Origin of the sequence: Streptomyces spinosus (genome assembly GCF_020400655.1) — a bacterium.
Classification (GTDB): domain Bacteria; phylum Actinomycetota; class Actinomycetes; order Streptomycetales; family Streptomycetaceae; genus Streptomyces; species Streptomyces argyrophylli.
This window is the reverse complement of sequence record NZ_JAINRC010000007.1, coordinates 341,364-381,970: the sequence shown is the minus strand read 5'-3', so window position 1 is coordinate 381,970 and position 40,607 is coordinate 341,364. Positions and strand designations below refer to the sequence as shown.

Below are 40,607 nucleotides of genomic sequence, written 5' to 3'. Positions count from 1 at the left end.
ATCGGTGCTGGTGAGCCACTGCACGGCTCTGGTGTCTCGGATCCTCTTCACGCCCCGCCTGTGTCCGCGCCCCGCCCGCGGGTCACACTCGGGGGACGCGAGGAGCATCACGGCAGAAGGGTGTGACGATCCGGACCGTGCCGGACACGAACCGAGCATGAGCAACGACGAGATCTTCGCCGCTGCCTATCGCGAGCACTACTGGGCGGTCAGCCGCTATGTCGCCAGGCGGCTTCAGGGGCGGACCGACGAGGTGGAGGAAGTGGTGGCGGAGGTGTTCACGGTCGCCTGGCGACGCCGGGCCGACCTGCCGGCCGCGCCGCTGCCCTGGCTGTACGGGGTGGCCCGGAACTGCCTGGCCAACGCGGTACGCGGCTACGGGCGCCGGCGCCGGCTGGTGGACCGGCTGGGCAACGACGAGGCGGCGCACGGCCGGCACGTCGCGGCGGGCCCCGACGCGGAGGCGCCGGGCGCCTGGGTGCACGAGGCGTTGGACCGGCTGTCCCCGGCCGACCAGGAGGTACTGCGCCTCGCCGCCTGGGAGGAACTCGGCGCCGAGGAGATCGCGGTCGCCCTCGGCTGCGGACGCCGCGCCGCGGCCATGCGCCTCCACCGCGCCCGTCGCCGCCTGCGCACGGAGATCGACCGCCTGAGCCCCGCGGAACCGCCGCCCGGGCCGCGCCCGAGCCCTTCGCCACCGTCGCCCGCGGCACTGGCCGAGGTGTCCTCCGCGGAACCGTCGCTCGAAGCGCCGCCCAAGGCGATACCCGGCGGACCGATGCCCGACGGTGACACCCGTCCCGGCCGGCGAACCTCCCTCCCCTTGCCCACCCCCGACGCGACGCTGCGCAAGGACCCCCGACATGCCTGACGAACTCGAACTCCTCCGGCGCGCCAACCCCGTACCGGACGACGGGCCGCACTTCGGCGACGGGCCCCTGGACCAGCGCGCCGAACGGCGGCTGGAGCGGCTGTCGGGTCAGCCCCGCGCGCCGCGCCGCGCCCCCCGTGCCCGGTTGCTGTGGGGGCTCGCGGCCACGGGCGTCGTCCTGGCGACCGCCCTCACCGCGCTGGTCGGCGGGCCGAACACCCAGCCGGCCCTCGCCGCGCCCCGGCCGCTGGCCGTCCGCGCCGACTCCCCGCCCGTCCCGCTGACGCAGGTGGCCGGACTGGCCGCGACCGCCGCCGCCGACGGTTCGCCGCGCCTGCGCAAGGGCACGCACGTGCAGTCGTGGAGCCTGAGCATGGCCGACGGCGAACCGCCCGTCACCCTGCCCGAGGAGAGGGTCGTGCGCTGGCGCGCGGACCTCAGCCACACCGAGCTGGTCGTGGCGACCGACCCGCGCCGTCCCGGCCGCCCGGTCCTCACCGACGAGGGCGGAAACCCCCGCCTGGTGGCCGACGGCCACGTCCTCAGCCGGGCCACCTACCCGCCGAGCTGGAGCGACGCCCCGCCCGAGGCACCGCCGCCGCACACCCCGGCCGCCCTGCGCGCCTACCTCGCCGAGACCGTCCGCACCGACTCCCTGGGCACCCCGCAGCTCCTCGACGCCGTCGCGGAGCTGCTGGACCACTGGACGCTGGGCGCGCGCGAGTCCGCGGCACTGGTCAGGGTCCTCGCCGGCGCCGGGGGACTGCGGGCCGTGGGGCAGGTGACCGACCGCCTCGGCCGCCCCGGGCAGGCGTACGTGTACGAGGGTGAGGGCGGCCGGCGGATGCTGATCCTCGACCCGCGCACCGGCACCGTCCTCGGCCTGGAGACCACCTTCACCCGCGACGCCCCGGAGTACGGCGTCAAGGCGGGGGACGTCATGGACTACAGCGCCTGGCTGCGCTGACCGGCCTCCGGCGCTGCCCGGTGGCGGTTGCCACTCGGGTCAGCCCGGCCGCCTGGCGCCGGCCGGCGACGCCTCTCGGTGACGCGTCCGGCCCAGCCTCGCCCAGCCCGGCCTCGCCGCCCCTACACCCCCAGCTGCCGGGCGGCGGCCGTCACCGTCTGGTCCAGGAGCGTGGCGATCGTCATCGGGCCGACGCCGCCCGGTACCGGGGTGATCAGCGAGGCCCGCTCCACGGCCGAGTCGAAGTCGACGTCGCCGACGTTCCCCGGGTTGTAACCCGCGTCGACGACGACCGCGCCCGGCTTGATGTCCTGCCCCCGGATCAGCCGCGGCCGGCCCACCGCGGCCACCACGATGTCGGCCTCGCGGACCACGGCCGAGAGCTCGCGGGTGCGCGAGTGGCAGTAGGTGACGGTCGCGTCCCGGGCGAGCAGCAGCATGCCCACCGGCTTGCCGAGGATCGCGCTGCGGCCGACCACCACGGCCCGCTTCCCGGCCGGGTCGACGCCGTACTCGTCGAGCAGCCGCAGGATGCCGCCCGGCGTGGCGGAGACGAACCCCGGCAGCCCGAAGCTCATCGCGGCGAACGACGCGAAGGTGACACCGTCGACGTCCTTCTCGGGCGCGATCGCCTCGAACGCGGCCCGCTCGTCGATGTGGTCGCCCACCGGGTGCTGGAGCAGAATGCCGTGCACCCCCGGGTCGGCCGACAACTCACGCAGGGCCGCGACGAGTTCGCCGGTGGTGGTGGTCGCGGGCAGGGCGACGTGCCGGGACTCGATGCCGGCCTTGCGGCTGCGGTTCTGCTTCATCCGGACGTACGTCACGGACGCCGGGTCCTCGCCGACCAGCACGGTCGCCAGACACGGCGCGGTACCGGTGCGCCCGGTGAGGGTGGCGGCCTTCCGCGCGGTGTCCTCGACGATGCGGCGGGCGGGCGCGGTGCCGTCCATCAGACGGGCCTGGGTCATGCTGCACACTCCTGGGGCTGGATCGACTCTCCTCGCCCAGGCGCGCGGCAACCGGCGCGGACCGCTCCCCGGTGGTGCTCCACCTCAGCGCCAGTCACGGCCCGCGTACAGCGTAACCGAGGGTGCGCCGGCCTCCCGGCCCGCCGGCCTCCTTCCGCTCCCGCCGTGCCCGGCCGGGGCTACTCGTCCCAGGCCTGGATGATCAGCTGTTCCGAGATCTTGCCGTCCCGCAGGGTGACCATCGACTCGGCGAGGACCCGGGTGCCGTCCCCGTACTCGCAGGACTCGCAGTAGGCCGCGTGGTCGCCCTGGACGACGCACCGGTCCAGCCTGTGCGTCATGTCGCGGCTGTAGACGTCGTCCAGCAGTTCGGCGATCTGGCTCCGGCCGTGCAGGACCGTGGGGTGACTGGGCTGGTTGTCGCGGTCGACGATGCGGATCCGCGCGTCGTCCGCGTAGAGGGCCAGAAGATTGTTGCCGGTGTTGCCCTCGATGGCCCGGCGCAGTGTGTCGGTGTCGAAGGCGGACCCCGCCGCGGTACCCATGGTGACCTCCTTCAGGTGCCCGTGTGGTCCAGGCGCCCGTGCGGTCCGGCCAGGAGCGGGCCGCACGGGCCCACCTCCGAGACTCCTCCGCCCCGGCGGCCCCGGCAAGCCCGGCCGCGCGCTCCACCTCCCGGGTGAGCGTGGCCCGCCGCCCGTGTCCGCCGGGGGCCCGCCGCCGTTGCTGAGGACATGATCTCAACACGACGTATCGCCGCCGCCGTCGGTCTGGCCGCCGGGATCGCCGGCCTCGCCGTACCCCAGGCGAACGCGGCCGGCGCCGGCGCACCGCTCGTCGGGAAGCTCGGCGCGCTGAGCACGCTCGACTCGCTCGCCGTCAGTGACCTCCCGGCGGAGCAGCGGTCCCGGGTGCCGCGGGTCACCGAACAGGTGCAGGAGCTGAAGCACCTGAAGGAGCTGAACCAGCTCAACCAGGTGGAGCAGGTCCTCGCGCCCGCCGCGCCGCTGCTCGGTCTGGCCGGCGCCGTCCACTGATCCCGCCCGCCGGTACGAGGGCCGTCCCCCCGGGCGGCCCTCAGCGCTGCCCGGCCCCGCCGGGCGGCGCGCCCGTGGGAGGCGGGAAAGATCCACCGACCTCCTCGTGGCCCGTCCCGCTACCGAACGGACGCGCGTAGTGTCGGCGGCGAAGGCAAACGAAGGAAGGAACCAGACCATGGCGCAGGAAGTCCGCGGCGTGATCGCACCGGGCAAGGACGAGGCCGTACGGGTCGAGACGATCGTGGTGCCGGACCCGGGGCCCGGCGAGGCCGTCGTACGCGTCCAGGCCTGCGGGGTCTGCCATACCGATCTGCACTACAAGCAGGGTGGCATCTCGGACGACTTCCCCTTCCTGCTCGGCCACGAGGCCGCCGGGGTCGTGGAGTCGGTCGGCGAGGGCGTCACCGACGTCGCCCCCGGCGACTTCGTGATCCTCAACTGGCGCGCGGTGTGCGGGCAGTGCCGGGCCTGTCTGCGCGGCCGGCCCTGGTACTGCTTCAACACCCACAACGCGCGGCAGAAGATGACCCTCGCCGCCACCGGCCAGGAGCTGTCCCCGGCTCTCGGGATCGGTGCCTTCGCCGAGAAGACGCTCGTCGCGGCCGGCCAGTGCACCAAGGTCGACCCGGCCGTCTCCCCGGCGGTCGCGGGCCTCCTCGGCTGCGGGGTGATGGCCGGTATCGGCGCGGCGATCAACACGGGGAACGTCAGCCGGGGCGACTCGGTCGCCGTCATCGGCTGCGGCGGTGTCGGCGACGCGGCGATCGCCGGGTCGTACCTGGCCGGAGCGGCGAAGATCATCGCGGTGGACATCGACGACCGCAAGCTGGAGAAGGCCCGCACGCTGGGCGCCACCCACACCGTCAACTCCAGGGAGAACGACCCGGTCGAGGCGATCCGCGAGCTGACCGGAGGCTTCGGCGCCGACGTCGTCATCGAGGCCGTCGGCCGCCCGGAGACGTACCGGCAGGCCTTCTACGCCCGTGACCTCGCCGGAACCGTCGTCCTCGTCGGCGTCCCCACCCCCGAGATGAAGCTCGAACTGCCCCTGCTGGACGTCTTCGGCCGCGGCGGCGCCCTGAAGTCCTCCTGGTACGGCGACTGCCTGCCCAGCCGGGACTTCCCGATGCTGATCGACCTCCACCTGCAGGGCCGCCTGCCGCTCGACGCGTTTGTCACCGAGACCATCCAACTGGACCAGGTGGAGCAGGCGTTCGAGCGGATGCACCACGGCGACGTGCTGCGTTCGGTGGTGGTGCTGTGATGGCCGCGCGCATCGAACGCCTCGTCACCTCCGGCCAGTTCACCCTGGACGGCGGCACCTGGGACGTGGAGAACAACGTGTGGATCGTCGGCGACGACCGCGAGGTGATCGTCATCGACGCCGCCCACGACGCCGAGGCCATCGCACGCGCCGTCGGCGACCGGCGCCTGACCGCCATCGTGTGCACGCACGCCCACAACGACCACGTCAACGCGGCACCGGAACTCGCCGACCTCACCGGCGCGACGATCTGGCTGCACCCGGACGACCTCGCGCTGTGGAAGCAGACCCACCCGCACCGCGACCCCGACCGGCACCTCGTCGACGGCCAGGTCATCGAGGCCGCCGGCGCCGACCTCACCGTCCTGCACACCCCGGGGCACGCCCCCGGCGCCGTCTGCCTGTACGACCCGGGCCTCGGCACCGTGTTCACGGGCGACACCCTCTTCAAGGGCGGCCCCGGGGCCACCGGGCGCTCCTACTCGCACTTCCCGACCATCATCGACTCCCTCCGCGACCGCCTCCTCACCCTCCCGCCGGAGACCAAGGTCCTCACCGGGCACGGGGACGGCACCACCATCGGCGACGAGGCCCCCCACCTGGAGGAGTGGATCACCCGCGGCCACTGAGCCCGGCCACCACCGCGCCGTAAAAGCCGACAGCAGATGTCCGGTTTCCCGGCGACAGTGGGCGGCGACAGCAGTCGCACCACAGTCGTACCGCACGGGAGGCCGGACATGTCAGGACCGCTGGAAGGCAAGGTGGCGCTGGTCGCCGGGGCGACCCGGGGCGCCGGGCGGGGCATCGCCGTGGAACTCGGCGCGGCGGGCGCCACCGTCTACGTCACCGGCCGCAGCACCCGCGCGCGCCGCTCGGAGTACGACCGCCCCGAGACCGTCGAGGACACCGCCGACCTCGTCACCGCGGCCGGCGGGCAGGGCATCGCCGTGCCCACCGACCACCTCGACAGGACCGCCGTGCGCGACCTGGTGGACCGCGTCGCGGCCGAGCGGGGCCGCCTCGACGTCCTCGTCAACGACATCTGGGGCGGCGAGAACCTCTTCGAGTGGGACACCCCCGTGTGGGAGCACGACCTCGACAACGGACTCCGCCTGCTCCGCCTCGCGGTCGAGACCCACGCCGTCACCAGCCACTACGCCCTGCCGCTGCTGCTGCGGCACCCCGGCGGCCTGGTCGTGGAGGTCACCGACGGCACCGCCGAGTACAACGGCGGCACCTACCGGGTGAACCTCTTCTACGACCTCGCCAAGACCTCCGTCCTGCGCATGGCCTTCGCCCTCGGCCACGAACTCGGCCCGCGCGGTGCCACCGCCGTCGCCCTCACCCCGGGCTGGATGCGCTCCGAGATCATGCTCGACGCGTACGGCGTCGGCGAGGAGAACTGGCGGGACGCGCTGGCGCGCGAACCCCACTTCGCCATCTCCGAGACGCCCCGCTTCACCGGCCGGGCCGTCGCCGCCCTGGCCGCCGATCCGGACGTGGCCCGGTTCAACGGCCGATCGCTCTCCAGCGGCGGCCTCGCCCGGGTGTACGGCTTCACCGACCTCGACGGCAGCCGGCCGGACGCCTGGCGGTACCTGGTCGAGGTCCAGGACGCGGGCAAGCCGGCGGACGTCACCGGCTACCGGTGAAACCGGGCGCCGGACCGGTGAAAGCGCGCCCGGGCAGCCGTACCGTCGGCCCATGACTGATCCGACTCGCTTCGCAGGACACGCAGTTCTCGTCACGGGCGGCGCCCGCGGCATCGGTGCGGCCGTCGCCCGGCGGCTCGCCGAGGAGGGCGGGCGGGTGCTGGTCACCGACCGGGACCTGCCCGAGGCGGAAAGGACCGCCTCCGCGCTGCGCCGGCAGGGCCTCACCGCCGAGGCGTTCGCCTGTGACGTGGCCGACCGCGCCGCCGTCGAGGCGGCCGTCGCCCACGCCGTCGCCGCGTTCGGCTCGCTCGACGTGCTGGTCAACAGCGCCGCCCACTGCACCGCGGACACCGCCCTGTTCGAGGACGACCCCGAGGAGGCCTGGGCGCGCGACCTCGACATCACCCTCACCGGCGCCTACCGCTGCTGCCGCGCCGCCCTGCCGCACCTCGCCGCCTGCGGACGCGGGGCGATCGTCAGCATAGGTTCCGTCAACGGCGCGCAGGACTTCGGCAACCACGGCTACAGCGCCGCCAAGGCCGGCCTCGGCTCGCTCACCCGCACCCTCGCCGGGCACGCGGCGCCCCGTGGCGTGCGGGTCAACCTGGTGGTGCCGGGCACGGTCCGCACCTCGGCGTGGGAAGGGCGCGACGACGAACTCGACGCGGTCCGCCCTCTGTACCCGCTGGGCCGGGTCGGCGAGCCGGAGGACGTCGCCGCCGCCGTCGCCTTCCTGGCCTCGCGCGACGCCGCCTGGATCACCGGAACCTCCCTCGTCGTCGACGGCGGTCTCACCGCCGTCAACACCGGCTTCCGCGCGGCCGTCCGGCACACCTCATGACCCTCGGCCCGAGGCCGCGGCCAGCACGGCGAGCACCCGGTCCGTGTCGGCCTCGGTGGTCCGCCAGTTGCTGAACGCGGCGCGCAGCCCGGGCACATCGCCGTACACCGTCGGCGTCACGTACGCCTCCCCGGACGCGGCGACCGGTCGTACGGCGAGCCCCGCCACCTCACGGACGGCGAGATCACGGGCGGCCTGGAGCAGTTCGGGGAGCCGGGCGAGGTCGCCGGCGAGAACGGGGTCCATGCGGCGCAGCGTAGAGGGTCACCGCGCACCGGCCGGGGTGCCGTACGACCGGAAGTTCACCGTTTCGTCACAGCCTGACCGGAACCACAACCATCCCCGGCCGGGCCGGGTCTAGTAGTCCGACATCGCGGGAATCGCGCTGGAGAGCACCGGGGAGGCCCGGGCGAACGCAACGGGCAAAGGGGAAGGGGAGAGGCCGACATGGGGGTCATACACAGACGAGGTGCGGTCGCGCTGGGCGTCACGGGACTGGTGGCGCCGCTGGCGCTCGCGTTCACCGCGACGCCGGCCCAGGCCGCGAGCTGCACCACGCGGACGGGGCCGTACCAGAAGCAGGTGGAGAAGTTCCTGGGCCGGCCGGTCGACGGCAAGCAGTCCGCCACCGACTGCAAGGCCGTCCAGGCCTTCCAGAGAAAGCACGGCATCACGCCCGACATCGGCTACGCCGGTCCCGTCACCTGGGGCGTGATGGACCTGATGAACAAGCAGAAGGCCGTCGGGAACAAGCCGAACAAGGACGGCAAGTGCCCGGTGAACAAGGGCCGCATCGCCTGCGTGAACCTCACGCTCCAGCTCAGCTGGATCCAGGACGGAAGCCGGCTCGTCTACGGCCCGGTGCCGGTGCGCACCGGGCGTGACGGCTACGAGACCCGCACCGGCCTGAAGAAGATCTACTGGCGGGACATCGACCACGTGTCCAACCTCTACAACGTGCCGATGCCGTACAGCCAGTTCTTCGACGGCGGCCAGGCCTTCCACTCGGTGGGTCTGAGCATGTGGAACCCGCCCGGTTCGCACGGCTGCGTCAACATGACCACCACGACCGCCAAGAAGTACTGGTCACTGCTGAAGAACGGTGACGACGTCTTCGTCTACGGCCGCAAGCCCGGCACCTGAGCCGGCCGGGACCGCTCACGCCTCCGGCGCGTCCCCGAAGTCGGGGATCTCCAGCCGGACACCGCCCTGCCGAGCCGATTCGTGCGCGATGACGCCCGGCAGGGTGTAGCGGGCGGCCACCCACGCGTTCACCGGCGGCAGCGTCCGCGTGGTGACCGCGGTGACGAAGTCGTCCACCAGGAAGTGGTGGCTGCCCTCGTGCCCGTTGTGCATCCGGTCGAACTCGCGGGGCAGCCGTGACCGGTCGTGCACCGGCGCCGAGCCGGAGGTGAAGGCCGCGCGGAGCTCCGGTGCGACGTGCGCCAGGGACGGGTCGTCGGGGGCCAGGGTCGGCTTCGGCTCCAGCAGCTCGCTGATGTCCTCGACCCCCTTCTTGTCCTGCCACAGTGCCACCGTCGCCAGCTGTTCCATGCTGGCCTCCGTCCCGAAGAACCGGAACCGGGACTCGCGGATGTGTGAGGGGTAGCCGACCCGCCGGAACTCGTTCGTACGGAACGATCCGCCGCCCGCCACCTCGAACAGCGCGGTCGCGTTGGACACGTCGTTGTCGAACTGGCTGACCGTACGGTCGAAGACGCCGTCGCCGCGCTCGTCGCGCACCCCGATCGCGGACACGCTCACCGCGTGCGTCTGCCAGGCCCCGAGCACCCCGCCCACCGCGTGCGTCGGGTACAGCAGCGGGGGATAGCTGGCGGTCGCCTTCCAGTTCTCGCCGCCGCTGTACTGGTAGGCCTCGTAGAACCCGAGGTCCATGTCGTGGACGTAGTCGCCCTCGGCGTAGAACAGCCGGCCGAAGGCACCCGCCGCGATCCGGTTGCGGGCGTGCACGGTCGCCGGGTGGTAGTGGCTGGTCTCGCCCATCATGTACGTCAGCCCGGTGGCCCGGACCGCGTCGACGATCGCGGCGATCTCCTCGACGGTGATCGCCATGGGCACGGCCGAGTAGACGTGCTTGCCCGCGGCCAGGCCCTGGAGGACCAGCGGTCCGTGGGTCCAGCGCTGGGTGAAGATCGCGACCGCGTCGACCGCCGGCGACTCCAGCATCGCCTCGTACGACGGGAACGTGCCCGCGAGCCCCTGGGCGGCGACGAGCCGCTCGGCCCGCTCGGGCAGCAAGTCGGTGACGTAGACGTCACCGACACCGGGATGGGCGTGGAAGAGGGTGGCGAACTGCCCGGAGAACTGTCCGGCGCCGACGATACCGAGGGAGAAGGTCATGTGGATTACTTTCGCCACGGAATAATTTGACCGTCAAGAGTCGCGTGAGATCTGGGCGGTCCCCACCCCTCGCCTGAGGTGCCCGCGTATGCTGACCCGGGTTACTTCTGTATCGGAAGAAAAAAGGGGATCTCCGCCATGACCAGCTGGCTGCCGCTGAGCCCCGCGGAGCGCTCCGTGGCCATCGAGGTGCTCGTGCACGGCCCGCTGTCCCGCACCGAGCTGGCCCGCAGGCTGCGCCTGTCCCAGGGCAGCCTCACCCGGCTCACGAAACCGCTCATCGAGTCCGGGCTGCTGGTGGAGGCCGCCGATACGGGCGGGGCGGGCGAGCACCGTCAGGGGCGGCCGTCGCGTCCCCTCGACATCGTCGCCGAGTCCCGCTCCTTCCTCGGATTCAAGATCACCGCCGACCGGGTCTACGGCGTCCTCACCGGCCTGCGCAGCGAGGTGACCGGCCGGCTGGACCGGCCGCTGGCCACGCACGACCCGGACGCCGTCGCCGCGCTGCTGGCGGAGATGGCGACCGGACTGGCCGGACGCCACCCCGCCCCGGCGGGCATCGGCATCGGCGTGGGGGGACGGGTGCGCGAGCGTGCGGTGGTCGGCGAGTCGGCCTTCCTGGGCTGGCGGGACGTGCCGCTCGGCACGCTCGTGCGGGAGCGCACCGGGCTGCCGGTCGTCGTGGAGAACGACGTCGCCGCCCTGGTGGAGGCCGAGACCTGGTTCGGCGCTGGCCGGGGACTCGACCGCTTCGCCGTGCTGACCATCGGCGCCGGCATCGGCTACGGGCTGGTGCTCGGCGGCAGCCGGGTGCCCTACGAGGAGGAGGACCGCGGCTTCGGCCGGCACTGGATCATCGACCCGTACGGCCCGCTCACCCCCGAGGGCGCCCGCGGCAGCGCCACCTCGTTGCTCAGCATCCCCAGCATCCGCCACCAGGTGCGGGCCGCCACCGGCCGGGACGTCGGCTACGAGGAGATCCTCGCCGGTGCCGCCGCCGGTGACCCCATGTCCTCCCGGGTCGTCGACGAGGCCGCCCGGGCCCTCGGCATCCTGGTCGCGCAGATCGCCAACTTCGCGATGCCGCAGAAGATCCTGCTCGCCGGGGAGGGCGTCGGCCTGATGGATGTGGCGGGCGGCACGGTCCGCGACACCATCCGCTCCCACCGGCACCCGCTGGCCGCCCCGGTCGACCTGGAGACGAAGGTGTCCGACTTCCACGACTGGGCGCGCGGCGCCGCCGTGCTGGCCATCCAGGTACTGGTGCTGGGCCGGACCGGGGACTGAACCGGAACGAGCCGGGGGTGAACCGGAGGGCGGCGCGGCGAGCGGCACGGGCGGTGAATTCCCGCTTCCGGTTGACACATTGACGTGATGAGTAACACGGTCCGGAATGTCCGTATCGCTCATACTTACTCACAGCGCCTTCACCTCGATCGGCATATGCTTCACAGCATGTCCACCACTGTTGAAGCCGTCTCCGAGCGATCGGCCGCGGAGGTCAACGAGGAGATCCGGGCCCTGTGGCGCCGGTCGGGCGGGACACTGACCACCGAGCAGCGCGCGGAGTACCAGCGGCTCGTGATGGAGTGGGCCGCCGCGGCCCCGCGACCGCACCGGGCTGCGTGACCGACCCCGCGCACACACCGCGCCGAACCGCCCCGGGCACCCGTGAACACGCGGGTGCCCTTCTCGTCGTCCCCCCTCAGCCCCACGTCGCCGAGTAGTACCGCTGATACGCCTTGCGGTCCTGCTCGGCCCGGATGTACCGGGTCGCCACCAGCGCGATCAGACTGCCCGCGATGACCAGCAGCCCCGGCCCGACGTTCCGGGTGTCCGTCAGCCGCGCCAGCAGAGTGCTGCCCTGCGACGCGCCCGTGACCGGCGCCGAGGAGCCCGGCGAGGCCGCGTTCGGCGCCATCGCGCCCTGGGCCGCCGAGGCCGCCGGCGCGGGGGAGGTGCCGCCCGGGGCGCCGCCCGCGTTCTGCGCCGACACGATCAGCCGGACCCCGAGCGCCGTCAGCGCCTTGGTCACCGGCTGGAAGAACGTCGTCCCGCCCGCCGTGCAGTCGCCGCTCCCGCCCGAGGTGACGCCGAGCGCGATGCCCTCGGAGAACAACGGGCCGCCGCTGTCGCCCGGTTCGGCGCACACGGTGGTCTCGACGAGCCCGGTGACCGTGCCCTCCGGGTAGTTGACGGTGGCGTTCAGCGCCGTGACCTGGCCGTCGTGCAGACCGCTGGTGCTGCCGCTGCGGAACACCCGCTGCCCGACCGACGGATCGGCGAGCCCGGTGATCCGCACCCCCTTGCCGCCGCCGATCGCGACGACGTCGGCGCCCGCACCGGCCTTGCCGTCCGCGTACCGCACGAGCGAGAAGTCACTGCCCGGGAAGGAACTGTTCACCGTCCGGCCGAGCTGCTGATTGCCCTGGTTGTCGGCGAACCAGGTGGACCCGGCGGCCCCGCAGTGGCCGGCGGTCAGGATGAAGTCGGACCGCCCGTCGGTGACATTGAACCCGGCCGAACAGCGGCCGCCCGTCGACAGGATCGGCTGCGCTCCGTTCAGCCGTGTGGTGAAGGTGCCCTTCGTGCGCTCCATGTGCACGAAGCCGCCGATCCCCGTGGCGACCCGGGTCAGCCGCGACCAGTCCCCGGCGGACACCGTGCGGTCCGCGCGCACCACGACCCGGTTGGTCCGGTAGTCCACCGCCCACGCCGTGCCCGGCACGCGCGGAGCCGAACGCAGCGTCGCCGTCGCCGACTTCAGCTCGTTCATACTGTGCGGGACGACCTTCGGCTCCGCCCCGGCCCGCCGCACCTCCCGCGCCGCGGCCTGGTCGGTCACCGCCACGACCGTACGCCCGTCGGCGCCGATCCAGTCGCCCGCCGTACGGGCCGTGCCGAGCCGTGCCACCAGCGCGGCGCCGGTGCCGCCCGGGGCGGCGAGCGGTCTGGCGGCGGCGGGTGGTGTCTCGCTCGCCATGGCCGCCTGGGCGACCATCGCGCCTCCCAGGAGGAGTCCGCCGACCGCCGCCAGCCGTGTCACTCGCCGGACGACCCGTCGTCGTGCGTGCCGCATGCATGGCTCCCGAAGCCGAACCCGAACGCGCGCTGCCCGTACCGGCACCGCGAGGCCCCCGGATCGTCGAGGGCCCGCCCCTCCATACGGGGGCCGGGGCCACGGCGTTCACCGGCACCGGCGAACTCCCGTGCGCGGTCAGTTCTTGCGGGCCACCCCGCCGAACATGGCGACCTCCTCCGGCTCGGCCCCGTCGCCGCCCTCCGGGCGCCACCGCGAGCAGGACACCACTCCCGGCTCCAGCAACTCCAGGCCGTCGAAGAACCGGGCCACGTCCTCGGGGGTGCGCTGCTTCAGCTTCGGGGTGCCGTGCTCGTTCCAGAATTTCACCGCCTCGTCCACGTCCGGCATGGACGGGCTGGTGACGGTGTGCGACAGCACCAGGTGGCTGCCCGCCGGGAGCCGGTCCGTCAACTGCCGTACCAGGCCGTACGGGTCCTCGTCGTCGCCGATGAAGATGACCACCCCGAGCAGCATCAGCGCCACCGGCTGAGTGAAGTCCAGGGTCTTCGCCGCGTGTTCGAGGATCGCGTCGACGTTGCGCAGGTCCTCGTCCAGGTAGTCGGTGCGGCCTTCCGGCGTGCTGGTGAGCAGGGCGCGCGCGTGCGCGAGGACGAGCGGGTCGTTGTCGACGTACACGATCCGGGACTCCGGCGCGATCCGCTGCGCCACCTCGTGCGTGTTGTCGGCCGTGGGCAGCCCGGTGCCGATGTCCAGGAACTGCCGGATGCCCACCTCACCGACGAGATGGCGCACCGCGCGGCCCAGGAACAGCCGGTCGGCGCGCGCGTACTCCCCGATGCCCGGGTGCAGCTGACGGATCTGGTCGCCGGCCGCACGGTCGACCTCGTAGTTGTCCTTGCCGCCGAGCCAGTAGTTCCAGATCCGGGCGGTGTGCGGCTGGCCGGTGTTGATGCGGGAGCGCAGCGACGCGGCCACGTCATTGGTGGCTGCCGGGTTGTCGGTCACGTGGGTCAGCTCCTGGGTGCCTGAAGAGATGCCTGCGGGGTGTCCGGCGAAGACGCCTGACGGGGACTGCACCGTGCAAGACGCAATCTAGACGCCCGAGTTGATCTCCGCCGCCCGGCCCGGGTTTTCTCCGCCCGGAGCGAACCGGGCCCGGCCGCGCGGGCCGCCGCGTTCCTCGGCCGCGTCCCACCGCCTGCGCGTCCCGACTCCTTCTCCGGCCACGGCCCGTGTCACCGGGTCTCGCGGGGCAGGGCCCGTCTTCCTACACTGGGGGCATGGACGACACGCGGCTCGACCGGCTCGGGTCCGGCAAGTACCTGCTGGTGACCAGTTACCGGAAGAACGGCACGCCCGTCGCGACCCCGGTCTGGGTGGTACGGGACGGCGGCACGCTCGGGGTGTGGACGGCGGCCGGCAGCGGGAAGGTCAAGCGGATCCGGCGCCGCCCGGACGTCCTCGTCGGCCCGTGCGACGTGCGTGGCAACCCGACCGGCGACCAGGCACCGGCCACCGCCGAGATCGCCGATCCGGCCACCACCGCCCGCTACCGGGGCCTGATCGCCCGCAAGTACGGCCTCCTCGGCCGCCTCACCCTGCTGGGCAGCCGGCTCCGGCGCGGCCTGGACGGCACCGTCGGCCTCCGGGTGACCCTCGGCGACTGAGGACGACCCGGGACCGGCGCCCTCGTCCGTGCATGCCGACGTGAAGCTCCGGGCGGCGGGCTCGGCGGGGTTCGACGACCTCGCCGACGCCTCGGCCGCCACCGCCTCCGGCAGCGGCACCCGCCCCGTCGGCGTCCGCCCCTCGGCTACCTCGCCGGCGACCGCCCCCGGACCCCCTTGACCGGCTGCCGCCCGCCCCACGCCTTCATGAAGGTGAGGGTCCGTCAGGTCCAGGCGCGGTACGGCTCGTCCACCAGCTGGAAGACCGGCTCCCCGCGCACCGGGTCCTTGGCGGTGGACAGCCGCACCCGGTCACCGCTGTGGATGCCGATCGGCGGGCCCATGACCCGGCCCCGGACGACGAACCCCTCGGCCATCTCTATCAGCGACACGTTGCGCGCCGCCGGCGTGTTGCGGTGCACCACCGTGGAATGGCGGACCGTGCCGACGCCCTCGCTGCGCTCCGTACGCAGCTCACTGCCCTGGCAGACCGGACACAGCAGCCGGTGGTACATCGCGGTGCCGCACCAGGTGCAGCGCTGGAAGAGGAGGGCGTCCTTGGCGTCCGTGGCGGCGGGATCGAGAACGCCCGCCGCGGCACCGGCCACCGGATGCGAGGTGCTTGCTGAGGGGTGGTACACGCTGGTCAACTCCCTGCGCTCGGCCGGAATCCCGTGTGCCCGGGGCGGACCGGACGCACGTGTGCGCGGTTGCCGTGCCACCGCGCACGCCGACAGGGTATGGCACTGAGTGTCACTCGTAAAGGCACTCGGTACCCCTAGTCACCCCTGTTCCGGGTCAGTCCCGGCCGAGCGCCGTCTCCAGTTCCCGCACCACCCGCCACAGCGGCGCGTCCCGGCGTGACACCAGCACGACCACGTCGTCCGGCCGCCCCGCCCGCGCGCCGGACGGCGCCGGCCCGGACCCGGCGGGGGCCGGCGCGGTCTCCGCGGGCCGGCCGAACGTCCTCTGCACGTACCCCAGCGCGTGGTCGACCTCGGCCCCCGGGTCGCCCTTCCCCTCCGAACGCAGCCAGGAGCGCAGGGCGTTGTTGTGCGCGGCGACGACCGCGGCCGCGATGACGTCGGCGCGCAGCGTGCCGTCGGGCCGTCCCGCGAAACGGGCGCGGAGGTACTCGGCGAGCGCGCGTTCGTAGCGCCACACCACCGACAGTTCGTACGCGCGCAGCCCCGGCACCTGCCGGGTGAGGCGGTAGCGCTGCACGGAGAAGGCCGGGTTCTCGGCGTACATCCGCAGCACCAGCCGGGCCGCGTCGCACACCCGGCGCACCGGCTCGTGTTCGGCGCCGCCGGCGGCGAGGAAGGCGGTCATGTCGGCCAGGCAGCGCTCGTGGTCGGGGAAGACCACGTCCTCCTTGGAAGGGAAGTAGCGGAAGAACGAACGCCGGCCGACCCCGGCCAGGGCCACGATGTCGTCCACGGTGGTCTGCTCGTACCCGCGTTCCAGGAAGAGCCGGAAGGCCGCCGCCACCAGGGCGTCCCGGATCGGCGGCTTCGCGGCCGGCACCGCGCTGCTGGAGCTCATGGACGGGAACGTAGCACCCGGACCGCATGCGTGACACTCAGTGCAGCGCGAGCGCCCCGTCGGGGGAACTGAGTGCTTCCGAGGGTCATCCCGAGGCGGCCCGCCGGACCGCGGGGCGCGGGGCGCGAGGGGGCGGTGACCGGGGGTGGCCGGAAGCCGCCGTACCCTGCGGCGTAACCTTTCTCCGCCGTCGCCGTGGCCACCGTCGAAGACGTCGCCGGCACCGGCCCGCACCACCCGCCCGCACCACGACCGCGGCCCCCGCGCCGCCCCGAGGAGCCCCCATGCCCGCCGCCCGCCCCCGCCTGCTCTACGTCACCGACCTGGCGTACCGGGCGCGCGGGCGCCGCTACTGCGACGAGGACATCCACCTCACCTCCCGGCTGCGCGCCCACTTCGACCTGGCGCTGTGCCATCCGGCGGACGCGGCGGCCCTGATGGACGGCTTCGACGCCGTCGTCGTCCGCAACAGCGGGCCCGTCCTCGGCTACCGCGAGGAGTACGACGCCTTCCGCGCGCGGGCGCTCGCCGCCGGGACCCGGGTGTACAACCCGCTCACCGGGAAGGCCGACATGGCCGGGAAGCAGTACCTGCTCGACCTGACCGCCGCCGGCTTCCCCGTGATCCCGACCGTCGACCGCGCCGAGGACCTGGACCGGCTGCCGTCCGCCGAGCGGTACGTGGTCAAACCGAGGCAGGGCGCCGACTCCCTCGGCCTGCGGATCGTCCCCGCGGGCGGGGTCGCCGCAGCCGCCACCGGGGACGTCCTGATCCAGCCGTGCGTCGACTTCGCCTACGAGGTGTCCTTCTACTTCGTCGACGACGACTTCCAGTACGCCCTCCACGCTCCCGACCCTCAGCGCCGCTGGGAGCTGCGGCCGTACCGGGCCACCGCCGCCGACCTGGAGTTCGCCCGCCGGTTCATCGACTGGAACGACCTCGGCCACGGCATCCAGCGCGTCGACGCGTGCCGCGCCGCCGACGGAAGCCTGCTGCTGGTCGAACTGGAGGACCTCAACCCCTACTTGTCCCTCGACGCGCTGTCGGAGGAGGCCAGGGACGCCTTCGTCACCGCGTTCACCGCGTCCCTGAGCCGGTTCGCGCGGGGAGTGCCCGTACCGGCCTGAAGGTGACCGGCGACCGTCCTGGCGGCTCGCCCCCGAGGTGCCCCTCAGGGCCGGGGATTGGTGCGGTGCCACCGGGGCCGCGCGTCACCGCCGCGGCGCCCGGCCACGGACGCGCAGCGTGGGCACACGCGCCGCACCCGGTCCGCCGCGCCCCCGGACTCCGGGAAGGTGTCCGCCCAGCCGACGTGCGGGAAGCGCGTCAGCCGGGAGCGGCTGAGGGAGAGTCCGCAGACGGTCTGGTTCAAATCCGGCTCCCACGCGTGGACCTCGCCGGCGGGCAGCCGGCGCCGGCCTTCCTCCTCGTCGGTCCACTGTCCGGAGGCCGCGACGGCGTACTGCTTCGGGCGTCCCATGACGTGCTCCGCAGCCGGTCAGCCGGCCGTGACGGCGACGCGCGGCCGTCCGGTGCGGCCGCCACGCGGGCCCGCGGCTATCCCGCGCGCCGGGGGGCGGGCGGGCAGGACGCGTGAGCGCTCGTACTCGGTCATCGTGGCACCGTCCTCGAATCGGCTGGACCGCACTCCGCGTGCCCCGCCGGGCGCCCGCCACACCCGCGCGGCACGGGCGGCCCCGCGAATCCGGGACGCCCACGGCGAGGGCGGGGGCCTCACCCCGTTGCCCGCGGACCGTCGTCGTAGACCAGCAGGCCGTCGTCGCGCAGGCGTACACCGGGCGTCGGGCTGTGCGCCGTGAGGCGGCCGTCGTGCATCAGGTGCAGGACGAGCGCCCCGCGGGCCAGGACGGCGAAGTCGGCGATCAGGCGCCGGTGGCATCTCCACCACACCGCCTCGCTGCACATCACCGCGGTACGCTCCCCGCCCGCCTGCCGCAGCACGCCGTCCATCGCGGTCAGGAACTCCGCGCTGCGGGTGTGAGCGGCGTAGCCCCGGAAGGACTCGTTGCGCCAGACGGTGTCCGGTGAGTCCGGCGGGGGCCTGCGCCACCCGCCCAGCCGCCGCTCCCAGCGGTAGGCGATCCGCTCCTCGGGCAGCCACTCGGCCAGCCGCTGCCGCGACAGGTCCGGGTCCCGGCGACTGCCCGGTGCGGTCCTGACGTCCACGACGGCGGCGATGCCGGCTTCCCGCAGAAGCTCCGCGAGGGCCGTCCGGCCGGCCGTGCCGTGGCCGAAGGTGAGCAGCTCCGGGCCCGGGCCGGGGATCCCGCCCACGGGGCCGGTCGGGACAGGGTTCATACACCGAGTGCACCACGTGCGGGCGTGCCGGGTGCGCCGGGTGGGGCTTACCTGCTCAGGGCCTGGGCACTCGAAGACGACACAAGCCGCCGCGGCCGCCCGGTGCCGGCCCGCGTCCGGCCGCGCTCCCCGAAGCCGTCCGGACGCCGATACGGCCCGCGCGCCGCGGCACGTCGGCGGTGGCAGCGCCGCATCGGCGAGCCGCGCGACACGTTTCTGTCGTCTACAGAAGGGGACGTCATGTATCGCAGTACCGCCCAGCTCCGCGCCGGAGGGTGTGCCGGCGCGCCGGACGGAGGCGGGGCGTCATGTGCGGTCTGAGCGGGGAGGTCCGCTTCGACGGGCGGTCGCCCGATCTCGCGGCGGTCGAGCGCATGACGGAGCGCCTCGCCGACCGCGGACCCGACGGACAGGGCACCTGGAGACGGGGCGCGGTGGCGCTGGGACACCGCCGCCTGAAGATCATCGACCTGTCGGACAGCGGGGCCCAGCCCATGACGGACGCCCGGGGCGAGGTCACCGGCGTCTTCAACGGTTGCGTGTACAACTATCCGGAGCTGCGGGAGGAGCTGCGCCGCCTCGGTCACCGCTTCGAGTCGACGTCGGACACCGAGGTGGTCCTCAACGCCTACCGGCAGTGGGGGACCGCCTGCGTGGAGCGCTTCCACGGCATGTTCGCCTTCGCGATCACCGAGCACCGGACCGGCCGCGTCGTCCTCGCCCGGGACCGGCTCGGGATCAAGCCCCTCTACCTGGCGCGGACGCCGGGCCGGCTCCGTTTCGCCTCCACGCTGCCCGCTCTCCTGGCCGCCGGAGACGTGGACACCTCACTCGATCCGGTCGCCCTGCACCAGTACCTGAGCTGGCACGCCACGGTCGCGGCCCCGCGCACCGTCCTCAACGGGGTGCGCAAGCTCCCCCCGGCCACCGTGCGGGTCGTCGAACCGGACGGCACGTACCAGGACCACTGCTACTGGCAGCCGTCCTACACGCGCCGGCCCGAACACGACGGCATGACGGCCGACGAGTGGCGGGACGCGGTGCTGGACGCGCTGCGCCTGGCCGTACGCCGGCGGACGGTGGCCGACGTGCCGGTCGGCGTCCTGCTCTCCGGCGGCCTCGACTCCAGCCTCATCGTCGCGCTGCTGGCCGACGAGGGCCAACGCGACCTGATGACGTTCAGCGTCGGGTTCGAGACGGAGGGCGGCGAGGAGGGCGACGAGTTCCGCTACTCCGATCTGGTGGCCCGGGAGTTCGGCACCGACCACCGCCGGCTGATGGTCCCCTCCGAACGGGTCTCGACGGCTCTGGACGGGGCGTTCGAGGCGATGAGCGAGCCGATGATCAGCCACGACGTGGTCGCCTTCCACCTGCTGTCCGAGCAGGTGTCCAAGGAGGTCAAGGTCGTGCAGAGCGGGCAGGGCGCCGACGAGGTGTTCGCCGGCTACCACTGGTACCCGCAGCTGGCGTCGGTCGCCCGCGAGGACGAGCCGGAGCAGTACGCCGCGACCTACTTCGACCGGTCGCACGCCGACCTCGCCCGGGTCCTGCGGCCCGGGCTGATGCCCCGCGAGGACGTCTCGGGACGCTTCGTACGGGAGCACATGGCGCGACCGGGGGCGCAGACGGCGCTGGACGCCGCCCTCCGGCTGGACACGCACGTCATGCTCGTCGACGACCCCGTCAAGCGGGTCGACAACATGACCATGGCCTGGGGCCTGGAGGCCCGGGTGCCGTTCCTGGACCACGAACTGGTCGAACTGGCGGCGGCCTGCCCGCCGGAACTCAAACTGGCCGACGGCGGCAAGGGCGTGCTGAAGGAGGCGGGCCGCAAGCTGCTGCCCCACGAGGTCGTCGACCGCCCCAAGGGCTACTTCCCGGTGCCGGCCATCCGGCACATGGCGGGCCCCGTCCTGCGGCGCGTCCGGGAGGCCCTGGAGGCACCGGAGGCCAGGCGACGCGGCGTGTACCAGGACGCGTACGTGGCGGAACTCCTCAAGGCGCCCGACGAGCACCGGACCAGGCGGGGCGCGAACGCGCTCTGGCAGATCGCTGTGCTGGAGATATGGCTGCAGACCCACGGAATCACGTGACCGACGACCGGGAGGCGCCGGTGGCGCACGGCCCGGCACCCGCCGTCGTCCGCTCCGGACCACCGGGCCCGGCGGGTGCGGGCCCCGTCCGGTCCGCGGACCGCCGTGCCGGGGACGTCCTCGACGCCGCCCGGGTCGCCGCCCCCGCACCGGTGCCGCTGCCCGAGGCGGGCGGCCCGCGCGACGCGGTGACACGGCTGCGCGCGCACGGCTGCTGGTACCCCTCCGCGAACGCGGACGGCAGCGAGACGGCCTTCATCTGTGACCGGGGAGGCGTCCCCCAGCTGTGGGCGGGGCCCGTCGACGGCGACGAGGCGCGGCTGCTGGACTCCTCACCGGACCCGGTCAAGGAGGTGTCCTGGTCACCGGACGGCCGCTGGATCGCGTACACCACGGCGCCGGGCGGCGGTGAGCACTCCCGGGTGCTCTGCGTGCGGCCCGACGGCACCGGACGCCGCGTCCTGGCGGGGGCCGACCCGGCCAGCTCCGCTTACCTGGGCTGCTGGGCGCACGACGGCTCGGCCGTCGCCGTCACCGTCGCCGCGCCGGCCGCCGCCGCCGCGTACGGAACCCTCGCGACGCGGGGCCCGGCGGACTCCGGCCCGGCCGACGGCCTGCTCGCCGGGACGCGCCCGGCGCCCGACTGGGCGGACCGGGACGGGCACGCCACGCTCCTCGGCCCGGCCGCGTACGACGCCGCCTCCGGGGTGGCACCGGACGGGACGCCGACCGGCATCACGGCCCCGGCGGCCCGGCCCGACGGCGGCCTGTCGGTCTACCTGGTCGATCCGGACGGGCTGGCCTCGCCCGTCCTGCTCACCACCGAGACCCACGCCGCCTCCCTGCGCGCGTGCGACCTCAGCCCCGACGGCGGCCTCGCGCTGCTGCGCCGGGGGCCGCGCGGACGGCGCGAGGCGGTCGTCCTGCGCACCGCCGACGCGGTGACCACCCTCGTCATGCCGGTCGCCGACGGCGATCCGTGGATCGGCCGGTTCTCCCCGGACGCGCGGACCCTGTGGCTGCGCAGCAACGACGACCGCGAGTACGCCGCGCTCCTCGCGGTCGCCCTCGACGCGGACGGCGGGCCGCACGCGGTGTCGGTCGCGGCGGAGCGCGCGGAAAGCGACCTGGAACTCCTCGCGCTGGCCCACGACGGCCGCACCGCCGCGCTCGCGTGGAACGTGCGCGGCGCGAGCGAACTGGAACTCGTCGAGACCCACCCGACGGGACGGACCCCTGACGGCACGGGCCCGGCACGGCCGTTGCCCCTGCCCCACGAGGTCGTCACCCGCGTGACCGCCGCCGGTGCCGGACGCCTGCTGCTCGCGCTGTCGGGGTCGCAGCGCCGACCGGGCCTGTGGTGGGCCCACGAGGGCGTGTCCCTGCTGCGCACCCCGTGGTCCTCGAAGGACGAGGACGCCGTCCCGCCGGGCCGCCCACCCGTACGGCCCGTTCCCGTGCGGCTGACCGCGCGGGACGGACTGCCCCTGAACGGCTGGTACTACCGGGCGCCGGGGCGCGCCCCCGACGAACCGGCACCCTGTGTGATCCACCTGCACGGCGGCCCGGAGGAACAGGAACGCCCGGTGTTCCACCCGCTCTACCACGAGCTCGTCGGACGCGGCCTGGACGTCTTCGCCCCGGACGTCCGCGGCTCCCTGGGGCACGGCCGCTCGTTCGTCGACGCCGACCTGGGCGCGGGCCGCTTCGCCGCCCTCGACGACGTCGCGGACTGCGCGGTCCACGCGGTCACCGCCGGCCCCGCCGATCCGACGCGGCTCGCGGTCATGGGCCGCTCGTACGGCGGCTACCTCACGTTCGCCTCCCTCGTGTGGCACCCGGACCTGTTCCGCACCGGTGTGGCCGTCTGCGGCATGTCCGACTTCCTCACCTTCTTCGCCGGCACGGAGCCGTGGATCGCGGAATCGGCGGCGCACAAGTACGGCCACCCGGAGCGCGACCGGGAACTGCTGCGCGCCCTGTCGCCGATGAGCCGCATCGACGCGCTGCGCGTCCCGGTGCTGGCCGTCCACGGCGAACACGACACCAACGTGCCACCGGGGGAGTCCCACCAGTTCGTCCGGGCCGCCCGGGAACGGGGCGTCCACGCGGAACTGCTGACCCTGCGCGACGAAGGACACGACTTCCTGCGCGCGGACAACCGGCGCCTGTTCCGCCGCGCGGCGGCCGACTGGATGCAACGGCACCTCCACCCGTGAACCCTCCGCGAAGGGCGCTGAACGGGGCCGCGGCGGGCGCCGTATCTGAACACGCGGGCCGCAGGAGCCCGCCCCGCCGGCGGGACGGAATGGAGAATCAGGTGCCGACACCGCCCGATCCCGAACAGCCGCCGCCCGGACCGGCACTGGAGCCCGTCCGGGTGGTGCGCCTGCGCCGCTTCGACGCCCTCGCGGAACTCATGCGGGACATCCGGCCGCCCGGTGTGGTGACCGACGAGGACGCCACCCGGGAACTCCCGCCCGTACCCGCCCCGGTCTCCCGTCCCCCGGGTGTGCCCGGCGCGGGCCCGCGCCGGGCCGCCGTGGCCGTGGCCGTCGTGGCGGCGGCCCTCGTCGGCTTCGGCTGCGCCCTGCTCCTGACCGGCCGTCAGCAGGCCGCCGCGACCGCCCGCCCGGCGCCCGCGGTCACCACCGCACCGCCGGCCACGGCACCCGGCGGCCCGCCGGCGTCGGCGCCGGCCCCGACCGCACCGGCCGGACCCCCGGCGCCCGCCACCGCGACCGACCCCGACGGACCCGGCACCCTCCGTCAGGGGGACACCGGACCCGAGGTCACCGATCTGCAGCGACGCCTGCTGCGCGTCCCGGACGTCTACCGCGACGGCTCCACCAGCGGCACCTACGACACCACGCTCGCCGAGGCCGTGGCCCGCTTCCAGCTCTGGTACGGCGTCAGCGGCGACGAGAGGGGTGTCTACGGGAACGACACGCGCCGCGCGCTGGAGTCCCGCACCGGCTCCGGTGACGATTCATGAGCGGCGCACCGGGCACACGAGGACCACCGGGCGGCCTGCGCGGGCCGGCGGCGGACGACGCGGACGGGAGCGGAGCGGGATGGCGGACGAGAGCGGCACGCGGGACCGGCAGGCACGACCGGACCCGGACGGCTTCTTCGACCGGCTGGACCCGGACATGTGCGTGGTGACCGCCGCGGCGGGCGGCAGGCGTGCCGGTTGCCTGGTCGGCTTCGCCTCGCAGTGCTCCATCCGGCCGCCCCGGTTCACCGTGTGGCTGTCCAAGGCCAACCACACCTACCGGGTCGCCCAGGCCGCGCGATTCCTCGCCGTCCACCTGCTCACCCGGGACCAGCGAGACCTGGCGGAACTCTTCGGTGGCGAGACGGGCGACGAGGTCGACAAGTTCGCGCGGCTCGCCTGGCGGGAGGGGCACGGCGGCACCGCCGTCCTGGAGGACACGGCGGCCTGGTTCGTCGGCGCCGTCCTGCGGCGCACCGACGGCGGCGACCACGTCGGCTTCCTGCTCGATCCCGTCGAGTGGGGCGAGGGCCGGGACGGACCCCTGCTGCGCCTGTCCGACGCCGTCACCATCGACGCCGGCCACCCCGCGGACTGAGCGCGGCCACCGTGACGAGCGAGGCGCCTTCAGGCCACCGGGTCCTCCGCCGCGTCCTGCACATCCTCCAGGGGCATCCGGATGTCGAGCACACAGACGTCGTCGCGCCGCTCGTCCGCCAGCATCGTCGCGAGCAGCGCGTCCAGGGAGCCGGACTCGCCGCTGCCGTGGGCCCGCACCGCCTCCGCCAGCCGGGCGAAGCCGGCGTCCAGGCCCTCGCCGGGGCGTTCGACCAGGCCGTCGGTGTAGAGCAGCAGCCGGTCGCCGGGTTCCAGTCGCAGCTCCCGCGACTCGTAGGCGGGGGAGGCCGTCGCGCCGAGCAGCATGCCGCCGGGCCGTTCGAGGAAGCGGACCTCGCCCCGGCGCACCAGCAGCGGCGGCGGGTGTCCCGCCTGCGTCCAGGCGAGGATCTGCCGGCCGGGGTCGTAGCGGGCGAGGACCATGGTGGCGGTGATCTGGCTGTCCCGGGAGTGCAGCAGCAGCTGGTTGAGCCGCGCCAGCGCCCCGGTGAGCGAGGAGCCGGTGCTGACCATGCCCTTCGCGGTGAACCTGAGCTGGGCCATGGTGGCCACGGCGTCGATGCCGTGGCCCGCCACGTCGCCGACCACGAACAGCGCGTCGTAGTCGGGCAGTTCGATGGCGCTGAACCAGTCGCCGCCGACGTGGATGCCGGCCTGCGCGGGCAGGTAGGCGACCTCGACGCGCAGCCCGGCCAGCAGCACCGGCTTGCTGGGCAGCGGCAGCAGGGCGTGCTGGAGCCGGGCCGCCAGTGCCCGTTCGGCCTGGAGGATGCCGCGCTGGAGCAGCATCGCGCGCTCGCTCTCCACCAGCGCCAGTTCCGCGCTGCGCTGCGCCGTGAGGTTCTGGACGAAGCCGTGCACCTCGACCGGGGTGCCGTCGGGCGCGGTGACGGCCTCGGCGACCATCCGCAGGTGCCGGACCCCTTCGGGTGTCTCGACGCGGAACGGCACGTCGAACGGGTGGCCGTGGGAGACGAGTTCGGCGATCGCGTGGGCCAGCGGGCCGGTGTCTTCGGGCAGGACCAGGTCGGGCAGCTCCTCCAGGCGGACCGGCCGCTTCCCGGGGCGCAGACCGAGCACGGCGTACGTCTGCGTGGCCCAGGAGATCTCCTGGGTGACCAGGTTCCAGTTCGCCCAGCCCAGGTTGCCGAGCCGCTGGACGTCGGCCAGGCGCTGCTCCTGTCTCTCCACCGGGTCGTGCCGCAGCCAGGTCACCACCAGGCGCTCGCCCAGCGGAGCGGCCCGCACGGTGTAGGTGGCGGTCACGGGCACGTCGCCGATCACGTCCTGGTAGGCGAACGGCTCGCCCTCGAAGGGCACCTTGGTCTCCAGGGCCCGCAGGTAGCCACGCCACAGCGGTTCGCCCGCGACCGACGGGTAGCTCTCCAGGACACGGCTGCCGACCATGTCCCGGCCGGTGCGGCCGAACACGTCGATCGCCTCCGGGGTGGCCGCGTCGATGAGGTAGTCCTCCACCTCGCCGGAGGGGGCGCGCAGCGGGGTCAGCAGGATCGCCGCGCCCGGCAGCGCGTCGAACACCGCCTGCACGGTCTGGGAGACGTCCGCGGACGCGCCGTGGCGCGGACTGTCGAAGGCCCGCAGCCGGCCCGCGCACAGCCGGGCCACGGCCCGCAGCAGTTCCCGCTCGCGGTCCGTGAACGGCTCGTCGTGCCGGCGTAGGACCCCGAGGGCGACGCAGGCGGCGTCCCCGGCGGGCACCGGCAGCCAGGCCCGGGTGGGCCACCGCTCCGGGGGTTCCCCGATGAGCAGGTACCGGGCGCGGTCCACGGCGATGTCCTCCAGCCAGCGCGGCTCCCCGGACTCCAGGGCGTCCAGCGCGGCCACGCTGGTCACCGGGGGGAGCTGGCGCCACTGGGCGGCGAGGGCGGGGTCGACACCGGCGTACCCGATCAGTCCGAGGCCGCCCTCGGGCAGCCGTTCGTACAGCATCACCGCGTCGGCGCCCGCCTCGGACGCGAGGTGGTCCATGAGGCATCCGGCCAGCTCGTGCGGTGAGCCGACCCGGAGCAGGTCGCGGCCGACGTGACCCAGGACGTCCGCCAGGTCGGTGGTGCCGGCGGGCACGTGCTCCCAGGAGCGCACGGCGGCGGGGGGTGCGGGGGGCGTGGCGGACTGCCGGCGGGGCGGCAGGGCCCCCAGGGTGAGCCAGCACTGTTCGAGGAGGGTGCGGTTGCCGTCCTTGGCGCGCTGGACCAGCTCCTCGTGGGCGGCGTCCGGGGTGCAGGAGGTGACGGCCATCAGCACGCCCTTGGCCCGCTCCAGGACGGCGGAGGTCGCGGCGAGGTCGCGCAGCCGTTCCATTTCGGCGCGCTGCCGGGCCACGACCTTGGCCAGCGCCGCGAGGTCGGCGCCGGTTCCGCGGTCCGCCGGGGGCAGGGGCTCGCTCGTCACGCGACGAGCATTGCACATCCGGGCTCGTTCGATCACTCGTCTGCCGGGTCGGGGTGCGCGCGACCGGTGGACGGCGGCCACGGCCCGGGAAGCGGCGGGAGGGAGTGGTGAAGGGGCGCGGGGGAGCGGCCCGGCCAGGTCAGCGGGCCGTGCCGCGGGCGGCCAGGGCCTCGCTGACCGCGCGCACGCTGCGGGCGATGTGCTGGAGCTGCAGCACTTCCGCCGCGTACAGCTTGATCGTGTGCTCGATCACCGATTCGGGCAGTCCCAGCACGGGCAGCTCGGCCCGCGCGGTCTGCAGGGCGGTGCGCGCTACCCGGATCTCCTGCTGCACCTGGATCTGCGCGTGCCGGGCCAGCAGGACCGGGTACCGGATCAGCGCCGGGTAGCTGGCGTAGCGCGCGGGGATCAGCTCGCGCAGCCACTTGGCGGCCGAGCGCTCCCAGTCGTACGAGCCCGGCGTCTTGACCTGACAGGGCCAGTCTCGGCTGATGCGCGTGCTGGTCAGGGGCATGTTCATCGCTTCCGGTGTGCCGTGTCGGAGGGTGGCCGACGGGTTCGGGGCGGCCCCGGTCTAGGGGATGACCGGGGCCGCCACGGGCGCGTCGCGCAGACGGCGCGCCCCGGCGCACCCCGGGCGCCGACGTGGGTAGGGGACGGCGGCGCGGGGTGTCCGTGCACGGGCCCCGGACGAGCGGGGGAGCCCGCCGAGCAGTATTTATATATGCCGACCCGTTTGCAAGACGTATGAAAACATTCATGCGCGTTATGCGGTGAATCATCCCCGTCCACGGCATGGACGACTGCAAGATCTTCACGGATGCCCGCAATCCGCGGAAGGATCGGCCGGACGGCCCCGGTTCAGTCCCTCAGGAAGAACTGGTGCTGCTCGGAGAGCTGTTCGTACTTCTCCAGCCGGGCCTGGGTGCGCTCCGGGTCGGCGTCGGTCATGGCCTGCAGCAGCGCCGCGGCCAGCACCCCGGGCGCGGCGTAGGAGTCGAACACCAGCCGGGAGCCGGTGCCGGTCGCGAAGGTGACGTCGGCCTCGTCGGCCAGGGGCCCCAGCGCCAGGTCCGTCACCAGGGCGACCTTCAGGCCCGCGCCGCGCGCCACCCGGACGGCGTGCAGCGTCTCCTGGGAGTGCCGGGGCATGGCGAAGGCCAGCACCCAGTCGCCGCCGGCCTCGCGGGCCTGCAGCAGCGCGTCGTAGGCCACGCTGCCGCCGCGGGTCACCAGCCGCACGTCCGGGTGGATACGGCGGGCCGCGTAGCCGAAGTACTCGGCGAGCGACACCGAGATCCGCAGGCCCAGCACGGTCAGCGGGGTGGAGCGGGACAGCTCGCGGCCGACGTGGATGACCCGGTCGGGGTCGGCGAGGTCCCGCCGCAGGTTCTCCAGGTTCTCGATCTCGGCGTCGACGGCCGCCTGCAGCTCGTTGGCCCGGTTCTCCTCGCCGGGCCCCCCGGCGAGGCTGCTCAGCGCGATCGACTGGAGCTTCTCGCGCAGCGCCGGATAGCCGCTGAAACCGACGGCGGCGGCGAACCGGGTGACGGAGGGCTGGCTGACCCCGACCCGGTCGGCGAGCTCGGTGATCGACAGGAACGCGGCCTCGGTGATGTGCTCGATCAGGTACTGGGCGATGCGCCGCTGCCCCGGTGACAGACGCGGGCCGTCGAACAGCTCCCTGAGCCGGGAGGTCGGAGCGGCCTCGGCCGCGGGCGCCGTCCTGCCCGACGTGATCGCTGATGCCTGTGCGCGTGCCTGCTGCGGCGAGGGCACCGGTCGGCCTCCTTTGTCTGCCACGAGGACTCAACATAGCTCACCGGCCGTCGTGACCAGGGGGTTGAGACACCGGGCTCACCGCCGGTACAGGCCGATGGAATGGCCCACTTCACCGACCGGCCGGCTGCTCGCCAGCAGCCGCGCGAGCCGGCCGCGCGCCTTGGCGGCGGCGGAGTCCGACACCACCAGCAGCCCGTGCACCCGCCGAGGCGGCACGGTGCGCGGATCGGCGGCTTCGATGCCGTAGTACGACGGCACGCCGCTGCCCTTGTACACCAGCCACACCCGCTCGCCCGGATACCGCTCCCGGAGCCGGTCGGCGAGCCGTCCCAGGTCCTGGCCCCAGTCCACGTTCGAGTCGTGCAGCAGCCGGTGGGTGCGCCGCGGACCGCCGAACGCCTCGTTGGCGTACGGCAGGTAGTACGGGAACGTCCGCAGCGAACTCACCGCCACCCACACCACCAGGGCGCCGGTCAGGAACCCGCGCCACCGCCCGCGGAGGGCCGGCAGGCAGCCCGCCGTCACCGCGAGGAACACCGGCACGAACAGCGCGTACCGGGTGCCGAAGTCCCGCGACCCCGTCATCGCCGCCGCGAGCAGCACCACGGGCGGCACCAGCAGGTACGGCGCGGCCGGACGCAGCCGCCGTACCGCCACGACCGCGACCGCGCCGGCCGCGCCCAGCGCCAGCAGCCCGAGCGGGGTCTTCACCAGCAGCGCGGCCGGCAGGTAGTACCAGAGCGAGCCGGTGTACAGGTGCCCGAACAGGTACCCCTGCCAGGGCTGCTCCTCCAGCCCGAACTGCGCCCGCAACCCCGCCCGGTACGCCGGCGGCACCGGCAACAGCTCCACCAGCCGCGCCCGCGCCCCGTGCACACCCGGTACCGGCCCGGCCGGTGCGAACCGCAACCGGGGGTCGACGACGAGGTACGCGGCCCACACGACGGCGAGGGCCACGACCGCGACGACGACGGCGGCCACCAGCGCCGACACCGCCGGACGCCGCGCCCCGAGCCAGGACAGGGGCCACCGCCGCGGGGCCGGGGCGCTGCGGTGGGCGGCGAGGGCGGACACCGCAGCCAGCGCCATCAGCACCGGTACCGCGGGCAGGGTGCTCATCTTGGTCGCCGTGGCCGCGCCCAGCGCCGCCCCCGCGAGCGGCAGGTACAGGACGGGGCGGCGCCGGGCCCGCCATGCCAGCCAGGCCGCGGTCAGGACGGCTCCGGCCGCCGGCAGGTCCAGCGTGGCCAGGGAACCGTGCGCGATCACGTCGGGCGAGAACGCGTACAGGGCGAGCGCGACCAGGCCGCCCGCCGTACCGGTCAGGTCCCGGGCGAAGGCGGCCACCACCAGCCCGCACAGCAGCGTCAGCGCGATCACCGGCAGCCGCGCCCACAGCATCAGCCGCCAGGGATCGTTGCCCGAGGCGTACAGCAGATGCCGGCCCACCTGTCCCTGGTCGCCGGGGTACGACGGGTCGTAGCGCGGGTCCGCCACCGCCACCCCGGCCGCGATCAGCAGCTTCCCGAGCGGCGGGTGTTCGGGGTTGTAGCGCAGCCGGTGTTCGCGCAGATAGTCGGTGGCCGTGGCGACGTACACCGGTTCGTCGATGGTGGGGGTCTGCTGCACCGCCGTGGTGACCATCGCCGCGGCCATCTGCCCGAGGAGCAGGACGGCCAGGACCGGCGGCAGCCACCGCCGGTGCCGGCGCAGCCGGGCCCACCGGCCCGACGGGTCCTGTCGTGCCCGGGCCGCGGCGGGAGCGGCGGGGGTGAGGACCGGGAGCTGTTCGCGCGCCATCATCCGTCCCGCGGCGGAAGGGTCCGGGCGGGGGCGGGCGGGCCACCGGGCCTGATCACGGCCCCGCCGTCGCACCGCCGCCCCCGCGGCCCGCACCGCCGCACGAGTCGCACCGGCAGACCTTCTGCCGTGTACACGGGTACGGCCCGCAGCCGCTCGGCGTTCACCGCGGCTCGCTCCGTCCCCGTGCCTCTATCAACAGGCCCACGGGAACGGCCCGCCGAAGAGACAGGAGGGTGAAGGGGCCCCTGCCCAGGGCCCGTTCGGGTCCGTTCGGCACGGCGCCGCCGGCCGGCGCCGGGACGTCAGCTCACGGCAAGCAGCACACCGGCCGGCACCACCAGGTCCGCCCACCGCCGGGTCGTCGCCACCAGGTCGGCGTTGCGCTGGTCCGAGCCCCGCACCCAGGCCACGGCCGCCTCGTGCTCCTTGCCGAACTCCTCGTGGCGGGCGACCAGCCGGCGGATCCGCTCCTCCTCGGCGATCTCGCAGAACCACACCTCGTCCAGGCACGGCCGCACCCGCGCCCACGAACCCTCCCGCAGCAGCAGGTAGTTCCCCTCGGTCACCACCAGCCGGGCCCGCGGCGGCACCGGGATCGCCCCCGCGAGCGGCTGCTCCAGCACCCGCTCGAACCCCGGCGCGTACACCACCGTGCCGGTCTCCTCGCGCAGCCGCCGCAGCAGCGCCGCGTACCCGGCCGCGTCGAAGGTGTCCGGAGCGCCCTTGCGGTCCCGGCGGCCCAGCCGGTCCAACTCGGCGTCCGCGAGGTGGAAACCGTCCATCGGCACGTGCGCCGCCCACGGCGGGCCGTCGCCGTTCAGCGCGTCCACCAGGCGCTCGGCCAGCGTCGTCTTGCCCGAACCGGGACTGCCCGCGATGCCGAGCAGGGCGCGCCGGCCGTCCCGGGGCAGGGCGCGGGCACGGGCGATGAGGTCGTCGAAGGTCAGCGGCACACAGAGAGTGTGGCATCCCCCGCCCGCCGGGAGTGTGGCGTGCGCCACTCACTGGACGGCCGCTTCGCAGGGAACAGTCCGGATATGACTCAGCTCGGTCTGCCCGACACCATCCAGGCATGCCTCTTCGACCTCGACGGGGTCGTCACCAAGACCGCCGTCGTGCACGCGGCGGCCTGGAAGGAGACGTTCGACGCCTTCCTGCGCGACTACGAGGGGGAACAGGGGCGGCCGTTCGACGCCGCCTCCGACTACGACGAGTACGTCGACGGCCGCCCCCGTGCCGACGGCGTCCGCGCCTTCCTCGCCTCACGCGGCATCCACCTCCCCGAAGGCGGCCCGGACGATCCGCCGGACGCCCGCACCGTGCACGGCCTCGGCAACCGCAAGAACGACCTGCTGCTGGAGAAGATCCGCACCGGCGGGGTCGAGGCCTACGAGGGCACCCTGCGGTATCTGGAGGCGGTCCGTGCCGCGGGGCTGCGCACCGCGATCGTCTCCTCCAGCGCCAACTGCCGGGACGTGCTGCGCGCGGTCGGCGCCGAGCACTTCTTCGACGTACGGATCGACGGCGTGGTCGCGGCCGAGCGGAAGCTGCCGGGCAAGCCGCACCCCGACACCTTCCTCGCAGCCGCCCGGGACCTCGGCGTCGAGGCGTCCCGCGCGGCCGTCTTCGAGGACGCGCTGGCCGGCATGGACGCCGGACGCGCGGGCGGCTTCGGCCATGTCGTCGGCGTGGACCGGGTGGGCCAGACCGACGCGCTGTACGCGCACGGCGCCGACGTCGTCGTCAAGGACCTGGCCGAACTGGGAGGCAAGCAGTGATCACCGACCGCTCCTACGGCGTCGAACCGTGGACCGTCCGGGAGACCGCCCTCGACCTCGACGTCCTCGCCCAGAGCGAGTCGGTGTTCGCCCTGTCCAACGGGCACGTCGGCTGGCGCGGCAACCTCGACGAGGGCGAACCGCACGGCCTGCCCGGCAGCTACCTCAACGGCGTCCACGAGGTCCACCCGCTGCCGTACGCGGAGGCCGGCTACGGCTACCCGGAGTCCGGACAGACCGTCATCAACGTCACCAACGGCAAGGTCATCCGGCTGCTGGTGGACGACGAGCCGTTCGACCTGCGCTACGGCCGGCTCGTCGCCCACGAACGCGTCCTGGACCTGCGCCGCGGTGTGCTGGAGCGGACCTGCGAGTGGACCTCCCCGGCCGGCTCCACGGTCCGGGTGCGCTCCACCCGGCTGGTCTCGCTCACCCAGCGGGCCGTGGCCGCCGTGGCGTACGAGGTGGAGGCCGTCGGCAGCCGCAGCCGGGTGGTGATCCAGTCCGAGCTGGTCGCCAACGAGAGCCTGCCCGACCCCGACGGCGACCCGCGCGCGGCGAAGGCGCTGAAGTCCCCGCTGGAGCAGGAGGACGGCTTCGCCTCCGGCAACCGGCTGCGGCTGGTGCACCGCACCCGGCGCAGCGGCCTGCGGGTCGCCGTGGCCGCCGACCACACCGTCACCGGACCCGAACGCACCACCAGCCGCAGCGAGAGCGGCATCGACGTGGCCCGGCTGACCGTCACCTCCGTGCTGGAGCCCGGACAGACCCTGCGGGTGGAGAAGCTGGTCGCGCACGGCTGGTCAGGCACCCGGTCGCTGCCCGCGATGGCCGACCAGGTCGACGCCGCGCTCGCCGCCGCCGGGCACGACGGCTGGCAGGGCCTGCTCGAGGACCAGCGGGCCTGGCTGGACGACTTCTGGGCCCGCGCCGACGTCGAGGTGGAGGGCGACGAGGAGATCCAGCAGGCCGTCCGGTTCGCGCTGTTCCACGTCCTGCAGGCCGGTGCCCGCGCCGAGCAGCGCGCCATCCCCGCCAAGGGGCTCACCGGCTCCGGATACGACGGGCACGCCTTCTGGGACACCGAGATGTTCGTGCTGCCCGTGCTCACCCACAGCGCGCCCGGCGCCGTCGCCGAGGCCCTGCGCTGGCGGTACAACACCCTGGACGAGGCCCGCGAGCGCGCGGCCCAGCTCGGTCTCGCCGGCGCCGCGTTCCCCTGGCGGACCATCGCCGGGCCGGAGGGCTCCGCGTACTGGCCGGCCGGCACCGCCGCCTTCCACGTCAACGCCGGCATAGCCGACGCCGTCGTCCGCTACGTCGAGGCCACCGGCGACACCGCCTTCGAGCGGGAGACCGGCGTGGAACTGCTGGTGGAGACGGCCCGGCTGTGGCGCTCGCTCGGCCACCACGACACCCACGGCGTCTTCCACCTCGACGGCGTCACCGGCCCTGACGAGTACAGCGCGGTCGCCGACGACAACACCTACACCAACCTGATGGCCCGCCAGAACCTGCGCGCGGCCGCCGACGCCGTCGAACGCCATCCCGACCAGGCGCGGCGGCTCGGGGTGGACGAGGAGGAGAGCGCCGCCTGGCGGGACGCCGCCGACGCCATGCACATCCCCTACAACGCCGAACTCGGCGTCCACGAACAGCACGCCGGCTTCACTCGCTACCAGCGCTGGGACTTCGAGGGCACCCGCCCCGACCAGTACCCGCTGCTGCTCCACTTCCCCTACTTCGACCTCTACCGCAAGCAGGTCGTCAAACAGGCCGACCTGGTGCTGGCCATGTACACCTGCGGCGACTGGTTCGAGCAGGAGCACGACGAGGAACAGATCGCCCGGAACTTCGCCTACTACGAGCCGCTGACCGTCCGCGACTCCTCCCTGTCCGCCTGCTGCCAGGCCGTCATCGCCGCCCGGACCGGCCACCTGGACCTCGCCTACGCCTACACCGCCGAGGCCGCGCTGATGGACCTCCAGGACCTGGAGCACAACACGCGCGACGGACTGCACATCGCCTCCCTCGCCGGCACCTGGATGGCCCTGGTCGCGGGTTTCGGCGGCATGCGGCACGACGGCGACCGGCTGCGGTTCGCCCCCCGCCTGCCCGAGCGGCTGCGCCGCCTCGCCTTCAACGTCCAGTTCCGCGGACGCCGGCTGCGCGTGGACATCGGCGCGGACAAGGTGACGTACGCGCTGCTGGACGGCCCGCCGCTGACGCTCCGCCACCACGGCGAACCGCTCACGGTGAGCACCGACGACCCGGCCGTCCGCGCGGTGCCGCCGGCACCCCGGCGCCCCACGCCGCGACAGCCGCCGCACCGGGGACCGGGCGGCGGGGAAGGCGGCGCGTTCGGGGGGTGAGCGGCTGCCCGGGCCGGGGCGCCGCGCGCCGGACGCGTCCGGGTGCCGGTGGCTGCCCGGACCCGGCACCGGACGGCGGCCGGGCGCCGCCGGGCACCGGGGCGCGCGCCGGGCGCCACCCCGCCGGGTTCGCGTCCCGGTTGCCGACGGCGCAGGCGGCATCGGTGGCGAAAGGGCGGGGCGTGCTGTCGTGCGCGGGTGCGGGGGCGGCAGGCGGGTGCCGAAGGGGAGCGCTGTCGTGCCGGGCCCGCGGCCTCAGTCGAGCGCGCCGGACAGCAGGCGCAGCAGGTCGCCGGTGGCGTCCGCGGCGAGGAGGGCCGGGAGGGTGCCGAGGGCGAGGACGGCCAGGGCCGCGGAGGCCAGACGCGGGGGCGGGCTCGTCTGGAGGGCCGCGATCCGGCGGGTGACGGCCCGGTCGGTGAACTGCAGGGCGCATCCCACGCGCGCCCGGCCCGCGCTGAGCGCGGCCCGGGCCAGTGCCCGCGCGGTCACCCGCCGGTCCCCGACGACGGCCGCCGCCCGCTCGTCGGCCCACCGCTCCACCAGGAAGGCGACCGCCGCGCGTACCGGTTCCAGCAGCGGATCGGCCGCCGCCGCGAGCGTGACCGCCGACACCAGCAGCCCGTGCCGGTGCGTGAGGTGGGCCCGTTCGTGGGCGAGGAGCACCCGTCGCTCGGCGGGGCCCAGCGCGCTCAGCATCGCGGACGTCACCAGGATCCGGCCCGGCCGCCCCGGGATCGCGAACGCCCGCGGCACGTCCGACGCCGCGACGATCAGCTCGGTGTCCGCAGGCTGCCCCGCGCCGAGCCGCCGCAGCGCGCGCCGCGTGCACCGCTCGGCGCGCACGGCCCGGTGGACGCGCACGGCGACGGCGGCCAGGGCCAGGCAGGCGGCCAGCCCGATCACCGTGGGCACCGGGTCGGTCAGCGGGTGCCCGTCCTCGCGGGCCTCGCGGATCACCGGCGGCGCGTCCCCGAGCAGCGCGGCGGCCAGCAGGAGGAGCGACCAGACGGTGGCCGCCGCCGTCAGCACGGCGGCCGAGGCCAGCACGCGCGCGGCCAGCGCCGGCGCGGCCCGCCGGGCGAGCACGGGAGCGACGGCCGACAGCAGCAGCGACAGCACCAGCGGGGCGTACACGTCGAACCTCATGCGCCGCACCTCATCCGCCCGGCCTCACGTGCCGTCCCCGGCGAGCAGTTCGCGCAGCGCCCGCTCCTCCTCGGCGCTCAGCCCCGTCACGAACTGCTGGAGCGCGGCGATCGGGTCCGGCCCCCGGTCCAGGGCCTCGTGCATCGCCGCGGCGGTCAGCTCCGCCGCGTTCTTGGCCGGCCGGTACGCGCCGCGCCGCCCGTCGGCGTCTCGCAGCACCAGCCCCTTGTCGTAGAGGCGTTTGAGGATCGTGTGGACCGTGTTGTACGCGAGCCCGCCGCCGATCTCGTGCTGGATCTCCGCCGGTGTCAGCGCTCGCTCGGTGGCCCAGAGGGCGGCCAGTACCTCGCTCTCCAGCGCCCCGGCGCTGCGCCGCTCCGCTCTGCCGCGGGACCTCGTGCCAGCCATGCCCCAACCTTACAGCGCGTAGGGCCGTGGGCCGGATGGCCCTGCCTGCGGGCAAGGGCAGGGGGTTCGCGTTAGTTTGTCCGTGTTTTCCCCTACTCCCGTCTCCGGCCCTACAGCCCGTAGGGTGGCCGCGGGCCCCACGGGCTTCAGGGGACGGGGACGGAGGGGTGGACATGGCCGGCAGTGCGCACGCGACAGTCGACGCGGCGAACCGCGAGCACACGCGCCGCGCGTCCGCCGGCTCCGGGCGCGCGCTCTGGCCGGCCGCGGCCGTCGCCACGGCCTTCACCCTGGCCCAGCTGGTCCTCGTGCGCCCCGGTCTGGGCCTCGGCTGGGACGAGACGGTGTACGTCAGCCAGGTCAGCGGGCACGCCCCCGCCTCCTTCTTCAGCGCACCCCGCGCCCGGGGCGTCTCCCTGCTGGTCGCCCCCGTCGCGGCGTGGTCGTCGTCGACGGCCCTGCTGCGGATCTACCTCGCCCTCCTCTCCGGGCTCGCCCTGTTCCTGGCCCTGCGCGCGTGGCGCGGGCTGTTCCCCGTCCGGGTCCTCGCCTTCGGCGGGGCCCTGTTCGCGTCCCTCTGGGTCACCCTGTTCTACGGCCCGCAGGCCATGCCCAACTACTGGGTCGCCGTCGCCGCCCTGGCCGCCGTCGCCTGCTTCCTGCGCGCCCCCGCCGACCGGGGCGCGCTGTGGGGGCTGGCGGGGAGCGCGGCGCTGATGGCGTGGATGCGGCCGGTGGACGCGGTCTGGGCGGCCGTGCCGCTGCTCGCGCTCGGCCTGGCCCGCCGCAACCGGCGGGCCCTGCTCGTCCTCCTCGCCGGGCTCGCCGCCGGGGCCGCCGAGTGGGTGGTCGAGGCGTACACGAGCTACGGCGGTCTGGCGCGCCGGCTGTCCGACGGCTCGGCGATCCAGGGCGGCCTGGGATGGCACTTCGCCGTCGTGGACCAGCTGCGCGCCCTGGGCGGGCGCACGCTGTGCCGGCCGTGCGCCGGCGCCCTGCCGCACCCGCTGGTCACGCTCTGGTGGTGCACGCTGCCCGTGCTCGCCGCCCTCGCGCTGGTCGTCGCCCGGCGCGAACGGCGCCCGGCGGCCACGCTACTGCCGCTCGCCTGCGCGGCGACCGCCGCGTTCCCCTACCTGTTCCTGATCGGCTACGCGGCACCCCGCTTCCTGCTCCCCGCCTACGCCCTCCTCGCGATCCCGGTCGCCGACGCACTGGCACACCTGGCCACGCGCCCTCGCCGGGCCCAGCCGGGGGACCGCCGACCCGCCTCGGGCGCCGGCGGCATGCGCCCGACCGCGCGCCCGGACCGTCACTCGCCCCGGAACCCGGCCCGACGGCCCGACGCACCCCCGGCCCCCCACCCGGCCGGCCCCCCGGCCCCGGACCCGGCCCCCCACCCGCGTCCCGCCGTGTCCCGGCCCCGGCGCTCGACCGCCTCCCTCGACCACCGCCTCGCACCGCGCCCGGCCCGGCGGCCCCTCGCCCTCGCGGCGGTCGGCGCCTGTCTCGCCACCCATCTCGCCGTACAACTCGTCGTCCTCCTGCACGTGGTCGGCGCGGCCACCGCCGCGCACGACGCCTGGGGGCGCACCGCGGCCGAGATGCGACGCCGCGGGGTGCGGCCACCCTGCCTGGTCACCGGGCAGGAGGCCATCCCCGTCGGCTTCGCCGCCGGCTGCGCCTCCGCCGCGACCAGCGGACCCAACGCCAACACCACCGAGGACGGCATCACGCGGACCGCGCGGCGGACGCCGGTCGCCACGCTCGTCCCGGCCGGGTCCGGGCCGCCCCGCTACGCCCGCGACTGGCCGTCCGTCCCCGTCGGCGCGGTCCGGCTCTACTACGTCGTACCGGGCGCCGCCTCATGACCTCACCGGCCGGGCTCACCGCCTCCCTCGGCCGTCGGCGCGCCCGCTGGCAGGCGGGCGCCTGTCTCGCCGTCCTGCTCGCCGCGCTGTACCTGGTCCACCGGCACTGGTCCACGGTCGAGAGCGGCGCCGGCCGGCTGGCGGTCGCCGACCAGGGCTGGCTGCTGGCCGGGGCCGTCGCGGCCATCGGCACCTGGGCGGCCTCCGCGCTCGCCCAGCAGGGAGCCGTCGTACCGCGGCTGCCCGGGCCCCGGCTGGTCGCCGCCCAGTTCGCCGCCTCCGCCGCCAACCACCTGCTGCCCGCGGGGCTCGGCGGGGGCGCGGTGAACCTGCGGTTCCTCACGCGCTGCGGGCTCCCGGCCGGGCGCTCGGCCGGCGCGCTCGCCGTCAAGGCCGCCGCGGGCGCCGCCGTCCGCCTGGCGCTGATCGCGCTGCTCGCCCCGGCCTGCCCCGGGCTGCTGCGCCTCCCGCACGTCTCCCCGACGGCGGTCGCCGTGGCCCTGGGTGTCGTCGCGCTCGCGGCGGCCCCGCTCGCCACCCCCTGGTGGCCGCGCTGCCGACGGGCGCTCGCCGGCGTGGTGGACGACATCCGCGCGCTGCACGCCCGCCCCGCCCGCGCCGCTGCCCTGTGGGGCGGCTCGCTGGCCTTCGCCGGGCTGCACGCGCTCGTCCTGATCGCCGTCACCCGCGCCGTCGGCCTGCCGCTGGCGCCGCTCCAGGTGGCCCTGCTGTACCTCGCGGCGAGCAGCGCCGCCGCCCTGCTGCCCTCCCCGGGCGGCCTCGGCTCGCTGGACGCCGCCCTCGGCCTCGCCCTCACCGCCGCCGGGACCCCGGGAGCCGCCGCCGCGTCCGCCGTCCTCGGCTACCGGCTGCTGACCGTGTGGCTGCCGCTGCTCCCCGGCCTGCTGGTGCTCGGGGTGCTGATGCGCCGCAAGGCCCTGTGAGCACGGGGGAGTTTCCCGTGCCCCGGCTCCAGGTAGGACTCGGGTACGCCGTGGGGCACAGGAGGGGGAAGCCATGCCGGGCAACGACAGCGCGGGCCTGCCGAGCGAGGCCTTCTTCACACCGGGGACGTCGTCCTTCACCGAGTTCCTGACCGCGCACCGCCCCGGACTGCTGCCCACCGCGCCGCCGTTCCCGCCCGGTGTCCGGGTGCCGGCGGACCGGTTCCCGCACGGCACCACCGTGCTCGCGCTCACCTACCGCGACGGCGTGCTGATCGCCGGGGACCGCCGGGCCACGATGGGCAACCTCATCGCCCAGCGCGACCTGGAGAAGGTGCACCCCGCCGACGACCACACGGCCGTCGCCTTCGCCGGCACCGTCGGCCTCGCCCTCGACATGGTGCGGCTCTACCAGGTCGAGCTGACCCACTTCGAGAAGGTCGAGGGCGTCCCGATGACCCTCGGCGCCAAGGCGACCCGTCTCGCGGCCATGATCCGGCAGAACCTCGCCCAGGCCATGCAGGGCCTCGTCGTCGTCCCGCTGCTCGTCGGCTACGACCTCACCGCGCCCGGGGGCGGACGCGGCCGGATCTTCAGCTTCGACGCGGCCGGCGGGCTCTACGAGAAGCGGCACTTCCACGCCGAGGGCAGCGGCTCCCCGTACGCGCGAGGCGCCCTGAAGAAGCTGTACCGGCCGGACCTGTCCCGCCGGGAGGCCGCCCTCGCCGCGCTCCAGGCGCTGTACGACGCGGCGGACGACGACTCGGCCACCGGCGGCCCGGACCTGAGCCGCCGGATCTTCCCGGTCGTCTCGGTCGTCACCGAGGACGGCTTCGAGCGGCTGCCGCGCACGGAGACGGAGGAGCTGAGCCGCGAGACGGTCCGGCAGAGGGCCGGCCGCCCGGACGGCCCGCACGCCTCACCCTGAGGCGCCCCGGCCCGCCGTCCCTCCGAGAAGAAGGGGACGGTCGCCTTCCCGGGCACGGCGCCGACCGATCCGCCCGGGCGCCGGCGGGGTTAATGATCCGGTCACGGGAAACGCGGAGCAGGACCGACCGCGAACCCGGAGGAGGCGACCATGAGCGACCAGCAGTCCGAGCAGACCCCCATGGCGGACGACGTCTACCAGCCCACGGGCAGCAACGAGGAACAGGAGGACGCCGGCCCCCTGGACCTGCAGGACGCGGTCGGCGAGCGCTCCTACGACGACATGCTCGACGAGGGCTACTCCCCGCCCGAGCGGCCCCTCGGCGTCACCAAGCACGGCACCACCGCCGCCGAGCAGCACGAGGGGGAGACCCTGGACGAACGGCTCGGCCAGGAGGTCCCAGACGTGACCCCGCCGGCCGGCGACGGAATCGGCGACCTGCCCGGCGGGGAGGGCGAGCCGCTCGACCCCGAGGCCGGCGCGTCCCGCGCGGGCCGGCTGGTCGCGCCGGACGAGGGCGCCCACGCCGACACCACCAAGGAGGAGATCGCCGAGGACGTCGGCATCGACGCCGGAGCGGCCGGGGCGGAGGAGGCGGCGATGCACGTCGTACCGGACGAGACCGAACTGCCGGAGTGACCGGGGCGGCGGCGCACCGCGGTGGTCCCGTCGCCCTCCGTACGGGACCCCGCACACAGGACACCGGCCGGGCGCGCGCCCGGCCGGTTCCCCGTTCGTGTCCCCGCGCTCCCCGGATCGCCTAGGGCAGCAGCTTCTCGATGGCCGCCGTGCCCTCCGACTCCAGCTTGCGACGCGCCCAGTCGAGGGTCTTCGGTGTGACGTCCCTGCCCGCCGCCATCACCAGGTCCTCAGGGGTGACGTCCCTGGCGGGCGCGGAGTGGAGCAGGGC

At 74.7% G+C, this 40,607-nt stretch carries 39 protein-coding genes, 1 pseudogene and 1 riboswitch (1 of these 41 only partly in view); of the genes and pseudogenes, 22 read left to right on the top strand and 18 right to left on the bottom strand.

Annotation, left to right across the window (positions count from 1 at the left end; translation table 11 throughout):
• Nucleotides 1-157 precede the first annotated feature (157 nt).
• Together LG395_RS16270 and LG395_RS16265 are read left to right on the top strand one after the other, a co-directional pair.
• A pseudogene (locus tag LG395_RS16270) lies at nt 158-658 on the top strand (RNA polymerase sigma factor); the annotation flags it as partial.
• Nucleotides 659-863: 205 nt separating this feature from the next.
• Nucleotides 864-1,838 (top strand): CU044_5270 family protein, encoded by a 975-nt coding sequence (locus tag LG395_RS16265; protein WP_225810223.1) that lies wholly within the window; start codon nt 864-866, stop codon nt 1,836-1,838.
• Between the two features lie 122 nt (nt 1,839-1,960).
• On the opposite strand, the gene LG395_RS16260 is transcribed toward LG395_RS16265, so the two are convergent.
• Nucleotides 1,961-2,809 carry a bifunctional 5,10-methylenetetrahydrofolate dehydrogenase/5,10-methenyltetrahydrofolate cyclohydrolase gene (locus tag LG395_RS16260; protein WP_225810222.1) on the bottom strand — a complete coding sequence of 283 codons (849 nt, stop codon included), beginning with the start codon at nt 2,807-2,809 and terminating at the stop codon, nt 1,961-1,963.
• 27 nt (nt 2,810-2,836) lie between these two features.
• Nucleotides 2,837-2,917, bottom strand: a riboswitch (ZMP/ZTP riboswitch).
• 71 nt (nt 2,918-2,988) lie between these two features.
• Nucleotides 2,989-3,354 carry a nuclear transport factor 2 family protein gene (locus LG395_RS16255; RefSeq protein WP_171150432.1) on the bottom strand — a complete coding sequence of 122 codons (366 nt, stop codon included), beginning with the start codon at nt 3,352-3,354 and terminating at the stop codon, nt 2,989-2,991.
• A 189-nt stretch (nt 3,355-3,543) separates the two neighbouring features.
• On the opposite strand from LG395_RS16255, the gene LG395_RS16250 reads away from it, so the two are divergent.
• The 5 genes from LG395_RS16250 (at nt 3,544) to LG395_RS16230 (ending at nt 7,609) form a co-directional block, all read left to right on the top strand.
• On the top strand, nt 3,544-3,846 hold the full coding sequence (locus tag LG395_RS16250) for a hypothetical protein (protein WP_171150431.1): 303 nt from the start codon (nt 3,544-3,546) through the stop codon (nt 3,844-3,846).
• A gap of 178 nt (nt 3,847-4,024) precedes the next feature.
• The gene (locus LG395_RS16245) at nt 4,025-5,113 is read left to right on the top strand and encodes an S-(hydroxymethyl)mycothiol dehydrogenase (RefSeq protein ID WP_171150430.1); all 1,089 of its coding nucleotides are present in this window, start codon (nt 4,025-4,027) and stop codon (nt 5,111-5,113) included.
• Nucleotides 5,113-5,742 carry an MBL fold metallo-hydrolase gene (locus LG395_RS16240; RefSeq protein ID WP_225810221.1) on the top strand — a complete coding sequence of 210 codons (630 nt, stop codon included), beginning with the start codon at nt 5,113-5,115 and terminating at the stop codon, nt 5,740-5,742. Before LG395_RS16245 ends, LG395_RS16240 begins: the two co-directional genes overlap by 1 nt.
• Before the next feature lie 108 nt (nt 5,743-5,850).
• The gene (locus LG395_RS16235) at nt 5,851-6,765 is read left to right on the top strand and encodes an SDR family oxidoreductase (protein ID WP_171150428.1); all 915 of its coding nucleotides are present in this window, start codon (nt 5,851-5,853) and stop codon (nt 6,763-6,765) included.
• Nucleotides 6,766-6,817: 52 nt separating this feature from the next.
• Nucleotides 6,818-7,609: an SDR family NAD(P)-dependent oxidoreductase gene (locus LG395_RS16230; RefSeq protein WP_225810220.1), complete on the top strand. Its 792-nt coding sequence runs from the start codon at nt 6,818-6,820 to the stop codon at nt 7,607-7,609.
• Here the strand turns inward: LG395_RS16230 and LG395_RS16225 are convergent.
• Nucleotides 7,604-7,855 carry a hypothetical protein gene (locus LG395_RS16225; RefSeq protein WP_225810242.1) on the bottom strand — a complete coding sequence of 84 codons (252 nt, stop codon included), beginning with the start codon at nt 7,853-7,855 and terminating at the stop codon, nt 7,604-7,606. The two genes, LG395_RS16230 and LG395_RS16225, sit on opposite strands and share 6 nt — an antisense overlap.
• Before the next feature lie 201 nt (nt 7,856-8,056).
• On the opposite strand from LG395_RS16225, the gene LG395_RS16220 reads away from it, so the two are divergent.
• Entirely contained in the window at nt 8,057-8,752 is a 696-nt protein-coding gene (locus LG395_RS16220) for a L,D-transpeptidase family protein (RefSeq protein WP_171150425.1), read from the top strand.
• A gap of 15 nt (nt 8,753-8,767) precedes the next feature.
• Here the strand turns inward: LG395_RS16220 and LG395_RS16215 are convergent, their stop codons facing one another.
• Nucleotides 8,768-9,970 carry a Gfo/Idh/MocA family protein gene (locus tag LG395_RS16215; protein WP_171150424.1) on the bottom strand — a complete coding sequence of 401 codons (1,203 nt, stop codon included), beginning with the start codon at nt 9,968-9,970 and terminating at the stop codon, nt 8,768-8,770.
• Between the two features lie 138 nt (nt 9,971-10,108).
• On the opposite strand from LG395_RS16215, the gene LG395_RS16210 reads away from it, so the two are divergent.
• Entirely contained in the window at nt 10,109-11,257 is a 1,149-nt protein-coding gene (locus LG395_RS16210; RefSeq protein WP_225810219.1) for an ROK family transcriptional regulator, read from the top strand.
• Nucleotides 11,258-11,413: 156 nt separating this feature from the next.
• A complete protein-coding gene (locus tag LG395_RS16205) occupies nt 11,414-11,599 on the top strand; it encodes a hypothetical protein (protein WP_171150422.1) in 186 nt (61 codons plus the stop codon).
• Between the two features lie 76 nt (nt 11,600-11,675).
• Here the strand turns inward: LG395_RS16205 and LG395_RS16200 are convergent, their stop codons facing one another.
• Together LG395_RS16200 and LG395_RS16195 are read right to left on the bottom strand one after the other, a co-directional pair.
• Complete coding sequence (locus LG395_RS16200; protein WP_171150421.1) at nt 11,676-13,049, bottom strand: S1 family peptidase; 1,374 nt, start codon at nt 13,047-13,049, stop codon at nt 11,676-11,678.
• Between the two features lie 138 nt (nt 13,050-13,187).
• The gene (locus tag LG395_RS16195) at nt 13,188-14,018 is read right to left on the bottom strand and encodes an SAM-dependent methyltransferase (protein WP_225810218.1); all 831 of its coding nucleotides are present in this window, start codon (nt 14,016-14,018) and stop codon (nt 13,188-13,190) included.
• 275 nt (nt 14,019-14,293) lie between these two features.
• On the opposite strand from LG395_RS16195, the gene LG395_RS16190 reads away from it, so the two are divergent.
• Entirely contained in the window at nt 14,294-14,680 is a 387-nt protein-coding gene (locus tag LG395_RS16190) for a PPOX class F420-dependent oxidoreductase (protein WP_171150419.1), read from the top strand.
• 224 nt (nt 14,681-14,904) lie between these two features.
• Here LG395_RS16190 and LG395_RS16185 read toward each other — a convergent pair whose 3' ends face one another.
• Nucleotides 14,905-15,321, bottom strand: a complete 417-nt coding sequence (locus LG395_RS16185; RefSeq protein ID WP_225810217.1) for a Zn-ribbon domain-containing OB-fold protein — start codon at nt 15,319-15,321, stop codon at nt 14,905-14,907.
• A 157-nt stretch (nt 15,322-15,478) separates the two neighbouring features.
• Nucleotides 15,479-16,225 carry a TetR family transcriptional regulator gene (locus LG395_RS16180; RefSeq protein WP_225810216.1) on the bottom strand — a complete coding sequence of 249 codons (747 nt, stop codon included), beginning with the start codon at nt 16,223-16,225 and terminating at the stop codon, nt 15,479-15,481.
• 284 nt (nt 16,226-16,509) lie between these two features.
• Between LG395_RS16180 and LG395_RS16175 the strand changes: the two genes are divergently transcribed.
• A complete protein-coding gene (locus tag LG395_RS16175; protein WP_225810215.1) occupies nt 16,510-17,352 on the top strand; it encodes an ATP-grasp domain-containing protein in 843 nt (280 codons plus the stop codon).
• 44 nt (nt 17,353-17,396) lie between these two features.
• Here LG395_RS16175 and LG395_RS16170 read toward each other — a convergent pair whose 3' ends face one another.
• Together LG395_RS16170 and LG395_RS16165 are read right to left on the bottom strand one after the other, a co-directional pair.
• Nucleotides 17,397-17,705, bottom strand: coding sequence for a hypothetical protein (locus LG395_RS16170; protein WP_225810214.1), 309 nt, complete (start codon nt 17,703-17,705; stop codon nt 17,397-17,399).
• Nucleotides 17,706-17,959: 254 nt separating this feature from the next.
• Entirely contained in the window at nt 17,960-18,544 is a 585-nt protein-coding gene (locus LG395_RS16165) for a DUF488 domain-containing protein (RefSeq protein ID WP_225810213.1), read from the bottom strand.
• Between the two features lie 308 nt (nt 18,545-18,852).
• Here LG395_RS16165 and LG395_RS16160 point away from each other — a divergent pair, with 308 nt between their 5' ends.
• The 4 genes from LG395_RS16160 to LG395_RS16145 all read left to right on the top strand — a co-directional run bounded on the left by LG395_RS16160 (nt 18,853) and on the right by LG395_RS16145 (nt 24,230).
• Complete coding sequence (locus LG395_RS16160) at nt 18,853-20,637, top strand: N-acetylglutaminylglutamine amidotransferase (protein ID WP_171150413.1); 1,785 nt, start codon at nt 18,853-18,855, stop codon at nt 20,635-20,637.
• Complete coding sequence (locus tag LG395_RS16155) at nt 20,610-22,856, top strand: S9 family peptidase (RefSeq protein ID WP_372463285.1); 2,247 nt, start codon at nt 20,610-20,612, stop codon at nt 22,854-22,856. Before LG395_RS16160 ends, LG395_RS16155 begins: the two co-directional genes overlap by 28 nt.
• Before the next feature lie 101 nt (nt 22,857-22,957).
• Nucleotides 22,958-23,632, top strand: a complete 675-nt coding sequence (locus LG395_RS16150; RefSeq protein ID WP_225810211.1) for a peptidoglycan-binding protein — start codon at nt 22,958-22,960, stop codon at nt 23,630-23,632.
• A 79-nt stretch (nt 23,633-23,711) separates the two neighbouring features.
• Nucleotides 23,712-24,230 (top strand): flavin reductase family protein, encoded by a 519-nt coding sequence (locus LG395_RS16145; protein WP_225810210.1) that lies wholly within the window; start codon nt 23,712-23,714, stop codon nt 24,228-24,230.
• A 29-nt stretch (nt 24,231-24,259) separates the two neighbouring features.
• Here LG395_RS16145 and LG395_RS16140 read toward each other — a convergent pair whose 3' ends face one another.
• The 5 genes from LG395_RS16140 to LG395_RS16120 all read right to left on the bottom strand — a co-directional run bounded on the left by LG395_RS16140 (nt 24,260) and on the right by LG395_RS16120 (nt 31,200).
• Nucleotides 24,260-26,680 (bottom strand): SpoIIE family protein phosphatase, encoded by a 2,421-nt coding sequence (locus LG395_RS16140; protein WP_225810209.1) that lies wholly within the window; start codon nt 26,678-26,680, stop codon nt 24,260-24,262.
• Between the two features lie 121 nt (nt 26,681-26,801).
• Nucleotides 26,802-27,182: a hypothetical protein gene (locus tag LG395_RS16135; protein WP_171150408.1), complete on the bottom strand. Its 381-nt coding sequence runs from the start codon at nt 27,180-27,182 to the stop codon at nt 26,802-26,804.
• Between the two features lie 341 nt (nt 27,183-27,523).
• On the bottom strand, nt 27,524-28,441 hold the full coding sequence (locus tag LG395_RS16130) for a MurR/RpiR family transcriptional regulator (protein WP_171150407.1): 918 nt from the start codon (nt 28,439-28,441) through the stop codon (nt 27,524-27,526).
• 78 nt (nt 28,442-28,519) lie between these two features.
• A complete protein-coding gene (locus LG395_RS16125) occupies nt 28,520-30,247 on the bottom strand; it encodes a phospholipid carrier-dependent glycosyltransferase (RefSeq protein ID WP_225810208.1) in 1,728 nt (575 codons plus the stop codon).
• A 302-nt stretch (nt 30,248-30,549) separates the two neighbouring features.
• A complete protein-coding gene (locus LG395_RS16120) occupies nt 30,550-31,200 on the bottom strand; it encodes a nucleoside/nucleotide kinase family protein (protein ID WP_171150405.1) in 651 nt (216 codons plus the stop codon).
• Between the two features lie 84 nt (nt 31,201-31,284).
• Between LG395_RS16120 and LG395_RS16115 the strand changes: the two genes are divergently transcribed.
• Both LG395_RS16115 and LG395_RS16110 read left to right on the top strand, forming a co-directional pair.
• Nucleotides 31,285-32,025, top strand: coding sequence for an HAD family hydrolase (locus tag LG395_RS16115; RefSeq protein ID WP_171150404.1), 741 nt, complete (start codon nt 31,285-31,287; stop codon nt 32,023-32,025).
• The gene (locus LG395_RS16110) at nt 32,022-34,397 is read left to right on the top strand and encodes a glycoside hydrolase family 65 protein (protein ID WP_225810207.1); all 2,376 of its coding nucleotides are present in this window, start codon (nt 32,022-32,024) and stop codon (nt 34,395-34,397) included. Before LG395_RS16115 ends, LG395_RS16110 begins: the two co-directional genes overlap by 4 nt.
• A 255-nt stretch (nt 34,398-34,652) precedes the next feature.
• Here LG395_RS16110 and LG395_RS16105 read toward each other — a convergent pair whose 3' ends face one another.
• Entirely contained in the window at nt 34,653-35,546 is an 894-nt protein-coding gene (locus LG395_RS16105) for a M56 family metallopeptidase (protein WP_171150402.1), read from the bottom strand.
• A gap of 24 nt (nt 35,547-35,570) precedes the next feature.
• Nucleotides 35,571-35,954 carry a BlaI/MecI/CopY family transcriptional regulator gene (locus tag LG395_RS16100; protein ID WP_171150401.1) on the bottom strand — a complete coding sequence of 128 codons (384 nt, stop codon included), beginning with the start codon at nt 35,952-35,954 and terminating at the stop codon, nt 35,571-35,573.
• Nucleotides 35,955-36,127: 173 nt separating this feature from the next.
• Here LG395_RS16100 and LG395_RS16095 point away from each other — a divergent pair, with 173 nt between their 5' ends.
• From LG395_RS16095 to LG395_RS16080, 4 genes are all read left to right on the top strand, one after another.
• Nucleotides 36,128-37,825 carry a hypothetical protein gene (locus tag LG395_RS16095; protein WP_225810206.1) on the top strand — a complete coding sequence of 566 codons (1,698 nt, stop codon included), beginning with the start codon at nt 36,128-36,130 and terminating at the stop codon, nt 37,823-37,825.
• Nucleotides 37,822-38,769 (top strand): lysylphosphatidylglycerol synthase domain-containing protein, encoded by a 948-nt coding sequence (locus tag LG395_RS16090; protein ID WP_171150399.1) that lies wholly within the window; start codon nt 37,822-37,824, stop codon nt 38,767-38,769. Before LG395_RS16095 ends, LG395_RS16090 begins: the two co-directional genes overlap by 4 nt.
• A gap of 73 nt (nt 38,770-38,842) precedes the next feature.
• Entirely contained in the window at nt 38,843-39,697 is an 855-nt protein-coding gene (prcB, locus tag LG395_RS16085; RefSeq protein WP_171150398.1) for a proteasome subunit beta, read from the top strand.
• A 150-nt stretch (nt 39,698-39,847) separates the two neighbouring features.
• Nucleotides 39,848-40,336 (top strand): DUF5709 domain-containing protein, encoded by a 489-nt coding sequence (locus tag LG395_RS16080; RefSeq protein ID WP_171150397.1) that lies wholly within the window; start codon nt 39,848-39,850, stop codon nt 40,334-40,336.
• Between the two features lie 121 nt (nt 40,337-40,457).
• On the opposite strand, the gene LG395_RS16075 is transcribed toward LG395_RS16080, so the two are convergent.
• A protein-coding gene (locus tag LG395_RS16075; protein ID WP_171150396.1) for a hypothetical protein crosses the window boundary here: on the bottom strand, nt 40,458-40,607 show its 3' portion. Its footprint extends 57 nt past the window's final position; the window shows 150 of its 207 coding nt (coding positions 58-207); the start codon falls outside the window, past its right edge — the gene reads right to left on this strand; its stop codon occupies nt 40,458-40,460.

Bases quoted from the DNA above. Each gene is read 5' to 3' on its own strand.
- LG395_RS16245 (WP_171150430.1), top strand. From the start codon at position 4,025: ATGGCGCAGGAAGTCCGCGGCGTGATCGCACCGGGCAAGGACGAGGCC.
- LG395_RS16105 (WP_171150402.1), bottom strand. From the start codon at position 35,546: ATGAGGTTCGACGTGTACGCCCCGCTGGTGCTGTCGCTGCTGCTGTCG.
- LG395_RS16095 (WP_225810206.1), top strand. From the start codon at position 36,128: ATGGCCGGCAGTGCGCACGCGACAGTCGACGCGGCGAACCGCGAGCAC.
- LG395_RS16240 (WP_225810221.1), top strand. From the start codon at position 5,113: ATGGCCGCGCGCATCGAACGCCTCGTCACCTCCGGCCAGTTCACCCTG.
- LG395_RS16210 (WP_225810219.1), top strand. From the start codon at position 10,109: ATGACCAGCTGGCTGCCGCTGAGCCCCGCGGAGCGCTCCGTGGCCATC.
- LG395_RS16220 (WP_171150425.1), top strand. From the start codon at position 8,057: ATGGGGGTCATACACAGACGAGGTGCGGTCGCGCTGGGCGTCACGGGA.
- LG395_RS16125 (WP_225810208.1), bottom strand. From the start codon at position 30,247: ATGATGGCGCGCGAACAGCTCCCGGTCCTCACCCCCGCCGCTCCCGCC.
- LG395_RS16160 (WP_171150413.1), top strand. From the start codon at position 18,853: ATGTGCGGTCTGAGCGGGGAGGTCCGCTTCGACGGGCGGTCGCCCGAT.
- LG395_RS16100 (WP_171150401.1), bottom strand. From the start codon at position 35,954: ATGGCTGGCACGAGGTCCCGCGGCAGAGCGGAGCGGCGCAGCGCCGGG.
- LG395_RS16260 (WP_225810222.1), bottom strand. From the start codon at position 2,809: ATGACCCAGGCCCGTCTGATGGACGGCACCGCGCCCGCCCGCCGCATC.
- LG395_RS16135 (WP_171150408.1), bottom strand. From the start codon at position 27,182: ATGAACATGCCCCTGACCAGCACGCGCATCAGCCGAGACTGGCCCTGT.
- LG395_RS16165 (WP_225810213.1), bottom strand. From the start codon at position 18,544: ATGAACCCTGTCCCGACCGGCCCCGTGGGCGGGATCCCCGGCCCGGGC.
- LG395_RS16180 (WP_225810216.1), bottom strand. From the start codon at position 16,225: ATGAGCTCCAGCAGCGCGGTGCCGGCCGCGAAGCCGCCGATCCGGGAC.
- LG395_RS16155 (WP_372463285.1), top strand. From the start codon at position 20,610: ATGGCTGCAGACCCACGGAATCACGTGACCGACGACCGGGAGGCGCCG.
- LG395_RS16230 (WP_225810220.1), top strand. From the start codon at position 6,818: ATGACTGATCCGACTCGCTTCGCAGGACACGCAGTTCTCGTCACGGGC.
- LG395_RS16235 (WP_171150428.1), top strand. From the start codon at position 5,851: ATGTCAGGACCGCTGGAAGGCAAGGTGGCGCTGGTCGCCGGGGCGACC.
- LG395_RS16140 (WP_225810209.1), bottom strand. From the start codon at position 26,680: ATGTGCAATGCTCGTCGCGTGACGAGCGAGCCCCTGCCCCCGGCGGAC.
- LG395_RS16250 (WP_171150431.1), top strand. From the start codon at position 3,544: ATGATCTCAACACGACGTATCGCCGCCGCCGTCGGTCTGGCCGCCGGG.
- LG395_RS16170 (WP_225810214.1), bottom strand. From the start codon at position 17,705: ATGGGACGCCCGAAGCAGTACGCCGTCGCGGCCTCCGGACAGTGGACC.
- LG395_RS16145 (WP_225810210.1), top strand. From the start codon at position 23,712: ATGGCGGACGAGAGCGGCACGCGGGACCGGCAGGCACGACCGGACCCG.
- LG395_RS16175 (WP_225810215.1), top strand. From the start codon at position 16,510: ATGCCCGCCGCCCGCCCCCGCCTGCTCTACGTCACCGACCTGGCGTAC.
- LG395_RS16090 (WP_171150399.1), top strand. From the start codon at position 37,822: ATGACCTCACCGGCCGGGCTCACCGCCTCCCTCGGCCGTCGGCGCGCC.
- LG395_RS16215 (WP_171150424.1), bottom strand. From the start codon at position 9,970: ATGACCTTCTCCCTCGGTATCGTCGGCGCCGGACAGTTCTCCGGGCAG.
- LG395_RS16115 (WP_171150404.1), top strand. From the start codon at position 31,285: ATGACTCAGCTCGGTCTGCCCGACACCATCCAGGCATGCCTCTTCGAC.
- LG395_RS16205 (WP_171150422.1), top strand. From the start codon at position 11,414: ATGCTTCACAGCATGTCCACCACTGTTGAAGCCGTCTCCGAGCGATCG.
- LG395_RS16080 (WP_171150397.1), top strand. From the start codon at position 39,848: ATGAGCGACCAGCAGTCCGAGCAGACCCCCATGGCGGACGACGTCTAC.
- LG395_RS16200 (WP_171150421.1), bottom strand. From the start codon at position 13,049: ATGCGGCACGCACGACGACGGGTCGTCCGGCGAGTGACACGGCTGGCG.
- LG395_RS16265 (WP_225810223.1), top strand. From the start codon at position 864: ATGCCTGACGAACTCGAACTCCTCCGGCGCGCCAACCCCGTACCGGAC.
- LG395_RS16225 (WP_225810242.1), bottom strand. From the start codon at position 7,855: ATGGACCCCGTTCTCGCCGGCGACCTCGCCCGGCTCCCCGAACTGCTC.
- LG395_RS16190 (WP_171150419.1), top strand. From the start codon at position 14,294: ATGGACGACACGCGGCTCGACCGGCTCGGGTCCGGCAAGTACCTGCTG.
- LG395_RS16255 (WP_171150432.1), bottom strand. From the start codon at position 3,354: ATGGGTACCGCGGCGGGGTCCGCCTTCGACACCGACACACTGCGCCGG.
- prcB (WP_171150398.1), top strand. From the start codon at position 38,843: ATGCCGGGCAACGACAGCGCGGGCCTGCCGAGCGAGGCCTTCTTCACA.